Raw genomic sequence first — 57,671 nt, 5'->3', positions numbered from 1 at the left:
TATTCGGCTTGTTATAAAAAGCATGTGCAACGGCTGCACCAGTATCGCCCGATGTTGCGGTTAAAATAGTTACTTTTTCATCTTTATTAAATTGCGCTAAACACTCAGCCATAAAGCGACCACCAAAGTCTTTAAACGCAAGCGTAGGACCATGAAACAACTCTAAGCAGTATGTATTCTCTTCAACTTCCACCAGCTTAACTGGAAAGTTAAATGCATTTTTAACCATTTGTGCCACAGTGTCGCTTGGCAGCTCATCACCAATTAGGTGAGATAATATTTTGCCACTGCGTGTAACAAAGTCCATATCAAGCAATGCATCAACATCGGACAGTGGGGCAAGGGATTCAGGGAAAAACACACCTTGATTACGACCCAAACCTGTTTTTACGGCTTCAACGAACGACACTTTTTGTGAGCTATCTTTTAAATTATGTAATTGCATGACTACCTATCCTATAAAACTGTTAATTGACGCGTGCCGTCGTTATCTAATTTACAAATGTGGCAAAAGCCTTGCTCGTTAATGTAATTTGCCTCTAACCACTGTGCGCATTGCTGTGCAGCTTCAAGTGTTTTACATACACTAAACAAGGTGGGTCCTGCACCCGAAATACTCACTATTTCAGCGCCCAGCGCTGGTAAGCTTGCTTTGGCTTCACTAAAACCTTTAATAAGCGGTGCGCGGTAAGGTTCTGCTATTTCATCTTTCATTATGCTTAGCGCATCGTCAAAACGATTAGTCAACAGTAAGCTACTAAATGCCGATAAACGCTGTGCAAACTCAACACTTGCATGCATGCTCAACTCTTTTGGTAAAACCGAGCGCGCTTTTGCAGTGTTGAGTGAAAAACCAGGGAACGCAGCAACGTAGTACCAATTTTCATCAACAGGCAGTGCAATCGATTTATCAGGGATTAAATCACCTGTTAATTGCAAACCACCTAAATAGCATGGCGTGATGTTGTCGTAATGACGACCACCGCTCACTACTGCTTCAAAGTCAGCCATAAGCTCAATAAGCTCAACCTGACTTAAGTTAGTTTGTGCAAACTTATCAAGGGCAGCAAAGGTAGCCACGACCGAGCATGCACTAGAACCAAGTCCAGATCCAATTGGTAAATTCTTTTTAAGCTCGAGCTTTACGCTTGGCATATCAGGCGCAACATGCGCTCTAAAATGTACTAAACACTGGTACGCTAAGTTTTCATTCGCATCACTTGGTAACTTGTGAGCGTAGTCGCCAGTGCAAATAAATTCGTCACTTGGTGCTGCACTTACAACGGCTACATCGCCTAATAAACTACCATCAATTGGCGCAAGCGCTGCGCCAAGAGCATCAAAACCTACTGCAAAATTACCAATAGACGCCGGAGCATATACTTCAATCATAACGAGCTCCTAGCGCGATAGTGTTTTTAAAATATCAGCAAATACACCCGCTGCTGTTACTTCAGAGCCGGCACCATAACCACGAATTACAAACGGACGTGGCTGGTAGTATTGGCTTAAAATAGCCAGCGCGTTTTCACCATCGCGAATTACATTAAGCGCATGTTTTTCATCAACAGCCTCAATACCTACTTTACAGTGACCTTCTTTAATTGTACCTACATAACGAAGTACCTTTCCTTCGCTCGCAGCACTTTGAATGCGCTCATTAAAATCAGCATCTAGGCTTGGTAGTTTTGCCATAAACTCATCAACGCTATCACCTTGTGCAAAACCTTGTGGTAATACTGACTCAACTTCAATATCGCTTAGCTCCAACTTCATACCGGCTTCGCGAGCGATGATCAGTAACTTACGTGCTACATCGGTACCCGATAAATCATCACGAGGATCTGGCTCAGTAAAACCGCTTTCTTTGGCTTTAATAGTTGCCTCAGAAAGTGATAAACCATCTTGAAGTGCACCAAACATATACGAAAGTGAGCCTGATAAAATACCGCTAAACTCTAGTAACTCATCACCGGCACCAAATAATGACTGCAAGTTATCGATTACTGGTAAACCTGCACCAACGTTAGTCTCGTATAAAAATTTACGATTATTCTTTTGCGTAGCAGCTATTAAATCTTGGTAATACGTGTATGAGCTTGTTGTCGCTTTTTTATTAGCTGCAACCACATGAAAACCTGCATTTAAAAAGTCTACATACTGCGCGGCAAGTGCATCTGAAGATGTACAATCTACTAATACCGGATTCACTAAGTGGTTTTGCTTAACAAATTGCTCTACTAATTTTAAATCAAATGCTTGCTCAGATGAGGCCAATTTTTGCTGCCAATCACTAAAAGCTATGCCTTCGTTATCAAGGTGTAATTGACGAGAGTTAGCAACACCATACAAGTTAAGTTTAATATTACGCTTTTCAAGCCAAGCTTGCTGACGTTCAAGCTGATTAATAAGCTCTTGCCCTACTAAGCCACAACCTAGTAAAAACACATCAATTGACGGCACATGCGTGAAAAAGTTTTCATGGCATATTTTTACAGCGTCATTACATAACTCACCATCAATTACCGCAGAAATAGCACTTTCTGTAGAATCCTGTGCAATTGCCACAATATTTACTTGCGCTTGTGCAAGCGATGCAAAAAACTTAGCCGCTAAGCCACGGTGTGCGCGCATGTTGTCGCCCACTAAAGTAACAATGGCTAAATTACGTTGCACTTGTACAGGCTCAATAAGCCCTGCTTGTAATTCAAGCTCAAATGCAGTTTGTAGCGCATCGAGTGCAAGTGCTAGGTCTGTTTCGTGCACACAAAAACTAATACTAAATTCACATGATGATTGCGTGATCAATACAATTGATACGTTATCGTGAGCAAGCGCGTTAAATACCTTAGACGCCATACCTACTTTACCTTTCATGCCTGGGCCTGAAACAGTTAACATTGCAAGGTCTTGTAAGCTAGAAAGCGCTTTTACGGGCTCATCAGATGAATAATCATTACCAATTAATGAGCCTTGTGCGTCTGGGTTATGCGTATTTTTAATTTCACATGGCACGCCTGCTTTAGCACACGGTAAAATTGTTTTTGGGTGAAGTACTTTTGCACCAAAGTAAGAAAGCTCCATCGCTTCTTTATAAGATAAAAAATCGACTTTAGTGGCTTTTTTAATATAACGAGGATCAGCGCTATATACGCCATCAACGTCAGTCCAAATTTGGCAAATCTCAGCTTCTAAACATGCCGCAGCAATAGCTGCTGAGTAATCTGAACCATTACGGCCAAGCGTTGTAAGCTCACCTTTATCATTACTCGCCGTAAAACCAGGCATAATATAAATAGTTGCAGGGTTTTCTTTAAGCACAGCTTGAAAGCGAGCTTTACTTGCCACTAAATCAGCTTCTGCATCAATGTAGCCACCAGTTGAAGCAATACAGCTTGTTGCTTCTAAGTACCTTGCATCTTGTGAGCTCAATAAAGCCTGCATTAAAGAAACGCTAACGCGCTCTCCAAAGCTAATTACAAATGCGCGAACTTGATCAGGGCAACACTGTATAAGCGACACGCCATCTAATTTATTTTTAAGTTCCCTTAGGTCTGGCCAGCTTGTAACTACTACGCCGCTTTTTTCAACGTCAGCTTTTAAGCCTTCACAACGACTCGCTAATGCTTGCCATTGCTGCGAAAAATCTAAGCCTTGCTCTGCAGCACTTGCAAGTGCAACTAGCGAATCGGTCATTCCACCTGGAGCAGAAAGCACCAATAACATTTCATCTTTTAACTGTGCTTTAACTAACTGAGCTACCTGTTGTAAGCATGCATAATCGGCAAGTGAAGACCCACCAAATTTTAAAACTCGCATTGTTTATGTTCCTCATCCCATAAAACGAAAAAAGGCCTGTGTTCTAAGTGAACACAGGCCTTTAAATTTGTTGCACCGACCTATGCCACTATCCAGTAAGGATGATGGTTGTAATAATAATGGTCAGTACGCGATTAATTGTTTTCATATGTTAAGACTGCCTTAACAAAGGCTATGCTGTCAACCCTAAATTAAAAGATAAAACAGCCTTTTTTAACATGAAAAAACCTAATGAATGCCAAATTTATGCAATATTTCATTCAAGCTTGATTTACTAATAGGTTTATCAATAAAATCAATTGCGCCAAGCTGGGCGACTCGTTGCTTCATTTTTTCCTGTATATCAGCAGAAATAACCAACACAAAGCACTCTATTTTTTCTGTTTTTATAGTTTCAAGTACTTGTATACCATCAACCTCTGGCATGGTGAGGTCTAGGCACAGTAAATCAAAGTTTTGTGCTCTTAAAAGATCGAGGGCGTTTGCTCCATTTATAGCTTGTTGTATATCTGCGTCTATACACTCATTTAAACACCGCACGACTTGTTTACGAGCAACAGCAGAATCATCACAGACTAATACAGAAAATTTCATCATGTTTACTACTACACAACCATCAAAGTTATTAAAAGACCATCTTTCTTTGCACTCAGGACACTTTAACACGCATCTAAATACTTAGCGCATTAATAATTCAATGCAATGATAAATATAGAATTAACTCATTTAAATATGATTAACGAAACTAAATTCTAATTAAACTTACAATACTTAATGTCTAACAAATTTACTAATTCATAGCTGAGTTTAATTATATTAATACTACATACCTACTTAATTAGATTTATCTTATTAAATTTTAACTTTTTATTTATTTTTAGAGGTTTATTGACTAACTTTTAAATTACAATAGTAACGTTACAAAAATAACAAAGGATGAACAAGTCACTCATGTTACAAAAAAGCCTTTCTAAGAAGCTGCTAACAAGCGTTTTATCCGTTTATTTTTTGCTTACCTTCGTAGTGACTTGCGGACAGGTGCTTGCTGAATATCTCAATACTAAAGACTATATACGTGATGAATTAAGTACATTACAAAAAACCTTTAGTCGTAGCTTAACACGTGCAATTTGGGAGCTTAATACCAAGCAAACAATTACAACAGCAGAAGGTTTACTCGCCATTCCCATGATTGAAGGGATTATTGTTCGAGACGACAGCGGCGAAATTATTTCACAGTTAGGCCGCTCGCTCGACATACATAAGCTATATAACCAACAGTTAGTACAAGAAGAAGCTATTTTAGAAGACGCGAAATCCGGTCTGTTTGGTTACACCTTTCCACTTATTTTTGAATTTTCTGGCCGTGCTACCCAAGTGGGCGACGTTACCTTGTTCTCTAGCCGAGAAGTTGTTTTAAGCCGAATTATGGTATCAATCTACTTCTTGATTGGTAATGCGATGATTAAAACCACCTTTTTAATTATTTTATTTTTAATGGCATTTAGAAAGCTTCTTACAGATCCCTTAGCTGAGCTTACTGAGCAACTAGAAAACCTAGAATTAGATGAGCTAGAAGGACAACACATCGAAATAGAAACAGAGGAGCATAACGAACTAAAAGTAATGGAGCAGTCGTTTAATAAACTAATAGATAAAGTGGTTCAGTACAGAAAAGAGCTTGAGCACACCCAAAAAGAACTCATTATTAGTAACGAAAAGCTCGATCATCACAACATACAACTTGAGCAAGACGTAGCCCGTAAAACATCAAACTTAAGCCAAGCAATGATGGAATTACAACAGCAAAAATACGAACTTGAAAAGCAAAAAATTGTGCTCACTGAAGAAATAGACTTACGCCGCAGCACAGAGCAAGAGCTAATTTCAAAGCAAACTGAATCTCAGCGTTATATAGAAGAATTAAGCCTTGCACAGGAACGTTTATTAGGCACAGAGAAGATGGCCGCACTAGGCGGACTTGTGGCGGGTATTACGCATGATATTAACACCCCTATTGGGATAGGTGTAACGGCAATATCGTTTTTGCAAGAACGCTTAAATAAACTCGAAAGTGCTTATAGTGAAAAAACACTTTCACCAAAAGCACTAGAAGAATTTATTAACGAAGCAAAACAAAGTACAAGCTTGTTAACCACTAACTTAGATAGAGCCTCAGAGCTTATTGCTAGCTTTAAGCAAATAGCGGTCGATCAGGCCAGTGAAGCTGTAAGAACTATTAACTTTAAAGATTACACTAACGAAGTAATACGCTCACTGCATCCAAAACTAAAAAAGACATCCCATACAATAAAATTAGAATGCCCTGATGACTTAGTTTTAAATTTACCTGCAGGCGCCATCAGCCAAATTTTTACTAACTTAATTATGAATTCACTCATTCATGGCTTTGAAGGTAAAAGCAACGGTGTGATGGATATCAAAATAAGCGCAGACGACACTAACTTAACGATTGATTACAAAGATGACGGTAACGGAGTTACCAGTGAGCAATTAAAAAAATTGTTTGACCCATTCTTTACGACTAAACGCGATGAGGGCGGAAGCGGATTAGGTACCCATATAATGTTTAATTTAGTTAAACAAACTCTTAGCGGATCTATTGATGCAACGAGTGAACCTGGCAAAGGTCTGCGTTACTATATTCAATTTCCAAAGAATATGGCTAAGCCAATGCCTATTTTTGATAAATATGAATAAAAAAAGTATATGCATTAAATTATTAGGGCGTGTTGTTCTTTGGTGGTTGAATTTGCAGCAACATGTTTGGTTTTTAGGCAAGGCAGAGCCTATGTAGTGTGGTTATTCCCCATAAATAGGCGATAACGCAGCATAAATACCAAACATGCGCTGCCCTTTGAGCTCGATCTAGGGACGATTAACTCTTTGTTGCCTACATGGATGTAGGTAAGGGGCGTGAGCAGGACGCGGAAGCTTTGCTCGGTTTTTACTTATTCTTACATGGATGTAAGCCAGTAGGGTAACGCAGGAGCAGTTACCCAGCCCACTAGGTTACAAACCTCGCGCCGCGATTTAATCGCCCATAGATTGAACAAATTTCAATCCATAAAGTTCAACACGCCCTAGTAACAAATCAGTCATTTCGAGATGCTGTTTTTATTGCTATGATTGGACAAATTTTTCAAATGGATCAATTCCCCTATGTGGTTTAGTAACCTTATTTGTTACCGCTTTAAGCAAGACGTTTCATACACCCAAGAAGATTTTGATAAAGCATTAGAGCAAGATTTATTTCGCCCATGTACTGGTCAAGAGCTTGCAACATTTGGTTGGACGAAAGCGTTTGGAAAGCATGGCGAAACACTATCGCATTTTTCTCAAAAAAGTATTTTAGTTTGCGCAAAACGTGAAGAAAAAGTACTCCCAGCTTCTGTTATCAACGAACTAGTTGCTGAGAAAATTGATCAGATAGAAGCCGAAGAAAACCGCCCTGTTAAAAAGAAAGAAAAAGACGAATTAAAAGAAAACATTCTTCATACTCTTCTACCCCAGGCATTTAAAAAGTCGAGCTTACAATTTGCCTTTATTGACCAAGAAAATGGCTGGGTGGTTGTAAATAGTGGCAGCTTTAATAAAGCTGAAGAGCTACTGGCACTACTTCGTAAATCGTTAGGAACGCTCCCAGTTGTACCTGCGTTTGCTAACTACGACCTAGATGTATTCTTAACTGATTGGTTAACTAACTTTAGTACACCAGAAGGCTTTGCTATTGGCTCTGACGCTGAGCTTGAAGAAGCTGACGACAGCGGTGCACAAGTAAAACTAAAAGGCCATGATCTGGCATGTGATGAGGTTAAATCGCACTTAGAAAGTGGTAAACGCGTAACTAAACTGGCACTTGATTGGCAAGAACGCCTCAAGTTTATGCTGCAAAACGATGGCTCTATCAAGCGTTTAAGCTACTCTGAAACTCTAAAAGAAGAGAACGCAGATATTCCTAAAGAAGATATGGCTTTAAAACTTGATGCTGACTTTATTTTAGCTTCTGAGGAAATAAAGCAATTACTTGAAGAACTAACTGCTGGCTTAGGTGACGTTGAAGATTTAGAAAAAGCGTAAATACCACAACCTACATAAATATTTAAGCGCTTTGAAGCATTAAATAGATTCATATATAAGCAGGTTGGTATAACAGATAAAAATCCGATAGCAGTTTACTGCTATCGGATTTTTTAATGGAATTTTTAGAAGCGCTTATTTATATATTTGTTATCCGCGAACAGAATTTAGCTAACGTTCGGCGTATTAAAACCTAATGTAATCACCTTTCAAGTAAGAGCTTACAGCAAGGTTCAAAGGAAAGTTATGTAGAGTGATATGAGATTATCTGTATTCACTTCAAGCCGGAATGCACAAAAACTGAAGTTTTGATTTTGATTGAAATCATTAACTTATTTATGCAGACAACTTATTTTAGCTTTTAGCGTCTTCAACTTTAGGTTGGCGATATATTTTTATAATGTGGTATAAATTTACAAGCGACAATAAGCCGTTGGTAAAAATAACAGGTACTGCGCCAATGGCAACACCGTATGCAGTAAATACAATACAACCAAACATGTTGTACCAACGTAGTTTTACTACATCTGTCATTGTTAACGATGCAACCAATAAAGCTGATGCAATATAGCCTAAATATTCCCAACTCAATTGTTCTCTCCTAGCCTTTAGGTTAGCATTACATGTACTGCTAACTTATGGCACTTATAAGTATTGCAAAGTTACAACAAAATAAAAAAGCTAACTTGCTTAAAAACCTGAAAAAGTTTGCCGGAAAATACCAGCAAATTCTTAAATCATTACACGGGAAATGAAGGTAAAATAATACTATTAGCAAAGCTAATAATATTAGTAGCAAGTTAGCGTAAATTCTTAGTGTCTTAATGCTAACGTCATTAAGATGTAATAAATAGGACAAATGTCCGAAGAGCACATTGATGTTTCAATACCATTTTTCTAGTTACCTTGTTGATCAGCTTTTAACCTTTGCCGGTAGTAGCTATCAACAATCAAAAAAAGAAGTTCTGATCCATCAAGATCAGCCTTTAAGCAAGCTTGTGCTTGTACGCAGTGGCACTGTGTCGTTTAGTTACGACGTAGGTAATGGACGACGCCTGCTGTTAGGACAATTGGATTGTAACAACACCCTTATTGGTGAAATAGAAGCGCTAAATAATAATCCGTGTATTTATACGGTAACGTGCTTTAGCGATGTAACTTATAATCTTATTGAATTAAGACATTGGCGTGCTCTGCTGCTTGAAAAACCAGAACTGAGTTTATACACCGCACAAACTATTGCGGCTAAATTTCAGGAAAACCAAAAAATCAATTTAGATAAGCTACTACTACCACTGAGCTACAACATAGCCAAAGATTGCTTACTAAGAGCCGAGAACAACAATCCTACGCTACTTAGAGCCTATCCAACTGTAAATGCTGAAGCCGAACGCTTTGCTACCACTGAGCGAGCTTACAGACGTGTTGTTACAGAACTTGTCGAAAAAGGCTTGGTACTTAGAAGTAACGATGGCTTACAAGCAGTCGATATACCAAAGCTAAGTGAATACGTAGATAGCTTTGCTCAACTTTAAGTTATTTAAAATTTACCCATAAAAAAAGGCCTTAACGGCCTTTTTCTATTTATACAAATTACTGGTTACTTCTCTAGTAAAATGTCATGAATTTTCACAAGATCAGATTTACCTGCAATAATTTCATCCGGTGTTAAACCCGATAGTTCATGCGGGAACACTAACCACTCTTCAGATTCATGAATATAATAATCTGGAACAGTGTCTACTTTTGAGTTTTTTGGCTTGTAGTACGGACATGCAATACGAATATCACGTGGCAAGTTTAAGCGCATAAGCTCTGAAAGCTTTTCTTTTAATGCAACAATGCTACGACCAGAGTCAAATACATCATCAACAATTAATAATGAGTCGCCAGCATTTGCGTTCTCAACAATGTAATGCAAACCGTGGACTTTAATTTCTTTAGATTGTTTACCAATACCGTAATAAGACGATGTACGTACTGCAATGTGGTCAGTCTCAATGCCTTTATAATCGTAATATTCTTGAACAGCAATACCGATCGGTGCACCACCTCGCCAAATACCAATAATAAAATCAGGACGAAAGCCATCTTGGTATACTTGTGCCGCTACGCGGAACGAATCTTCAAGCAGCTGTTGAGCTGTGATGTAGCACTTATCTGACATAATTAGAAACCCCAGTGGTGGATATAAGATTTGAGCGCAGCTTAGAGTTAAGCAAAAATTAAACTCAAACAGGTATTGGCGACGGATTTTACCGCAAATGAAATAAAATTGCTTGCCTGTAAATTAAAAAATAGGCACCCCAGGGTGCCTATTTTTAGTGTAAAAAGCATAATTTAGTAAATATTATGCTTTTTCTTGTAGGGTACGAGCAACCGTACGCATACCTTGAGTTGTTGCGCCCGCTGCCCATTGGCTTGTACTGCCCATGTTAAAAGCAGCAGCTAAATCTATGTGCACCCAGCCTTTGCCATCGTTTGGCACAAAGCGTGATAAAAAGCCTGCAGCATTCGATGCACCGCCGTAACCGCCACCCTTTTGTGCACGGCTATTTGCCGTATCAGCATAAGGAGATGGGCAGTTTTGTTGATGCCATTTTTCAAGAGGAAGTGGCCAAGCAGCTTCCATTTCTTGAGATGCAAAACTTTCAACTTCACGTGCAAGTTCTTTATCAAGTGCAAATAATGCATTGTACTCTTGGCCAACAGCAACAAGCGCTGCTCCAGTTAGTGTTGCTGCATCAATGATAAGTGGAGCGCCAGTCTCTCCTGCTGCCATTAAGCCATCAGCAAGTACTAAGCGACCTTCAGCATCCGTGTTTACAATTTCAACTGTTGTGCCATTTTTATAAGTAAGAATGTCACCTAATTTGTATGCATGACCCGAAATTAAGTTCTCAGCACAACATAAAAACAGCTTAATACGTTTTTCAATACCACGGTTAATAGCCAATGCTAAACCTGCTGTTACTGTTGCAGCGCCGCCCATGTCGCACTTCATACCAAGCATACCTTCGCTTGATTTAATTGAGTAACCACCTGAGTCAAACGTAATACCTTTACCTACAAGCGCAGCACTTACTGGTGCATTTTCGTCGCCTGTTGGGTTGTAATCAAGCTCAAGCAATACTGGTGGGCGAACACTACCGCGACCAACTGCATGAATACCAATCCACTGTTGTTCTAGTAACGCATCACCTTTAATAATTTGGTAACTTACGTGTTCAGGCGCTAATGATTGAATAAACTCAGCTGCTTTTTCAGCTAGGCTTTCTGGGTAAATGTCATCGGCAGTACCGTTAACCATTTCACGTGCCCAAATTGCTGACGTTTTTAAGTGAGCAAGTTCTTTAATATCTGATTGTGCGTTATCAACAAACTCAACACCGTTTAATGATTTTGGTGTTACAAAGCCTTGGTAAAAAGCCCACTGGCTTTCTGTACACCAAGTATCACCTGCTAATTCAACATTTTTAACGCCTTGGCTTGCAATAGTACGGCCTGCTTTTTGAACATTTTTTAATGTGTCTTGCTCAGATAAATGAACAGTTGCACCACGCTCGTTAAAAGACAATGACGCATTATCGCCCCAATGACTCGCTGCTGCTTGTTCGCTTAGTTGAACAACAAATTTTTCACTCATGTTAGAATTCCCTTGCACTTAAATGTGCCACCGAGTTTACTATAGAGCGCTTAAGTTCCCAACAGCTTGAGATAAATAACATAAATCACACTGCTGAGCAGTGTTTACGCTTTGGAAGTTATTATGAAGTACACGCCAGCGCTGCAACCAGCCATATTATTAAAGCGCTACAAACGCTTTTTAGCTGATTTACAATTAAGTGATGGCAGCGAATTTACCGCCCACTGTGCAAATACAGGTAAAATGACGGGATGCGCTGAGCCAGGCTTTACTGCTTTTTATTCAACGAGCGATAACGCAAAACGAAAATACCCGCATTCATTAGAACTTACGCAAAATAACTTATCGCAGCTTATTTGTGTAAATACAGCGGTGGCTAATAAAGTAGTAGAAGAAGCAATAAACAATAATGTGATAAGCGAGCTACTCGACTACAGTCAATTGCAAAGCGAAGTTAAGTACGGCAGCGAAAACAGTCGTATCGACTTTTTACTCACAGACGAAAATAAGCCCGATTGCTATGTAGAAGTTAAATCAGTCACATTATTAAGCGAAGATGCACCACAAAGCGGGCAAGGCTACTTTCCTGATGCGCAAACACTGCGTGGACAAAAGCATATTCGCGAACTAATAGAAATGATCGAACAAGGCCACCGAGCAGTATTACTGTTCGCTGTTTTGCATGAAGGAATAAATACCGTAAGTGCAGCTGCGCATATTGATAAAAAATACGCCACGTTATTAAACCAAGCAATAATAGCCGGTGTTGAAGTATTAGCATATAAAGCCAAAATTTCAGCTAATGGAGTCTTACTTCATAAAAAAATAGCATTTATAGAATAGTGTAATAAACCAAGAGATTGAACTAAGCGTAATTTACAAAGCACTCTAATTATAGAAAGTAGTAAAAAGTGAATTATAAAAATTAACTTGTTTTTAAAGCTTTTGCCCATATAACAAGGCAAGTTTTAGAAAGCGAATATGTGAATTAATTAAAAGTGTAAATAAACTATTAATACACTTTTTACTCAGTAAGCATGGTTGAAGCTAATTCGATTAATTAAAAATAAATTTGCCTAGGGTATAAGATTCTGTTATTTATACCGCCGGCTAATGCTGAGGCATTAAATTAAGGATTTAGGAGAGAGTTATGCCAGACCAAAAGAAACATGGTTTATTGGCTCAAGCCGGTTTAGAACCATACCAAGAAAAACCAGGCGAAGAGTACATGAATGATGCACAACGTGCTCATTTTAGAGCAATTTTAGAGACTTGGCGTAACGATTTACGTAACGAAGTTGATCGTACTAAATCGCACATGCAAGACGAAGCTGCTAACTTTCCTGACCCAGTTGACCGCGCTGCACAAGAAGAAGAATTCTCTTTAGAACTTCGTACTCGTGACCGCGAACGTAAATTAATCAAAAAAATTGAAAAAACAATTAATTTGATTAAAGAAGATGATTTTGGCTTTTGTGAGTCTTGTGGCATCGAAATTGGCATACGTCGCTTAGAAGCACGTCCTACTGCCGATTTATGCGTAGACTGTAAAACACTTGCAGAAATCAAAGAAAAGCAATCTGGACGCGGCTAATTAAAACTTATTAGTTAGTTATGTCTCCTACAGCCGTTACTGCGCCTATGCGTAAATATCGCGGTCGTTTTGCACCGTCTCCTTCTGGGCCATTACATTTTGGCTCACTTGTAGCGGCTGTGGGTAGTTATCTAGATGCAAAAGCTAATCAAGGAAAATGGTTAGTTCGTATAGAAGACATTGACACTACGCGCGTGGTTAAAAACGCCGACTCCGATATTCTAAATACCTTACAAGCCTACGCCCTTTACTGGGATGAACCTGTTGTATATCAAACGCAGCGTCTGTCTTTATATCAAGATATTACCCACTCACTTTTAGAGCAAAACCTTGTTTATGGTTGCACCTGTACTCGAAAGCAAATAAAAGCCATTGGCGGTATTTATCAGGGGCATTGCAAAGCGCTTAATCATCATACTCAATCCGGCGCACTTCGTTTAGTTCAGCAACATCCAACGACCCAATTTAGTGATTTAATTCAAGGTGATATATCGGTAAATAGTGCATTATCCCACGAAGATTACTTAATTAAACGCAGTGACGGTTTATTTGCATATCAACTTGTTGTGGTCGTCGATGATATTGATCAAAGTATTAATCGAATTGTAAGAGGCGCAGATTTAATTGAGCCAACAGCTCGGCAAATTAGTTTGTTTAAACAACTCGACAGCCCCGTACCTGAATTTGCTCATTTACCTTTAGCGGTTGCCAAGCCCGGTTTTAAACTATCTAAACAAAATTATGCCCCCGCCATTTGTAAGCAAAATCCAAAGCCTGCTTTACTTAGCGCTTTTGAATTTTTAGGGCTACCTGTTATAGCTGATTTAAGCGACTTAAATATAGAACAATTAATCGATTGGGGAATTAAAAACTTTAGCTTAAAACAGGTCCCCCAAGTATCCGAAATACAAATTTCTCAACATCCACATAGCCAGAAAGTCCAATTTACACATTTAAGTAAATAAAATAGCTAAAAACGGCTTAATTTCAACACATCAACTTAATTTTTAAACCCTGCTGGTATATGATAGCCGCCTAAATATATGCTAATTACGTCAAACAGCTTGTACTGGGTTATAACCGCCCTATTTGCTGTAACTTTTGATTGCGATGCAGAGTCAATCACACCTTCTAGGAGACAGACTATTATTTCCAAGCTTTTTCAATTTTGCCGACAAATAATCGGCCCGAATACCAGTGCCGAAAGCGCTTCTGTAAGCAGTGAACCTATTGTTGTCACTCGTGGTGAGCATGGTATTTCTCGCAAACAATTTAGCCCAAATGCAATCAAAGTATTATACCGCTTAAAAGACGGTGGCTACGATGCCTACCTTGTTGGTGGTTGTATTCGCGATATATTGTTAGGCCAACAGCCAAAAGATTTTGACGTAGTTACTAATGCAACTCCAGATCAGGTAAAAAAACTATTTAGAAACTGTCGCCTGATAGGTCGTCGCTTTCGTCTAGCACACATTGTATTTGGCCGTGAAATTATCGAAGTGGCAACAATGCGTGGCCACCACGAAGCGCAAGAAGACAAAAATCAAATAAGCCAATCAAGCAATGAAGGTCAATTACTTCGTGACAACGTATTTGGCAGTATTGAAGAAGATGCAGAGCGCCGCGACTTTTCAATCAACGCACTTTATTACTCAATTAAAGATTTTAGTATTCACGATTACGCCAACGGCTTAGCGGCAATTAAAGCTAAACAAATCGAGCTTATTGGCGATCCTGAAACGCGTTACCGCGAAGACCCTGTTCGTATGTTACGTGCAGTACGTTTTGCCACTAAGCTTGATATGAGCATTGCGCCTAAAAGTGAAAAGCCAATTAGCGAGCTTGCAAGCTTGCTTGATAACATTCCGCCAGCTCGTTTATTTGAAGAAATTCTTAAACTGTTTTTAAACGGCAAGGCCGAAGCTAACTTTTTAATGCTGCGTAAATACGGCTTATTCCGCTCACTTTTTCCTGAACTTGATAAAATTTTAGATAAAAACCCAAGTGGCTTAGAGCACACGCTTATTCAGCAAATGTTTCAAAATACCGACAAGCGTATTAATGCCGATAAAAAAGTAACACCGGCGTTTATTTTTGCTGCCCTACTTTGGTTCCCACTGCTTGAGCGCACTAAAAAAATTCAAAGCCAAGAGCAATTATCTGAATACGATGCTTTCGCACAAGCAATGAATAAAGTACTAAGCGATAATTCACAGCATATAGCTGTTCCTAAGCGCTTTACTTTAGGTGCTCGCGATATTTGGCATATACAGCACCGCTTAGATAAACGTGCTGGCCAACGTGCATACAGGCTAACGCAACAACCTCGCTTTAAAGCCGCTTACGACTTTTTATTATTACGCGTAGATGCAGGCGAAACTCAGCATACAGAGCTTGCTCAGTGGTGGACACAATACTTAAGTAAAGATATAAACGGCCAAAAAGAGATGGTTAAAAGCTTAGGTCATCAAGGTGGTCCTAAGCCGCGAAAGCGCCGTCGTCCTACTAAAAAGCCAACTGAGTAATAACATGCATTGTGTTTATTTGGGTTTAGGTGCCAACCTAAACTCACCAAAAGAGCAGCTTGATAACGCGATAATTGCGCTTAAAAAGCTGCCTAATTGTGAATTTGTAAACGTATCGCATTACTATGCAAGTAAGCCTATGGGCCCACAAGATCAACCAGACTATATCAATGCCGTAGCCTGTATTAAAACGACCCTTGATCCAGAGCAATTACTTGATTTAACACAAAGTATTGAGCTTGAGCATGGTCGAGTAAGAAAAGCTGAGCGTTGGGGTCCACGCACACTTGATATCGATACCCTATTATTTGATGATCAAATTATAAATACGGCGCGCTTAACCGTGCCTCATTATGGTTTGAGTGATCGCGAGTTTGTGGTTTACCCACTATTAGAGCTTGCACCTGAACTTATTTTACCTAGCGGCATTGCATTAAAAACCATTGCAAATAACTTACCGCTCAACGACTTACAACAATTACCTCTGTAATTAACCTAGGCTTTTGCCTGCGAGGATATTATGTCTAAAATAACCGTTTCTACTTTAAATAAAATGAAAGCAGAAAATAACAAAATTACTGCATTAACAGCCTACGACGCTAGTTTTGCAAAGTTATTTCATGATAACGGCGTTGAAGTTATTTTAGTGGGCGACTCATTGGGCATGGTACTACAAGGCGGCGATGACACCCTTGGCGTAACAAATCAAGATATTGCATATCATACCCGCTGTGTACGCGCTGGTAGCCGTGAATTATTTGTAATTGCTGACTTACCTTTTATGACCTACTCAAGCGTTAGTGATACCTGTAAAAATGCAGCTGAGCTTATGCGCGCTGGCGCAAACATGATTAAACTTGAAGGCGGAGAGTGGCTTTACGAGAGCATTAAAGCACTCACTCAACAAGGTATCCCAGTTTGCGGGCATTTAGGCCTTACACCACAGTCAGTTCATGTATTTGGTGGCTTTAAAATACAAGGTCGCGAAGAAGATAAAGCACAAAAAATGATTGATGACGCGAAAGCACTTGAAGCCGCTGGCGCGCAATTATTAGTACTTGAGTGTATTCCAAGTGCCCTGGCAAAACGTATTACAGACGCTCTAAGTATCCCAACTATTGGTATTGGTGCAGGCAGCTTAACTGACGGCCAAATACTGGTAATGCATGACCTGGTTGGTATTTCGGCAGGTTACATTCCTAAATTTTCTAAAAACTTTTTGCTCGAAACAGGCAATATGCCTGCAGCCGTTCAAAAGTATTGTACAGATGTTAAAAGTGGCGCATTTCCAAGCGCTGAACATGAGTTTAAATAATGCAATCAATAACTGAAATCAGATCGTTACGTAGTCAAATTAAAGCATGGCGCCAAGCAGGTCTTAGCGTGGCGCTTGTGCCAACAATGGGCAACTTGCACCGTGGGCATTTTTCGCTAGTAGAAAAAGCAAAAAACTTGGCCGACAAAGTCGTTGTAAGTATTTTTGTAAACCCTATGCAATTTGGTGCTAACGAAGATTTAGATAACTATCCTCGTACGCTAAACGAAGACAAACAAGGCCTTGCTGAACTAGGCACTGATATTGTATTTACCCCAAGTGTAGAAACAATCTACCCTAACGGACTAGGTGCACAAAGCTTTGTAGATGTGCCTGACATTTCATTAGGCTATTGCGGCGGCTCACGTCCAGGTCACTTTAGAGGCGTTGCAACAATCGTGACTAAGTTATTTAACTTAGTCCAACCAGATTACGCCTGCTTTGGTGAAAAAGATTTTCAGCAACTGCAAGTAATCAAAACTATGGCACGCGACTTATCAATTCCGGTTGAAGTTATTGGTGTACCTACAATGCGAGAAGTTTCTGGCCTTGCTATGAGCTCACGTAATGGTTACTTATCAGATGATCAAAAAGCGACTGCAACCGTATTATTTAAGGCCCTTAATACGTGCGCTGAGCAACTTAAAAGTGGCGAGAAAGACTTCGTAAAACTTGAAAGCTTAGCTAAACAAAGTTTAGAGAAAGCAGGCCTAAAACCAGACTATTTTGAGATTGCTCAACGAGATACATTAAAAACTGCTACAATCGAAGATACTCAATTTGTTATTTTAGCCGCAGCCTATTTTGGTGGTGTTAGATTGATCGACAATATCCAAGTCGAAATTTAATATTATTGCGACTCCATTTTAAGGATAAGAAGCATGCACACTTTAATAAAAACAAGCGTAGTCGCCCTTACTTTTGCACTATTAGCAGGTTGTCAAAACCAAGTTGAAAACCCTGAAATGAATCAGTGTGCTCAACAAAACTACCAGTGTGAAAGTAGTTGTGAACAGCAAACAACTGCTGAGGGCTTAAAGCAACAAGTATGCTCTGGAAAATGTGTTGAGAGCTATAATCAATGTAAAGCACAAGCCGAAAAATTAGGTAATATTTAATTCCTTAAAGTTTTTAGTTTTAGCCACAAAAAAACCGCTCAATGAGCGGTTTTTTATTGCTTATAGTTTATTAATTTAAACCAAGCTTCTTAAGTTCTGCTTCTACTAGCTTTGCAGAAAGTGGTACATAACCATCTTTTTCTACAATTTGCTGACCATCTTTTGAAAGTACCATTTTTAAGAATTGCGCTTCCATTGGAGACAACGGCTTGTTTGGGTGCTTATTCACATATAGGTATAAAAAGCGAGATAATGGATATTTGCCTTGTGCAACGTTATCAAGTGTTGCATCAACAAAGTTATCGCCTTTTTTAGCTAACGGTACTGTACGTACGCCTGATGTTTTATAACCTATACCTGAGTAACCAATTGCATTTAATGAAGATGAAATTGACTGTACTACTGATGCAGAACCCGGTTGCTCATTTACGTTATTACGGAAATCACCTTTACAAAGTGCTTTCTTTTTAAAGTAACCATACGTACCTGATACTGAGTTGCGTCCGTAAAGTTGCACATCTTTAGCTGCCCAATCACCTGTTAGACCAACATCGCTCCAACGGTTAACTTGCTCTGGTGCGCCACATTTACGAGTAGATGAAAAGATAGCATCTACTTGGTCAATACGAAGACCTTCAATTGGGTTATCTTTATGTACAAATACAGCAAGTGCATCAATAGCTACGCGAACTTCTGTTGGCTTGTAACCGTAACGTTTTTCGAACGCTTCGATTTCTTTAGATTTCATTTTACGGCTCATTGGACCTAAGTTAGCTGTACCTTCGGTAAGTGCCGGTGGAGCAGTAGAAGAACCTGCTGCTTGAATCTGAATATTTACATTTGGGTAAATACGTTTGTACTCTTCAGCCCAAAACGTCATCATGTTGGCTAAAGTGTCAGAACCTACTGATGAAAAGTTGCCTGAAACACCACTAATTTTTTGATACTCAGGAATATTTTGATCTAGAGCAACTGCTTGTGCAGATACGAAAGTTGTAACAGCCACACCCATTGCGGCAACTAAGTTTTTAAATTTCATGTAGAGTTCTCCGGTTTGTTCGTTCCATTTTCTAACTGCTGCCCACTCTAAAGTGAGTACATGACAGTTACATTACTCTTAAATGACACTTTTATGACTTGACCTATTAGCTTAATTATTTAGTCAGCGAAACTATCTTATCTATTGAAAAATCAAAAGAAAAACACGATCCTTTGTTAACTTCACTACAAATATTTAATTTACTATCATGGCGAGTTAACACATGCTTTGTTATAGCGAGCCCTAAGCCTGAGCCACCTGTTGTTCTACTGCGAGCTTTATCAACACGATAAAAACGCTCAGTTAATCGGTTAATATGCTCAGGCGCAATACCATCACCATTATCGGTAACACTAAAACACGCTTTATTGTTTTTGCGCTGCCAGCATACTTCTACTTTACCGCCTGGTTTTGTGTAATGAATCGCGTTGAATACTAAATTAGAAAACGCACTACGCAGTTCATCCTCAGAGCCTTTAATATCAAGGGTTTTATCAATATCAAAAATAAGTTCGTGGCCTTTGTCTTGATTAATTGAGTTTGCTTCAGTGTGAATATAACCAAGTAATTGCGGTACATTTATAGCTTTATCATTGTCTTGGCGACGAGCACCTTCAATACGCGAAAGCGATAGTAATTGGCTGACTAAGCTATCCATGCGCTTGCATTGTTCAAGCATAGTATTTTGCGCTTTGTTCCACATTGCTGGCGGCGGCATCATGTCGCCATCCATCATCTCAAGATACCCTGTAACCACTGTAAGCGGTGTACGTAGTTCATGCGACACATTGGCTACAAAGTCTTTACGCATCTGTTCTAGCTGTTTTAAGCGCGTTACATCACGTACCACAACCATAAGTTGCGTACTTGCATATGGCATTACCCTAAACTCAAGCACCTGCTCAATACTGTGACCGTTATCCAGCTCAAGCGCATCGTCAAATTCGCCTTTGTGCATGTATTTAGCAAACTTAGGTTCGCGAATCAAATTATCAAGGCGCTGACCATGATCCGTAGGCCACTGCAAACCAAGCACTTTAAGGGCTAATTGATTACACCACACAATACTTAAATCGTTTTGTAATACCACTACCGCATCAGGTACCGCTTCAGCCCCATCGCGAAAGCGACGAATTAAATCTGCAAGCTCATTACGTTTTTTACGATTACGGTGCTGGAGATGATAAATACCTTCAAACACTTGCTCCCATGCCCCCTCACCCTCTGGCGGATTAAAGCTGCGTTGATTAAGTAGCCAATCGCTCAAACGATAAAGTTGATGGTAGTGCCAAATAAGGAGAGAAAAAGATCCTAAAAATAAAAGCAAAAATGGCGCGCCAACCAGCACACCAATTAATAGTAAGGGTAAAAAATAGATAAACAGGCGTTTAACTAACGCCTGTTTATTAACAACTCGATACATACACTCACTTTACCTTAGAGTAGTAATACATGCGTATTTTACACATTAGCTAAGCTTTAAGCTGATCACAGCTTACTTGAAAAACGATACCCAGCGCCACGTACTGTTTGCACCAAACGGTCATGTCCAAGTGGGCCAATTGCTTTACGCAGGCGACGAATGTGCACATCAACCGTGCGATCTTCTACGTAAACGTTAGTTCCCCACACATGATCAAGCAGTTGTTCACGGCTATAAACACGTTCTGGGTGAGTCATAAAAAAGTGCAGTAATCTAAATTCGGTTGGCCCCATATCAAGCTCGTTACCTTCTGAGGTAACACGATGCGAAATAGGGTCTAAACGCAGGCCATGTACTTCAATAGCTTCTTCTAATGAGGTTGGCGATACACGGCGAATAACCGCTTTAATACGTGCCATAAGCTCTTTAGGAGAAAACGGCTTAGTGACGTAATCGTCAGCACCTACTTCAAGGCCGCGTACTTTGTCTTCTTCTTCGCCGCGAGCTGTAAGCATAATAATTGGGATTTGGCGGGTGTGTTCGTTTTGCTTAAACTTTTTAGCAATTTGAATACCGCTTCCACCTGGTAACATCCAATCAAGTAAAACCATATCTGGGTAAGGTTCAACCATAGCTGCAATAGCAGAGTCGTAATCTTCTGCTTCAATTGCTTGAAATCCATTTTGCTCTAAAACAAAAACCAACATCTCCCTGATAGGAGCTTCGTCATCTACGACTAGTACTTTACGTGACATTCCAATTTATCTCTTACGCTATCGAATTAGTTTTCATTATTATGACTAAGTATGACATTTTTATGAAAGTGTAACGTGTAAATTAAAATGGTGGTAAAAAAAACACAAATTAGTGACAAAAAACCTCATTAACGTCATATTTTTAAAACCTTTTTAATATTTAACCTAATAAAAAGAGATTTACGATAAATTTATGTAATAGCTAACTTTTTGAAATTATCTTTTTTGTATCGCTATTTAAACCACTAAACAATATTAAACTAGCTGGGATCATTGTTTTACTAACCAAGACATTTTTACAGATCGATCGTTTAAAAGTAGCTTTAAAGCCATTTTAAAATCAACAAACCCGCCTGTGTAACAAACAATACGTTCAAAAATAGATCTAAATTTTACTAAGCCCCAAATAAAGGATCAGATTTTTACCAAGCCGATCCCCCCTCAGATCAGAGTTGTACCTAGTCAAAGCAATAAGTTGTTGATTGTTTGTACAAATAAATAACGATCAAATTATCTCAGAGCCCAAAATAGCATTAAAGTGTATTTGGCTTAGTAAAGTAATGATCCGAAAAAGGCTGTGTTAGTAAATGCGTGATCCCAAAATTCCGCGTTGGTAATGCAGTGATCTGATCAAAAAACCGTAATCTGTAATATAAAAAGGGCTGACATTAAAAAAGCCAGCAACAAAGTTACTGGCTTAGGGCCTGTTGACCTTTCAGGATTAAAATTTGTTCAATCTAGGGGCGATTTAATCGCGGCGTGAGGTTTGTAACCTAGCGGGCTAAGTAAAAACCGAGCAAAGCTTCCGCGTCCTGCTCACGCCCCTTACCTACATCCATGTAGGCAACAAAGAGTAAATTGCCCCTAGGCAGAACCCTTCGGGCAGCGCATGTTTGGCATTTATTCCACGTTATCGCCTATTTATGGGAAATAACCACACTGCATAGGCTCTGCCTTGCCTAAATACCAAACATACTGCTGCAAATTCAACCTCGAAAGATAAACAGGCCCTAATAATGATCAATTATAAATTGATCTATTATCTAATTTTAGGGTCTAGTTCGCCGCTTAAGTATTTAAGGTGCATTTCATCAAGTGAAATTGGCTTAATTTTACTAGCCTGGCCAGAAGTACCAAACGAGTTATAGCGTGCAACGCAAATCTCTGTCATTGCTTTAGTCGCTTCAGCTAGGTATTTACGTGGATCGAAGTTAGATGGGTTAAGCGCCATATGACGGCGAATTGCACCGGTAGATGCTAAACGTAAATCGGTATCAATATTTACCTTACGAACACCAAATTTAATGCCTTCAACAATCTGCTCAACTGGCACACCGTAAGTTTCTGGAATTTCGCCACCGTACTGATTAATAATTTCTAACCACTCTTGTGGAACCGAAGATGAGCCATGCATCACTAAGTGCGTGTTAGGAATACGGGCATGAATCGCTTTAATGCGATCAATCGCTAAAATGTCATCTGTTGGTGGGCGAGTAAATTTATAAGCACCGTGTGAAGTACCGCAAGCAATTGCAAGTGCATCAACGTGTGTTTTATTTACAAAATCAGCCGCTTCTTCAGGGTCTGTTAGCATTTGATCCGTTGTTAATAACCCTTCTGCGCCAACGCCATCTTCTTCGCCAGCTTCACCTGTTTCAAGTGAACCAAGAACACCTAGCTCGCCTTCAACAGATACGCCACAGGCATGCGCCATCGCAACTGTTTCGCGCGTTACTTCTACATTGTATTCGTAGCTTGAAGGAGTTTTGCCGTCGCTCATTAACGAGCCATCCATCATTACTGATGAAAAACCAAGCTGAATTGAACGCTGACATACACCTGGCGATGTGCCGTGATCTTGGTGCATTACAACTGGGATATGTGGCCATTCTTCAACGGCTGCTAAAATCATATGACGAATAAATGGAGCACCAGCATAAGCACGTGCGCCAGCTGATCCCTGAACGATTACTGGGCTGTTTGTTTTGTCAGCCGCTTCCATTATTGCGCGCATTTGCTCTTGATTGTTAACATTAAAAGCAGGTACGCCGTAACCATGCTCTGCTGCATGATCTAAAAGTTGTCGCATACTGATTAAAGCCATTGGGTATTCTCCAATTTATCGACAGTAGTTCCCTACCATCTAGTTTGAACGGATGTGTTAGTTTGGCGTTATAACAACGCCACGAAAAACCACTGCTTTGCAGTAATATTCCGTCTAAATTAACGACTAAATTAGGGTGAGAGGTATTTAGTAATTAATTGTCGGTGAGGGCTATTACCCCCTCACCTTACGCCACTAAAATTACTTAGCGCGCGACTCTAGCATTTCAACTGCTGGAAGTTTTTTGCCTTCTAAAAACTCTAAGAACGCACCACCACCAGTAGAAATATAAGATACTTTATCGGCAATGCCGTATTTATCGATTGCGGCTAAGGTATCACCACCACCGGCGATTGAAAAAGCATTTGAGTTAGCAATTGCTTGTGCAATAGCACGTGTGCCATTACCAAACTGGTCAAACTCGAACACGCCAACTGGGCCATTCCATACAACAGTGCCTGCATTTGCAATAATTTTTGCAAGCTTGCTCGCTGTATCAGGGCCAATATCAAAAATCATATCATTGCTTGTTACTTCGCTTACATCTTTAAGCGTAGCTACAGCAGATTCAGAAAACTCATTACCAACCACTACGTCAGTCGGTACCGGAATTTCACCATTATTAGCAATCGCTGCTGCACATAAACGGTTCGCTTCTTCCATTAAATCAGGTTCGTAAAGCGATTTACCAACAGGGCTACCTGATGCAGCAATAAAGGTATTTGCAATACCGCCGCCGGTAACTAATTGGTCAACAATTTTAGAAAGTGAATCTAAAACGGTAAGCTTAGTAGATACTTTAGAACCACCAACAATCGCAACTAATGGACGTGCTGGATTATCAAGTGCTTTGCCTAACGCTTCAAGCTCAGCCGATAACAATGGACCTGCACATGCCACATCAGCAAATAAGCCAACGCCATGGGTAGACGCTTGTGCACGGTGAGCCGTACCAAATGCATCCATTACATATACATCACACAGTGCTGCTAGTTGCTTAGATAGCGCTTCGTCGTTTTTCTTCTCGCCTTTGTTAAAGCGCACATTTTCAAAAACAACCACTTCGTTATCAGCAATATCAACACCGTTTAGGTAATCTTTTTCTAAACGTACAGTTTGCTCTAGGGCATCGTTTAAGTAATCAGCTACAGGTGCAAGCGAAAACGCTTCATCGTATTCCCCTTCCGTAGGACGGCCAAGGTGTGACATAACCATTACTTTAGCGCCTTTCTCAAGGGCTAGTTTAATAGTAGGTAGTGCTGCACGAATACGCGCATCTGACGTCACTTTACCTGCTTTAACTGGTACATTTAAATCTTCACGAATTAATACGCGTTTGCCGTTTAAATCTAAATCTGCCATTTTTATGACCGACATGAACATCTCCTTAGTTAACGATACTGAACCTGAAAAATACGTTTAAAATTATTATATTAATAAATTACTTATTCACTGCCATCATAGCACGCGCTGTGTCGAGCATACGATTAGCAAAACCCCATTCGTTATCACACCATACTAATAACTTTATCAGTCGTTTATGACTAACACGTGTTTGTGTGCCATCAATAATACAAGAATGTGGGTCGTGATTAAAATCAACCGATACAAGCGGCTCTTCGGTATAACTTAAAATACCTTCTAAGCGGTCTTTTGCTTGTGCTTTAAGTGCATTATTTACTGCATTTAAATCTACATCGGTATTAACCGTTACACTTAAATCCATTGCCGTGACATTTATAGTTGGTACACGTACGGCGATGGCTTCAAAACGGCCTTTAAATTTAGGTAAAATACGGTCTATACCACGGGCGAGCTTTGTATCAACTGGAATAATTGATTGGCTTGCAGCGCGAGTACGGCGTAAATCATGATGATAACCATCAATCACTTGTTGATCGTTCATCGACGCATGAATCGTTGTAATAGCGCCCGACTCAATACCAAATGCATCATCTAATACTTTAATAACCGGCACAACACAGTTAGTTGTACACGATCCGTTAGAAACAATTGTGTGCTCGCTTTTAAGCTCATCGTCGTTAATGCCATACACAATCGTAGCATCAACATCGTTATCGGCCGGATGCGAAAACAACACCTTTTTAGCGCCTGCGGTAATATGTAACTGCGCATGTTCACGCGAGTGATAAACACCCGTACATTCAAGTACAACGTCTACATCGAGCGTTTGCCAAGGTAATTCAATTGGGTTTTCTTCACAAAAAAGTGCAATGGTATCGCCTGCAACACTAATGGTGTCTTCACCAAGTTTTACAGGAAAAGAAAAACGACCGTGGGATGTGTCGTATTTTAATAAATGAGCAATAGCTTCAGGATCAGCAAGTTCGTTAATCGCAACAATTTTTATATCGTCGCTCAAACCAGACTCGTATAACGCGCGGACAATATTTCGACCAATACGACCAAAACCATTAATTGCAAGTTTGATTGCCATGAAATATAAAATCCACTCTTTTAGCGTGCAGATAAAGGCAATACGCCTTTTAGATGTCTGTATTGTAATCGACCTTGCATCTGATTATAAGAGGGAAGCATTAGAAACTTTAAATTAAGGTTAAAGAGCTTAGGCATTGCAAGCTCTTCGAGGGGTCTGACTTTTAAAATTAAGTTTTTTATACTAAATTTTTCAAAGCGTTAATTATATCTTCTGGCTCAGAACGAGTACGATAATCAACATCAACATAACGCCAAGTCACTTTACCTTGTTTATCTAAAACAAAGGTGGCAGGGATCGGTAAAACACTACTATTGCCATTGTTAACCGACTCTAAATCTAAGCCTCGGTCTACTCGCATATGCTCGAGTAAAAATGTGGGTACTTGCCATGCTACTCCGTAGCTTGCTGCTACATCGGCATTTTGATCACTCAGCACTAAAAAATCCATTTTACTTATATCGCTTTCGCTCATTGAGCCATCGGGTACTTGCGGGCTAATAGCTACCAATTGTGCGCCTAATGCGTGAATTTCAGGTAAACGTGCTTGAAGCGCTTTGAGGTGTAAATTACAGTACGGACACCAACTTCCACGATAAAAAGTAACAACCACAGGCCCTTTAGCAAGTAACTCAGTTAAGTCCACCGATTGACCATGTTGATTTGGTAACTCAAAACTTGGTGCGATTTGGTTTAAATCAAGTGCATTAGCACCTTGTTGAAACGCTTTTGCTTGTGCAATCGTTTCATCAACACCTTTCATAAAATCAGGATTACCTTTGCGCCCTGCTGCTATTTTTGCCTCAGTTTGTGCTTTTAATGTGTTGCTTTCATCGCTCATAGTATCGCTACCTTCAAATTAATCAAAAACTTAAAGCCAGCTTACATTATGAAAATGTATTCGGAATGAAAATTTTAGCTTATTCATCTACCTCTAAATCAAACACCACGTTTATTGATGATTTAAAGCTTACCGTTTGTTGTAGATAATTTTTGCGAGCTTTAGGAAATGAATCGCTTATTGGATTTACTCTATCTATTTTTTTAACCGCTGTACCAAAACCACTGTAAACGCTTTTTTGAGTTGAGCTAATTGTGCGTACTTCACCCACTTTTGTACCAAAGGAGTTAGCAAGCATATTTGCTTTTTCTTTTGCGTTATTAAGTGCTTGTTGTGTAGCTTGTGCTTGTAACAGCTCAGCTTTTGAAGATAAAAACTCAGTATTTTGAATCGCATTTACTTTTAAAATCAATAAAAAATCACTTAAATCATTCACTCTTTCAATATTTTTTAGTGTTACTTCAAAGGTCCTTATAGCTGCGTATTCAGCGGGAGTCTGATGCCCTGTTTCAATGTAATCCATACCCGTTTTTTCAACTTTAACACTTGAGGCAACTACATCATCGGCAGTTATTTCAAATTGATTTAGTCCATCAATTAGTAAATTAACTTTATTATCAAGATCGTTCTTAGCTGCTAAAGGTTCGTTTTTAATACTTATAATTTGAAATAGTATTTTAGCGATATCAGGATTGGCAAGCACCTCTGCAGTCCCTTGAACCGAAATTTGACGGCTTGTAGGCAAACTTGAATTAGCAAAAGTGATGAGTGGGAATAAGGTTAAGAAAATGGCAGTGATGAGTTTCATGATCGTCCTTGAAGTGATTAGTTAGATAATGATTACGTAACTGTACCTATAGTTATACGGATAACAATAAAAGTAAACTGCTCTTTATTGTAGGCGGGAGTTTATCTCGCGCGGCATAAAGCCCCGCCTACAGCCAACCTACATCAACTCGCCTACTTTTAACTCTTTGCCACGGCTTATTTGATGGCACTGGGCTAGCAGTAACTCGGCAGTGGCTTGTGCATCGGTCAGTGCGTGATGGCAATGATAGCTTGGTAACTCATAACGTGTGCGGCAAGCATTAAGGGTTAAATCATCTTGTTTTATTTCAGTTGAATGATGGAGTAAGCGCTTTTTCTCAATATGGAGTGTGTCGAGTATCAGTTTAGGCCGCGTTGTTATATTGGCATTTTTTAAGGCTATTTTTAAAAAGCCCCAATCGAGCATGGCATTATGAAACACTAAAATACAGTCGCTAAAATGGTTACTTAATTGTATTAATATACTGTTTAGGCTTAGCCCCTTTGCTATAGCATCGTCGCTAATCCCATGAAAAACAGGACTTTGCTCAAGGCTTTTTACGTCTTTATTTATAAGGTGCTGCGACTCGCTCATTTTTATACATTGGTTATCTATTATCACCCACGCTACCGATACAATTTCGTGCTGTTTTGCATCAAGGCCAGTGAGCTCTAAATCAATCACCAAATAACGTTGTTGTAAGGCATTTTTGCCTAGTAATTTACGGCGCTTTAAATACCGAGTGAGCAGCTTTTTTCCCATGTTAGTAATCCATCATTATAAACTGCCACGAGCAAACTTAAACGCGGCGGCTTGCTGCGCTTGTTTAACAAGGTAAAACGCTTCTTTTAGCTGATGGCGCTCTAGTGAGTTTAATTTATTAGGATTAATACAATTACTCGGTAAGCCTTCTTCGTTTATTTGTGTACTCAAGCGAAGCTGCGTTAAGAACCGCCAACAGTCTTTTAGGTTGTATATATCTTCTTTGCTGATCAGTTTATGTTTTAATAGTGCGTCTAATCGCTCTTGCGTGTTGGCGCGCCTAATACCCGCTTTTAAAGCGTATAACCGCACTATGTCATTTATAATTACAACACCGCGTTTTTTTAAATCTATGTATTTATTATTTTGATCTGTTTTTTCTGTTTTAAATTTATTAAATAAACCAATTGGCACGCTGTTGCTGCTTATGTCGGTTGCCATTGCGGCATAGAATAAGTCGTTACGCGATATACGAATTAGTTGCTCGCAAAAAGCCGTGTATAAAGCGTTTGAACCTTCAATAAATCGCAGGTCAAAAAATATCTTACAGTTAAGCATTGCATTGGGTGTGGGGCTTTTTATCCATTTAAAAAAGCGCTCGCTCCAGTCGTTTACGCTCATACGGCACTCATCACTGCTTGCCATAATATTACCTGGGCAACGCCTAATGCCGCACTCAACTAAATTCTCGCATACAAACTCCCCCATACTTTTAAAGTAAGCGTGTTGCTCGGTGGTTAAGTCGTTAGGGAGTAATAAGCCGTTATCTTGATCTGAATGCAGGGTTTGTTCTTCGCGTGCTTGCGAGCCAAAGCAAATAAAACTAAAGCTGGTTGGCGCTGCGCCATGCTCTTCTTGAAATAAGTGAATCAGGCGCGATGTAAGCGCATCGGTTAAACCACTGAGTAATTTACCAATTAGCGATATGTCGTCAATGTTGTATGAAAAACTACGCAAAAGTTCGGGAATTTCTTTAGCGTAGCGTTTTAAATCAGTAACAGTGTGCGCTTTATATATGCGCCCAATAAGCTGTACGGGGTCACTTTTTTGTTGGCGCAGTAAATCGGTGCTGGTTATCATCCCTATCGGGTTATGGTTTTCGTCAAGCACGGGCAAATGGTGAATATTGTATTTAAGCATTAAGTGCAGCGCCGAAAACACCCGGTTATTTTCAAATATAAACTTAGGTTTGGCGGTCATAATACTGCTTACTGCGTCTTGTGGATCTACCTCGTCGGCAAGTACTCGGTTGCGTAAATCGCGGTCGGTCACCACCCCTACTAAGTGCGCGTGCTGCGTTATCATTATTGACGACACACCATGCTCTTTCATTTTTTTAGCGCTTTGCCTAATACTTGCATCGGGCGTAAGCGTAATTGCTGTGCGCGTCATCAGCTCTGATATTTTACGTTCCGACCAGCTATCGTTTTTACTTTTATAATGCGATGACAACAACCGGTTAGCATGAGCGCGTACAAAGTATTGCTCAAACGATTTATATTCTCTGCGTAAAAAATCAAAATGCGTTTGAGAGAGCATATACACTATGCCCTCTTTTTGTACTTCTAACCTATTTTGAATTGCCTCACCGGTTAACAGCGACGGAAAACCAAAATAGTCACCTTGCGCTAAGCGCGTAACAACATCGCCCTTGCCATCAACTAGGTCGTACAAACCAGAGCGAATTAAAAATAGTTTAGGGTTTTCACTTTGTAACCACTGAGTTTGGTTTTCGCGGGTAAGGTAAATAATATCAAGATGATTTACAAAGTATTCGCATGCGCTGCTATCAAGCATACTAAAAGGCGCTTGCAAACAAACATATTGGGCTATTTCTTGTTGTTCTACACTCATTGTATTCGCTCTTTAAATGGTGATGTACCAATCTAATGTACTTATTTATTAAACAAATAAAAAGCCCGACTAAAGTCAGGCTTTGGGTGCTTTATGTTTTTTTACTATATCTATAAATGTTGCCTAGTGATCGTGCGCTTCAGCTGACCCTTTAGGATTACGAATACCTTCTACCATTTCTTGAATTTCAATAGGTGTAGCTTGAGTAAATTTAAGAACAACTGCAGCTACTACAAAGTTAATAATCATACCAATTAAGCCAATACCTTCAGGCGAAATACCTAAAAACCAATGTTCAGGATTGTTTAGCTCTGGGCTTACAAACTTGAAGAAGATGATATACGCAGCGGTAAAGCCAATACCCGTTACCATGCCTGCAATTGCGCCCTCTCGGTTCATTGTTTTAGAGAATATACCCATAATAATTGCTGGGAAGAAACTCGCTGCCGCCAAGCCGAAGGCAAATGCCACTACCGATGCCACAAATCCAGGCGGGTTAATACCAAAGTACGCGGAGATAACAATAGCGACCATGGCTGCCAACCTCGCTGCAAGTAACTCTTGCTTGTCGGTAATGTCGGGCTTGAGGGTTCGCTTGAGTAAATCGTGCGAAACGGAGGTCGAAATAACCAATAGTAAACCTGCTGTTGTAGACAGTGCAGCGGCAATACCACCGGCAGCTACAAGTGCGATTACCCATGCTGGTAAATTAGCAATTTCTGGATTTGCTAATACCATAATGTCGCGGTCTACATTTACTTCGTTAGCACTGTTCGGATCGGTGATTTTACCCGCCGTGTAGAACATTTTGCCATCGCCGTTTTTATCATCAAATGTAATTAAACCTGTGCGTTCCCAGTTTTTAATCCATCCTGGTGCTTCTGCGTAAGCTGTACCGCTACCGTCTTTACCATTAATAGTATCAACCATGTTTACACGAGCAAAGGCTGCAACCGCAGGTGCTGTTGTGTAAACAATCGCGATGAACACAAGTGTCCATGCTGCAGAAATACGTGTGTCTTTTACGCGAGGTACAGTGAAAAAGCGTACAATTACATGTGGTAAACCAGCAGTACCTACCATTAACGCACCAGTAATAGCGAACACGTCAATCATGCTCTTAGAGCCTTCGGTATATTGTGCAAAACCAAGCTCAGCACTTAAGCCGTCTAGTTTATCAAGTACGTACACGCCATCGCTGCCAATTAATGTGGCACCAAAACCGGTTTGTGGGAAGAAATGACCCGTCATCATCATCGAGATAAAAATGGCTGGTACAAGGTAGGCAAATACAAGTACACAATACTGCGCTACTTGTGTGTAGGTAATGCCTTTCATGCCGCCAAGTACCGCATAAAAGAATACAATCACCATACCAATGTAAACACCGGTTTCAATTTCTACTTCTAAAAAGCGTGAAAATACCACGCCTACGCCACGCATTTGTCCTGCTATATAAGTGAAACAAATGAATATGGCACAAAAAATAGCCACTAAACGCGCGGTACGTGAATAGTAACGGTCGCCAATAAAGTCTGGCACAGTAAACTTGCCGAATTTACGTAAGTAAGGCGCTAAACACATGGCTAATAGTACATAACCACCTGTCCACCCCATTAAGTAAACACTGCCATCGTAACCTGCAAACGAAATAATACCCGCCATTGAAATAAACGACGCGGCGCTCATCCAATCGGCAGCTGTTGCCATACCATTAGCAAGAGGAGGTACGCCGCCGCCCGCTACATAAAACTCTTTGGTTGAACCCGCTCGGGCCCATATTGCTATGCCGATATAAAGCGCAAAGCTTAAACCAACAATTAAAAACGTGAGTGTTTGAACATCCATTGCTTAGCTCCTATTCGTCTACGCCGTATTTTTTATCTAACGTATTCATTTTGAAAACGTACACAAAAATCAAAGCAACAAAGGTATAAATCGCGCCTTGCTGGGCGAACCAGAAGCCAAGTTTAAACCCAAAAAAACGTACTTCATTAAGTACATCAACCAGTAATATGCCAAAGCCAAAAGACACGACAAACCACACTGCTAACAGTTTAAATAACAGCGAAATGTTTTCTGCCCAATAAGCTTTTGCTTGTTCTTCATCTTTAAAAGCCATTTTTGTTTTCCCCTTTAAGCACCGCAATATCGCGATGAGTGGTTTTTTATCTTCGCTTACCAATTTAGCAACGCTGGTTACATATTGAATTGAGACCATAGTCGTAACAGCCTGTTAACGTTTACGTAAACTGTATTTATCATTCAAGCGTGTTTTATATATTTTTATATTATTTCAATTACTTAGGCTGTTTTTGTAAGCTGGCTTTATGATTAAATTGATAAGTTGGTCATTAATGCGACATTAGTCTAATGCTCAAGGGTGTTTTATTTTTACTGTTAATATTCAATAAGATATAAATAAAATAAAAGTTTTATTTTAAATTCAACCCTCACACTTAACCCCAGTTCTGGTATTGTGTTAATCCCTCATAGGGATGAGGGACTATTTAAAATAATAAGGTTTAATAACAACATGACTGCCGTACTCATTATTGTTGCTTTAAGTTATATAGGTGTGCTGTTTTGGCTTGCCAATTGGGGCGATAAAACAACCCCTTTGGCAAAGCGTATTAGCCATCACCCTTTTGTGTATTCACTCTCACTCGGGATTTACTGTACCTCTTGGACTTATTACGGTTCGGTGGGAACAGCCGCCACCAGCAGTTGGAGTTACTTGCCAATATTATTAGGCCCTGCATTGCTGTTTTTATTCGGCCAAGGATTTTTACGTAAGCTGGTACTGGTAAGTAAAAAACAAAACATAACGACTATTGCTGACTTTATTTCAGCTCGTTACGGCAAACGTCAAACTACAGCAATAATGGTTACTGTAATCGCATTACTGGCAACCATTCCCTACATTGCACTGCAATTAAAAGCGCTTAGTACAAGCTTTTTACTTTTGCAAAACAGTAATAAAATATCCGGCGATATGCTCGCGCTTTCTGCCACACTAATTATGGCTTTATTTGCTATATTTTTTGGTACTCGCAAAGTTGATGTAACTGAATATCGCTCTGGCTTAATGCTCGCTGTTGCATTTGAATCTATGATCAAACTTATTGCTCTTATTGCCGTTGCGGGGCTTGCAGTATTTACACTTTTTAATTTACCTGAAGCCACCACGAACAAAGTAACTGAGTCTATTTGGGGTCACTGGAGCGATTTTAACTTTTTTAGCTTTAACTTTATTGGCCAGTCTTTAATGGCTGCAGCGGCTATTATATGTTTGCCTCGCCAGTTTCATGTAACCGTGGTCGACAACCAAAACAAACGCCACTTACTTACCGCTCGCTGGGCTTTCCCGCTGTATTTATTACTAACAGCCGCAATGATTTTACCTATTGCGACTGCGGCCATTCATCCTGAAATTGGCAGCGGCTATTCACCCGACAGCTTTGTACTTGCCCTACCGCTAATCAACGACAACGCTTTTTTAACCACCTTTGTATTTATAGGTGGACTATCGGCCGCCACTGCAATGATAGTGGTAGCAACGCTTACATTAAGCACGATGATTTCAAACGATGTGGTACTGCCGTTAATGCTACGTAGAAAGTTTAAACGTAACTTAATTACCAGCAGTTATAAGTCTCGTATATTACTTGTAAGGCGCTTTGCTATTGCAGGCATATTAATTTTGGCCTATTTCTATCAGCAATGGTTTGGCCATAGTAGCGCACTGGCCAGTATGGGCTTGGTGGCGTTTTCACTTGTTACCCAATTGCTGCCCTCTATTGTGGGTGGTTTATATTGGCGAAAAGGTCATGCTTATGGGGTGTATGCGGGTTTAGTAGCAGGCTTTATTTGCTGGATACTATTTTTAATGCTGCCAATACTCGATGCCGGCACAACCCTTGATAGCGAGCTGCAACAAACGCTTATAACGCGTGGAACATTGATAGCTTTGTTTGCCAATATTGGTTGTTATATTAGTTTTTCACTTGGGGCTGAGGAGCGCTTAATTGATAAAATTCAGGCCGCTGCTTTTGTTAACCCTAAAGATCAGGCTATTTTATCAAGGCGCTTAAATAAAGACGTAAAAGCCACCGTTTACGACTTTAAAATACTACTGCAAACATTTCTAGGGATTCAGCGCAGCCAACAAGTATTGGCCCATTACGCACTCGCCCATCATTTAAGCGATAACAACGCACACCCAGAGCCTGAATTTATAGCTTACTGCGAACGCGCATTAACGGGCGTGCTTGGCGCATCGTCAGCGCAAGCGTTAATACATACGGTATCGTCGGGTAAACGTATGGCGTTTGAAGAAGTAGTAAACTTTTTTGACGAAACCACACAAGCGCTGCAATTTAATCAAAATCTGTTATTTACCTCACTCGAAAATTTAAGCCATGGTATTTCAGTTGTTGATAAAGATTTAAAACTCGTTGCATGGAACAAACGCTACAATGAAATGTTTGGCTACCCTGAAGGCTTTTTAGAAGTAGGCCAACCCATAGAAGACATTATTAGATACAACGCTAACCGTGGTGAATGTGGCCCTGGTGAAATAGAACGCCAAGTAGAAAAACGTGTACAGCATTTAAAATATGGCAGCTCGCATCATTTTATTCGCCACCGTCGTAATGGCCAAGTATACGAAATGATTGGTAATCCGCTGCCCGATGGCGGATTTGTTACCAGCTTTTCAGATATTACAAACCACATAAGTACGCAAAATGCGCTTGAAGAAGTAAACATGGATCTTGAAAACCGCATAGAAGCACGTACTCAAGAAGTGCAAACTATTAATAAAGACTTACAAGCTCAAATAGATAGCCGTGTACAAACCGAGCAAGCACTTACCTTAGCTAAACGAGAAGCAGAGCAAGCCAACGACAGTAAAACGCGCTTTTTAGCACTAGCGAGCCACGACATTTTACAGCCGTTAAATGCAGCACGTTTATACCTTGCCGCCATTGACGAAAAACAGCTCGACAGCACTAACCAAAACAGCTTTGAAAAACTAGGCGACAGTCTCGATTCAACCGTGCATTTAATGTCGGCATTGCTTGAAATAGCCAAGCTAGAGCAAGGCGCTATGACCCCTACCCCTCGCCACTTTTATATTGAAGATATTTTAGCCCCACTGCAAAGTGAATACGCTATTTTATCAAGTGATAAAGGTCTTAAACTTAGTGTGCGTTCAAACCATCAGGTCGTGCACAGCGATATAACCTATTTGCGCCGAATTATTCAAAACTTGGTCTCTAATGCAGTTAAATACACCGATAATGGCCGTGTATTAATTGCCTGCAGGAACCGAAAGCATAATTTACGAATAGAAGTATGGGATACAGGCCCAGGTATTAGCGAAGTAGAGCAAGCTAAAATATTTAACGACTTTTACCGTGTTGAGTCGGGCGATAACAAAGGCGTAGGCTTAGGCTTAGGTGTTGTAAAACGTATGGCTGACTTACTAAGCTTGCCGCTTGATGTGCATTCTGAACCTAATAAAGGTAGCCGCTTTAGCATTGAAGTACCTTATGGCGAAGAGCAGTTTGTACAACAAAAAAGTACTACAAACAGCCTAATAGAAAACCGTGCAGCAATTAATATTGTTGCCGTAGACGACGACCCTGAAAACCTAGCTGCAATGGCAAGCTTACTTAAAAAGTGGCAAGCTAATTACACGCTATTTGATAATGTAAATAATGTACTGGCGCACGCTAAAGAAAACGGTGCACCCGATGTTATTTTAATGGACTACCAATTAGGCAATGACTGCGATGGCATAACGCTAATTAAAACCCTGCGCGAAATTTGGCAAAGCCAAGTCCCTGCTATTTTAATTACCGCAGTGCGCGACACCGAGCTTAAACAAGAAACCAAAGCCGCTAATATTCATTATTTAAGTAAGCCAATTAAACCGGGCAAACTAAAGGCACTGCTTAATCACAGTACATAATAAGCGAGTAAAAAGTATTCTAGTTAAAAGCTATCAAGTAATAGCGTAAAACAAAAAGCCCAGTATCTTCACTGGGCTTTGCTTTATAAAGTGCTCATAAAATTAAACTGGATTTACTCGGCTTCTAAGCTTTTGGAACAACCAACTTAGCCCCACCAACGAAAGCCCTAATCCAATAAACGAAAGCGCTTTAAGTAAGCCCTCCAAGTTAGCCATATCAATTAAAAACACTTTAACAATAACTGCAGCTAGTATGCCTAGGCCTATTTTTTGTATTAATAATTGATTTTTTAAATGACCAAAAATAACAGTACCCGCACCCAATACTAACCAAATAACAGAGTAACTATAAAGCTCTGCATTGCTCGCCCCTTTGGATAAGTAAATATAAGGCCCTTGCCAGTACTGACGAATAAAGCTGTTTATTGCCAATAATATAAAGCCACCTGCAACGGCCAATATAAGTGGCGTAGCTTTAGCATTTATTGGTTTTACAAGCTTGGCCAGCCAAAGCGTTAATCCTGCAGGAACTAACCACAATAGTAATAACCAGTTAACTATTGGCAGCTCACCTATGTAAAGTGATTCAAATAATGGGTTATCGTCAAGCAGTGTTTTAATAGCAAAAAGCCCTGCTAACCCTACAAGTGCAAAGCCCGCCACTTGGTATAACTTAGCTAAAGTACCGGCAAGTTTTGCTCTATGTAAATACACGCACCCTAATGCCAGCCAGTTACAGGTAAGGAGTATTTGTTCATAAAAATTAAGTGAATCAAATTGCGGATAATGTCCTACTAACTGATAACTTGTTTCGGTTGTAATAAAAAGCGCTAAACAATGAAGGGCTGCACCTTCTAACCATATTTTAAGTTTTGATGAGTCAAAGCACTTAGCTGCGGCAAAAAATAACGCAATGCATAACGGGTAAACCACTATGCTCCAATGCAAACCAAATACCGTGAGTGCATCGTAACTTGGCGTCCAAGGTGAAAGCGTAAGGCGCAGTAATAACGCAGCAACCAAGGCTTTTATAGGCCAATGTGGCATAGGCACGCTATAGCGTTTAATAAGTACGCTTATAAGTAATACTTGTACAGCAAGAGCAATGGTTAGGCCGCTGTCACTTAGTAGCATGGTAATTGCTAACGTAATATTGGCATTAGCGCCTACCCAATAAGTAAAACGCTGAAATAGCGTTGTATTATGTTGCGCGAGCTTTATTAAAATAGCCGCCACTACAAACAATACAACGGCCCAAAATGGATATGCAGTACTTAACGCAGAATTAGGAATAAGCGTATATAAAGTAGCTATCATTACAAATACACTAAATGCCCCCGTAATATGAAACGCTAAACGCTTAATCTGTTTTTTACCGTAATAAAGCCCAAAAGCGGTAAGTAACAATCCGAGTAATAAACCCAAACCGTATTCATTTTTGAATATAAAGAGGGCGTCATCAAATAGGTTTGGCGAAAGATGCGTGCTTTCAGCACTTATAACTAATAGCGTTGAAATAACTAACGCTACGCCCTGCCAAATATCCCAACGGCTATTTTTAAGGACTAAAAACAACACCAATACAATACTCAACACGCCGATTGTTTGCCACTGCATATCAAAGTGACTTATTAGCATTGTAAATATTAAGGGTGCTATAAAGGCGAGTAATAATGCATGATCTGGAAGCACTTTAAGTAAACGTTTTAAACTGTGCGGGCGATATTCAATAACATTCAGTTTTAGACCTAAGCGCGGTATAGCAATTAACCCTACAATACTAAGTAAAGCAAATGCCCCCATTAACCAAACGGTATTAACTTCAAGTAGCGTAAAACCAACTAAATACCAACCAATATGCCCTGCCCATAATAAATACCACAACCAAGCTCGCTGCACTTTATGTGCAACTAACGCAGCCGACAAACTTACAAAGCCAACATACATAAATAATGCAAACAAGTTACCGCTGCCTGTACTAACCCATATTGGTACACTATAAGCGCCAATAATACCTAATACAGCCAATAATGGGCCTAACCTAAGCGCCATAGCACTTGCGCTAATTGCAATAACTGCCAGTGTAAAAAATGCCACGGTAGGGCTCAGCATGTCATAACTGCTGTAAGCTAAAAGCGTTAAAGCAAAACAAGTAATAAACCCGCCACTTGCAAGCGCTGCGGGTATGTAATTATTAAAGCCTTCAAATACAATGCGTTTATGGTGTAAATAAGCTGCGGCTGCAATTAGGCCAAGCCCAAATAAGCCGCCTAAACTCAGCCTCATTACAGGCGATAATAATCCCGCTTCTAGGCTGTATTTAGCTAAAAAGATGCCCCCAAACGCAAGCGCTATTGCGCCTATCCAGGTCATCCAGTTTTGCTCAAACCCTGCGCGCAATTTATTAAATAGTAATTCTATGGCTGATGCTTCAGCTGGTTTGGCTTTTTTAGGAGGCGCTGATAGCTGATTTATTAAAGGTGGCGACGCGTTTTGGGACGTTAAGTTTGGCTGTGCTTTATGAGCAATTGGCTCTGATCTTGAAAGCGCTGCCTGAGCCGTAGATGCTTCACTTTGAGGTTCACTTTGCGATATCGATTTATGTGCTTGTAGATGTGTTATTTTGGCCCTTAAAACAGCAACTTCTTGTTTTAATCCATTTAACTGCACTAGCGCTATTAAGCCGCAAATAGCACCGGCAACTACAACCAGTATTACTATGACGGCTAACCCAACTAAATCATCCATGGCACACTCTTATTAATTATTATGCCCTGAGTGTACCTAATTATTAATGAGTAGGTAAATTTTGTTCAATAAAAAAGCCTAAGTACTTAAAGTGCTTAGGCTTTATGCTACTTAATATGCTTAGGTTTATTCAACACTATCGGTAATAGTGCGCTCTAGGGTCATCTTATAACCTGAGCTTGTTGTTTCATCATGTTCTAAAATCAATATGTAGTTACCCTCTTGTGTAAAGTCCATATCGCTTTGTTGAATAAGCACAATTTGCTGGCCGTTGTCTTCATATACAACATAAACCGTGTAAATTTCGTTATCTACAACCTGCTCTTCTTGGTCATACTTATCTAGGCCATCGACTACGTTACTGGTGTCGTCTACCGTTTCGCCGTTAAGTGTAAAGTACACATCTACATCTGAAACCGACTGCCCTGCGTAGCTTTCAATTAGATTTACAACCGATACCGTATGGCTGTAACTGCTTGGTGTTAGATTTTCTTCAACGCTCATCATACGTAAACCGTTATCAACGTCGTTATAAAAAATACCCACCGCACTTTGCTCACGCTCTAGCGTCATTAAAAAGTTATCAGCTAGTTTTGTACCTTCTTCGTCGTACATCGCTACGCTGTAACTATTAGGCGAAAGTTCAACATAATCGGTATAAGAGTCACTAGCGACTGTATTTGTTGTATTTACAGTTGTACCGCGTGTAGCAGAAAAGCTTACTGGCGAGTAGTCATCAACGGTATTTATAAAACGTAATTGCCCTAGGGCAGATTGATGTTTAAGCTCAGTAACGTAGTTATTATCGGTTACTACATCAAGCGTAATACCGCCCTCTTCTGTTGCATAACTTGGGCGGATCATTGCTACATAACTTGCTTCATCGTATAAATAAACAGATGACGACTCGTACACAACATCACTGCTGCCCGCTTCTGTTATGTAAATAGTGTAATAACCTTCATCAACGCTTTGCAGATCTAACTCACTTAAATATTGAGCCGATGAAAAAAGTGTCGCGCTTTCAAATACGCCATCATCAGTTGCTAAGTAAATATCGTAGTTAGTATCCTCACCTGCAATATTGTAAAACCCTAAGTTAAACTCACCCGTATCGCTTGAGATAGGTACGCTAAGCTCTGTAAATGTAGGCTCATCAAAGTTACCACTCATTACTACTAACTGTGTTTTGTCACCCTTAATAGAAATTTCTTGATCGCTAATTGTTATATAGCTGTCGTTAGCATCTAGATACTCAAAACTTACATCATAAGTGTCTGTGCTGTAGTTATGGCGAGTAGTTACATCAGCAAAATCAGCGCCTGAGCGCTCTGTTTCTTCAACAAACAAACGTGTGTATGGGCTATTGTAAGAGCCGTTATACAATTGGATGTAACCTGTAGAGCTTGAGCTATCGTCAGAGCCACAGCCCGACAAAATAGTAATTAGACTTAAGGGTAATGCAGCTTTTAAAAGGGAGTTGGTCATTAAGGTTATTCCTTATTATTAATATCTCCATTATGACCCAAACATTCTATTTTAATTTCATGATTTACAAAGCATTACCCTCACTGACATTTCCTTACGAAAACGTTAAAAAGTGTAGTAAATGTGCAAACAATAAGGACGTGTTCTTATGTAATTAAAACGCTTACGGGGCAATTTCAAAACGATCTCGGCCACTCTTCTTAGCTAAATATAAAGCTTGATCAGCGCGCTTCATTACTTTATCTAAAGGCTCATTAGGCGTTTGCATTGCAACACCTATACTTACTGTTAAGTGACGAGAGTTTTGAATATTTATGGTGTGCGCAAGGTCAATTAATTGCTGCGAAAAATCACACGCTTGCGTCATATTATTTGTAGGAAAGTAGCCACCAAACTCTTCACCACCGAGGCGAGCAAATTTGTTTTGGTGCGTAAAAGCATTGTCGTATTTAGTTGCTAGTTCTTTAAGCATTACATCACCAACATCATGACCAAACTCATCATTAATTGCTTTAAAGTGGTCTATATCGATAATTAAAATAACGTAAGGTGAGTGCTGAGCATCTTTAGCGTGCTGATAAAAATAACGTCTATTATGTACCTTGGTTAAATCGTCAATAATGAGCTCACGCGCTAATCGGTTATTAATACTTTGTACAAAGCGCATAGTTTTAAATAAACCATAGGAAGTTAAAAGCATGCCGCTGGTTCTGCATAAGTCCTCAAAATAAATACTTATCCAATAAGGTTGCACAACTAACTCATCAAGCACGTCTGCCGTGATGCCAATACTCTATAGTAATAAACCAAAACTAGAAAAAATATATGCTTTTTTAGATAGCTCAGAGCATTGAACCATCCAAAACAGAAATATAATGGCAATTAAATTAATAAAATCGGTAGTAAAACCGTACACATTGTTTTGAACTTGTAAGGGAGGAAAGTTAGTTAGGGAGTAGGCTGAAAAAATAGCAATATAGATCAATAAAGCTAAACTTAAAACTTTATTGATCAAAGGCATTTTATAAAAGTTAGAAAGTTTAACGGTAAGTTTTACTGTTTCAATCATATTAATTGCTAGGTTTTTCAGTACTTCATTTGAAAACTATAGCACAATAATAAAAACCATCACGAAGATGAAAACCGTAATCCCCCCCCAAAATTTAAACTTAAACTTAAACTACGGTACTAAGTCCCCACAATCCCAACACTAAAATAGTTAAACCAACCATCGCTTTAGTTTTATGTTTACTAATAATTCGCTCAGCTTCATTACCGGCATAATAAACAATAATAGCCAGGCCAAAGTAACGAATAGAACGCGCAATACCTGAGGCCAATAAAAATAGCCAAATAGAGTACTTAGTCGCGCCCGCTGCAAGCATCGCTATTTGAAATGGAATGGGCACAATGCCCAGTGTTATTACAAACCAAAAGCCTTGATCTTGCATTTTTTGTTTAACGTTTTCAAATTGCTCAGGGCTCGAGAGTGTATTAATAATCCAATCGCCTACTGCATCAAATAAATAGTAACCCAATGCATAACCAAACAATGCCCCCACTATGCAGCCCAAGGTCGCCATTAATGCTATAAGCCATAGCTTTTCTCGACGAGCCTGCATAAGAGGCACAAGCACTGCTTCAAGTGGAATAGGAACTATGGTTGACTCTAAAAACGACGCCACTGTAATACCGCTAAGCATATGCTTAGAGTCAATAAAATTACGCGTTTTTTCTTTTAGCTTTTTTTGAATTGCCATAGTAAATCCTTTTCACTTATCAGTAAGAACAAGATTATTCAATGAGCTAATAATTACATATTTAGGTTAATACACGCTGAAAACAGTGTAGTAAATTTATCAGGTCCTACTGCATTAACAAATTAGTAATATCCATAAGAATATTTTATTATGTGTCAATGCAGTTAAATACCTACCAAAGCAGTTAAAAACTTATGCAAAGTGCGCGTTTTATTCCCTTTAGAAAGCAAGATATTGTTGATATGTGTAGCGAAGAGCTTAAAAGCAGTACACAAAAAACATCGTTTAAACAATTTTGTGATTTACTAGCAAGCCTTATTCATTACGATTACCACTCAACACTTGAATCACTTAAAAACAACTACGCACCCTTTGATCCCAACAGTGACACGCGATCATTAGCTCCAGTATCGGAGGATCAAAAAGCGCAGTGCCAACGAGATTTTGCTAAAGATTTTGCTAAGGTACTTAATGCAGCTAACTTTGAAGTGATCACCAATGAAGACTTACAAGATGCATTAAACGAAGAGTCACTATTTAAAGTGCGCCTTGAAGTTGAATTTGATGACTTTGAAGAAGTGGTTTTTTATCGCCGTGGCGAGTCGCAACTCACTGAAACCATAACCAGCTTTTGGGGCCTTCGTAAAAAACCGCTGCACTTTACTAATTACGACCGAGTAGCCGTGTTTATTCGCTTTAAAGACAGCGCTTATTTTGAAGCTAAAAATAAAATGCCTTTAGGGTTTGAGCCAAGTTCGACCATAGTTAAGCTGTTTCAAAATGTGCCAAAAGCCGATCTCGAAATGCTATTTCCTAATAGTGAAGTGCGCATGCGCCCTATTGATAAAGCAATTATTGGCTCATCGGCTTTAATTGGCGGTGCGGTGGTACTTATCACTAAGCTTGGTGCATCAATTTTATTATTGCTTGCTCTGTTTGCTTTTTGGGGTGGCTTTAGAAGTGAAGCTGTCGAAATGACGCAACAACACTTTATTACCTTTGCTATTGGCATGGGGGTTTTTGGCAGCTTTATTTTTAAAGAGTGGAGTAAGTTTAAAAACCGTAAAATTAAATTTATGAAAGCGCTTAGCGATAACCTCTACTTTAAAAATCTCGATAACAACGCCGGTGTTTTTCACACCCTTATAGACGCCGCCGAAGAAGAAGATATAAAAGAAGCCCTGCTTGCTTATACGTTTTTACTAAAATCAGAAAGCGGCTTAACCGCCCAAACGCTTGATGAGCAAATAGAGCATTGGTTTAAAAGCAAATACCAGTGCGATCTTGATTTTGAAATTAGCGATGCGCTTGAAAAGTTGGAGCGTATGCGCTTAGTAACGTGCACTAATGATGTGTATAGCGCAATAAATTTGGAACACGCAAAAACTATTTTAGATGAGCGCTGGGATAACTTGTTTCAATATAATTAACCTGCAAAGTTTACTTAACAACAAAAAGCAGCTGAAATTTCAGCTGCTTTTTACGTTATGTATTGAGCTGCAACTGCCTAAGCTGCTTGATGCCTATTAAACTTTGCATGCACTAATTTATAAAGTGCAGGCAATATTAATAGCGTAAGTAAGGTTGATGAAATAATCCCGCCTACAACAACCGTAGCCAGCGGCCTTTGTAGCTCAGCGCCGGTGCCAGTATTTAGCGCCATAGGAATAAACCCTAAACTTGCCACTAAAGCGGTCATAAGTACTGGGCGCAAGCGCGAAAGTGCCCCTGTTTGTATCGCATCTATTAAACTGAGCCCATCGGCTCTTAATTGTTTAATAAACGACAGCATAACCACGCCATTTAATACCGCTACACCACTTAGCGCTATAAACCCCACGCCTGCCGATATTGATAACGGCATATCGCGTAATAGTAACGCAAGCACACCACCGGTCAGTGCAAGTGGTACGCCGCTAAATATAATTAACGAATCACGAAGTGAATTAAACGCACTGTAAAGCAGGCCAAATATAAGCAATAAAGTAACTGGCACCACCAGCGATAACCGCTTACTTGCCGATTCTAATTGCTCAAATGTGCCGCCGTATTCAATCCAATAACCACTTGGTAAATTAAGATCTGAATTTAAAGCGGCTTGTGCATCACTTACAAAGCTTGCTAAATCACGCCTTTCTACATTTGCAGTAACAACAACATTACGCTTACCGCTTTCACGGTTTATTTGATTAGGCCCTTTATCAATACTAATATTTGCAACTTCGCCAAGCGGTACAAATGCAAGGTCTGGGTTGGCACTTTTGGGCACGGCCACTGGCATACGCGCAAGCTGTGATACATCGCTTGACCAGCGCTCATCTAAACGCACTAATAACGAAAAGCGTTTATCGCCTTCATAAATAAGTCCGGTTTGTACACCGCCTACCGCAGCACTTACACTTTGCTGTATATCGGTTACTGTTAAACCTAACAGTGCCATATGATCGCGAAGCGGCGTTACCGAAAGTGTAGGCAAACCTTGTATTTGCTCAAGGCGTACATCAGTTGCGCCAGTAATGTTTTGCACCAAGGCTGTGGCTTTTTCGCCATACTGTTTTAATGTTGATAAATCATCGCCATAAATACGCACCGCAACGTCGGCGCGCACGCCTGCTATTAACTCGTTAAAACGCATTTCTATAGGTTGTGTAAACTCATAGTTGTTACCTGGTACTTCATTTACTAAATGGCGAATTTGCTTAACCAGCTCTTCTTTACTTAAAGCGGGATTAGGCCATTGTTCGCGCGGCTTTAACATTAAAAAGGTATCGGCAACGTTAGGTGGCATAGGATCGTTTGCTACATCTGGGGTGCCAATTTTTGAAAATACTTTTTCAACTTCAGGTATGTCTAAAATGGCTTGCTCTAGCTCTTTTTGCATTTTTACCGATTGTTCAATACCGGTGCCGGTAATGCGCAGTGCGTGCATCGCTATATCGCCTTCATCAAGCTGCGGTAAAAATTCAGCGCCCATATTTTTAACTTTAAAACCAAGTACAATTACAAGCACAGCAGCAATGCTTAACATTACCCATGGCAACTTAAGCGATAAACCAAGCAGTGGTTTGTAGCCTTTTTTAATACCGCGCATAACGGCATTTTCGCTCTCGCTTACCTTGCCACGTACACATACCGCAATAGCGGCAGGTACAAAGGTAACAGCAAAAATAAGTGCGCCAACTAGTGCGGCTACAACCGTAAATGCCATTGGCTGAAACATTTTGCCCTCTACCCCACTAAGCGCAAACAGCGGCAAATACACCAGCATAATAATTAAAATGCCAAACACTGCTGGACTGAACACTTCTTTAGTAGCGGCGGTTACAACACTTAAACGCTCATTTAATGTAAGTAGCCGGCCATGTTTATGCTGCGCAAGGCCAAGTTGCCTTAAACAGTTTTCAACCACAATTACAGCGCCATCAACTATTAAACCAAAGTCGATTGCGCCTAGGCTCATTAGGTTACCCGACACACGATTACCTACCATACCGGTAATGGCAAATAACATGCTAAGCGGAATAACCATTGCCGTAATAAGCGCGCCGGTTACATTACCTAATAACAGCAGCAAAATAACAATCACTAATACAGCGCCTTCAAACAGGTTAGTTTTTACAGTGTCTATGGTTTTATCAACAAGGGTTGTGCGGTCATAAACTGCTTCTACCACAACACCTTCAGGCAAGCTTAGCTGTACGTCTTTGAGTTTATCAGCCATGGCTTTTGCCACTACGCGGCTGTTTTCGCCAATGAGCATCATGGCGGTGCCGAGCACGGTTTCTTTACCATTATAAGTGGCCGCGCCGGTTCTGAGCTCTTTACCTAAACGCACATTTGCTACATCTTTAATCCGTACTGGTGCATCATCGCGCTTAGCAACTACAGTATTGGCTATATCATCAATGGTTTTTAATTGCCCTGGTGAGCGCACTAAATATTGCCCGTCAAAACGTTCTATAAACCCTGCGCCTTGGTTGCTGTTATTTAATTTAAGTGCAGTAATTACATCGATTAGCGTGAGCTTATAAGCGAGTAGTTTTTCAGGCACGGGGGCTACTTGGTACTGGCGCTCAAAGCCACCTTGGCTGTTTATTTCGGTAACACCTTTTACTTTTAATAGCTGCGGGCGAATAACCCAATCTTGCAGGGTACGTAAATCCTCTGCGTTAAATGGCGTGCCATCATCTTTTAATGCACCGTTATTTGCATGCACAGAGTAAGTAAAAATCTCCCCTAGCCCGCTGGCAATTGGCCCTAAATTTGGTTCAATGTTGGCAGGCAAGTCTGAGCGAATACTTTGGATGCGCTCTGATATTTGCTGGCGCGCCCAGTAAATATCGGTGCCTTCGTTAAAAATAACCGTTACTTGCGAGAGTCCATAACGTGAAATAGAACGGGTATAATCAAGCTTTGGTATGCCCGCCATAGCGGTTTCAATTAAATAGGTTATACGCTGCTCTGCTTCAAGCGGGGTAAACCCAGGCGCTTTTGTATTTATTTGTACTTGCACATTAGTTATATCGGGTACGGCATCAACGGCTAAATTTTGGGTGTTGTATACACCAAACCCAGCAAATAAAAGCGTGAGCGCAAGCACCATCATGCGGCGCTTAACCGCAAAAGAAACTATCCAATCAATCATGCTGCCTCCTAGTGTGAGTGGCTTGCGCCGCTTTTTAAAATATCGGCTTTAATTACATAACTGTTTTGCGTTACGTACTCACTATTTGGCGAAAGCCCCTCAAGTACCTCTACCCACTCGCTGTTTTTAGCACCAAGCTTTACAGGGCGTACTTCAAATACATTGCCGCTTTTAATAAACACACTAGGTTTGCCGTTAAATTCCTGCACAGCTGTAGCCTTTACTCGCACTGCAGCATCTACTTTTGCAGTACTAATGTCGCTATTAACATGCATACCAGGACGCCAATGACCATTAGGGTTTTTAAGCTCGATTCGCGCACGCGCAATATGCCCGCCGCTCATCATAGGGGCTATGTAAAACACCTCACCTTGCGCGTTTAAATGATGATGTAAATCGTACACTTTTGCGCTTTGTCCTAAGGCGAGCTTTTCAATATTTTCAGGAAAAGCCGAGAGCTCGACCCATACGGTTTCAAGATTTACTATTTGCATTAATGCGCTATTGGCAAGCTCACCGCGCTTTAAATATTGCTCGGTAATAACGCCTGTAATTGGGCTTTTTATGGTGTAATTTTGCAGTGTTTCGCGGTTGGTTATACTGGCAAGCTTATCGCCTTTTTTAACGTTTTGACCAATGCTTACAAAAATATCGTTAACTAAGCCGGTATAAGGCGCCATTACTTCAACGGTGCCGTGCGCGGTGGGTGCTATAACACCAAATAGAGTATCTGTTAGTTCAACGCTACCTACTTTTGCTATCTCGGTTTTAATTCCTGCGCGTTCAATTGCTTGGGAGCTTAGCGTTGTGCGCCCTTCTTCTTGCTCATGGTGGTAGTTAATTTTTTGCCCTTTATAACTTGCCATTACATCGAGCTTAAACGAGTGCGGCTCGTTTACGCTCACGGTACTTACTAAATAGTCATCTTCAGCTTTAAAACGAATAAGCTGTGGCTCTTCACTTAAACGCTGCACATTTATGGTTACGTCTAACTGGTTTATATCCACAGCTTTATTGTTATTAAACCCATATATTCGCAGCTCGGTATTACCTGCAAACTGGGTTAACTTAAGCTCTAAATCAAGCGCGTTATTGGTTAGTAAAAATCCGCCGTGTGGGCCTTTTTGTGTGTGTTCGTCTTTGTGGCCTTCTTCGTGACCTTTTTCGTGATGGCTATCTGATGCCATAGCCGTGCTACTTAAAAATGGGAGTGCAAATAATTGCGTTATAAATAATGCGATAAGAGTGTTATTCATGATTGATGAGTCTCAATTAAAGGTTGGCCAGTTAAACGCTCAAGGGTAAGCAGCACTTGATATAGCTCGCTATGGATGTTGATAAGTGCGCGTTTAGAATCAAATAAAGCTTGCTGTGCGTCTAGCAATTGCAATACCGATATTTGCCCTTGTTGGTAGCTCTTTAAGCTTTGTTCTATAAGCGTTTTCGCTTGAGGAATAACGTGCTGCGCTAAAAGTTGTGCTTGCGCAGTTTTACCTTGGTAATACGCATACAAAGTGCGTATTTGCTGGCGTAGCTGAATACGTAATTGCCCTTGTTGCTCATTAAGTAGCGTAAGTTGATGCTTTGCAGCCTCAATATTACCGCTATTAGAATTGCTTAACTGCAGCGGCATTGAAAACGAAAACACCAACGAGCTGGCATCAGTTTGCTGGTTATATCGCACGCCACCACCTAGGGTTAAATCGCTTTGCCCGCTTGAGCGTTGCAGCGACAAATTAGCCGTTTGCTGCATATATTGCTGCTGTAGCAGTGCAAATTCAGGTGCTGTATTTACCGCATCAAGTAGCGCTGCTTCACTTTTAATAGCAGCTATTTGTGATAAATCGCCAGCATAGTAATCACTCACTTGCGGCTCTTGCCAAAGCTCGGTTAGAGCTAAGCGCGCACGCTCAAATTCGCTATTTAGCATCAGCGTATTTAAATCTACTTGGCTTAATGCATAACGCATGCGGGTTACATCAGCACTTGAGGCTGCACCCGCTTTAGCGCGTTTTTCAATTGCGTTAAGTGCCTGCTTAACGGTGTTTTTACGCTCACTATTTAAAGCAATTAACGCCTGAAATTTAAGTATTTGGTAATAGCGCTCAGCGGTGGTTGCTAAAAGTGCTAATCGGGTATTTTTATACTCAATTGTTTGCGCTTTTATATTTGCCGTGGCGTAGTTAATGCGGTTTTGGCGTTTATCACCCAGCTCTATTAATTGGCTTAAAGCCAGCGTGTATTGCGCCCCCGAAAACGCATGGGAGCCATGGGTTCCTAAAAAGTTTTCAGCTTCAAAACTCAGCTCAGGATTAGGTGAAAGCGCAGCTTGGGTTTTAAGCGCCGTTAATATTTTTTGATGATACGGGTAGCGTTTAAGCTCAGCATTTTGCTGCTCGGTATTTTTAAGCGCTTGCTTTAGCGTTAATACGTTTTGAGGCTCGCTTTTTGCCAGAGCGCTCAGTGTTGGTAATGCGCACAGTAGCGCCACCAGCATAAGTGGTTTTTTATTCATATAGCATGTCCGTTTTTTAACAAACAGAGTTGACTTAATCACTACGCCTATTTTAAAAACAAGCGCAATTAAGCAACCTAAATATGTACATAACTAGCCTTATAGCGCACAGGCGCAGGCAGTTATTTACAAAGTGTTTAAAATTAAAAACTAGCTATAAAAATTTGGTGGCGGAACATCTGGTGGATAGTTTAAACCGCTATAGCACGCAGGCAGTGTAGCTTGGCTTTGCTCAGGGCTTATAGAGTGATTTAGCGTACTGTAGTAACCACAGTGGCAATGCTGATGGGCATGTATTTCAGTAGGTGATTGCGCATCTTCATCGTTTGCATTTGTTTGAGAATGAACATGCGTAACGTGATCAACTTCTTCTTGCAGATGATACGCCGCCGCATCACAGCTAATAAAGCTGTGCACAAGCACTAAAAGTATCACGACTAAAAAGTAGTTTGAGCGCATTACCTACCTAAAAACTCTAAAATGCAATTTAAGAAATCGCACAATACCTTAAATTTATTCAAATGTAGAGAGCCGCTTACGTTATTTTCTAAATTCACTTGGTGATACACCCACTGATTTTTTAAACCGTTTAGAAAAATTAAATATATTAGGATACCCCACGTAAGCGGCAATATGGGCAACAGGCCAGCGGGTATTTAGTAGTAAGCTTTTAGCTCGTTTAATGCGTAAATAAATAAGCTGCTGCATAGGGCTTTTACCAAATTGTGCTTGGCATAACCTATGTAAATGCGGTGCTGAGTAATGCACGTGCTCGCACATGGCTTCTATTGTCCAATCAAACTGTAAGCGCTCTTCTACCTCTAAAAACAAGCTGGTTAATCTGTTTTGCCCGCCTTTTTGCTGCTCGCTTTGAAGCGTAGTGTTTAAATAGTGGCTTAAAATAGGCATAACCCCTTCGCGCAAAGTAGCGTTACTTTCGCTATATAAAAGCTCCATAGCTAAATGTAATGGCGCTAATTGCTGATTAGTTAATACCTTAGCCTGTGCTAAATTTAAATGTTGCCAACGTTTAGTGTTTGCAAGGTTTAGCCAAATCACATCCCACTTTTCGCTTGCTATTTTAACCTCAAAACTTTGCCTTGCAGGCAATATAGCTAAGCTATTTTCAGTTAATGAGTATTGGTTGTTAACTGTTTTAAGTGTGCCCTGACCAGCCAAAGTATAAAAAAGAGTGTGTTCAAGCGGGTTAGTACGTGCAACACAATAGTCACCCAATAAATTAGAGCAACCTGCCAGCTCTATTTCAAGGTTTGGCATTTGCGAAAGCGTGGTTAAATCAATAAACCGCTCTGTACACTCTGGGCCAATATCGAGTACATCTACAATAGTGTTGCGCATAATTTAAAATGATAGTTTTGGATAAATAAAAGAGAGCTTTAAGCATAACCTCAACGCATTATTTTAGCTATATTTAAGCCACTATAATTGCCACACATGCAATAGGACACTAATGAACTCACTACAACACATAATTAACCGCCGTGATTGGGAAAACCCAATTTCGGTGCAAGTTAATCAAGTAAAAGCGCACAGCCCACTCAATGGATTTAAAAGCGTTGACCATGCCCGTACTAACACACAATCACAAAAACAAAGTTTAAACGGCCAATGGGATTTTAAATTATTTGATAAACCCGAAGCGGTTGATGAATCACTGCTAAGTGAAACACTAAACAGCGACTGGCAAAGCATTACAGTGCCTTCTAACTGGCAATTACACGGCTTTGATAAACCTATTTACTGTAATGTTAAATACCCATTTGCAGTTAACCCGCCATTTGTACCAAGCGATAACCCAACAGGTTGCTACCGCACTGAGTTTACTATTACGGCGGATCAATTAGCGCAGCGTAACCATATTATTTTTGAAGGCGTAAACTCGGCATTTCACCTTTGGTGTAACGGCCAATGGGTGGGTTATTCGCAAGATAGCCGCTTACCAAGCGAATTTGATTTAAGCGAACTGTTAGTAGTAGGCACCAACCGTATTGCCGTTATGGTTATTCGCTGGAGCGATGGCAGTTATTTAGAAGATCAGGACATGTGGTGGCTAAGCGGTATTTTTCGCGATGTTAACTTACTTACAAAACCACAAAACCAAGTACGTGATGTGTTTATAACCCCCAATTTAGACGCTTGCTATCGCGATGCAACGCTACATATAAAAACTGCGATAAATGCGCCAAATAACTACCAAGTAGCAGTACAGGTTTTTGATAATGAGCAAGCACTCTGCGAGCCACACATACAAAGCACTAACAATAAACGCGTTGATGAAAAAGGCGGCTGGAGCGATGTTGTATTTCAAACAATTGATATACAAAGCCCTAAAAAGTGGACCGCCGAAACCCCATACTTATACCGCTGCGTTGTAAGCTTATTAGATGAGAAAGGCAACACAGTAGATGCAGAAGCCTATAGCATTGGCTTTAGAAAAGTAGAAATGCTTAACGGGCAGCTTTGCTTAAACGGCAAGCCGCTACTAATTCGCGGTGTTAACCGCCACGAGCATCACCCAGAAAACGGCCACACAGTTACTACCGCCGACATGATTGAAGATATTAAGCTGATGAAGCAAAATAACTTTAATGCTGTACGTACTGCTCACTATCCTAACCACCCGCGTTTTTACGAGCTGTGCGACGAGCTAGGTTTATATGTTGTGGACGAAGCAAACATAGAAACCCATGGCATGTTTCCAATGGGTAGGCTTGCCAGCGATCCGCAGTGGGCTGGTGCATTTATGTCGCGCTATACACAAATGGTTGAGCGCGATAAAAACCACGCCTCTATTATTATTTGGTCACTGGGTAACGAATGCGGACACGGCGCCAACCACGATGCTATGTACGGATGGTCAAAAAGCTTTGACCCTTCTCGCCCAGTGCAATACGAAGGTGGCGGCGCAAATACCACTGCAACCGACATTATTTGCCCAATGTATGCCCGTGTAGATACGCATGTTGCCGATGACGCCGTACCAAAATATTCAATAAAAAAATGGCTAAGCCTACCGGGTGAAACGCGCCCGCTTATTTTATGTGAGTACGCCCATGCAATGGGTAACAGCCTAGGTAGCTTTGACGATTACTGGCAAGCATTTAGAGAATACCCACGCCTGCAAGGTGGCTTTATTTGGGATTGGGTAGACCAAGGTTTATCTAAAACTGACGAAAACGGTGAGCATTATTGGGCTTACGGCGGCGATTTTGGTGATGAACTAAATGACCGCCAATTTTGTATTAACGGCTTATTATTCCCTGACCGCACGCCGCACCCGAGCCTGTTTGAAGCTAAATACAGCCAACAGCATTTACAATTTACATTGCGTGAGCAAACTAAAAATCAATACACCATTGATGTATTTAGCGATTACGTATTTAGACACACAAATAACGAAAAGCTCGTTTGGCAGTTAATGCAAAATGGCATCTGTGTTGAGCAAGGCGAGCATGTACTTAATATTGCTCCACAAAGTACGCACACGTTAACAATTAAAACTAAAACAACGTTTGAGCAAGGTGCGCAATACCACCTTAATTTAGATGTAGCACTAATTAACGACTGCAGCTTTGCAAGTGCCGAGCATGTATTAAACACCGAGCAGTTTAAGCTTATAAATAGTAATAATTTAAATAGTGAATCATTTACATCAACTACAGAGCAAAGCGCTATAATTGTAAGTGAAACCGACTCTCAACTAAGTATTGAAAACGATAAATTTAAACTTGTTTTTAGTAAGCAATCAGGGCTTATAGAGCAGTGGTTACAAAACGATACTCAGGTTATTAGTAGCCCACTGGTTGATAACTTTTATCGCGCCCCGCTTGATAACGACATAGGCGTAAGCGAAGTAGATAACCTAGACCCTAATGCATGGGAGGCACGTTGGTTACGTGCAGGTATAGGGCAATGGCAGCGCACATGTAGCTCAATTCACGCAGTTCAATCAAGCGTTGATATACGTATTTCTTGTGTATTTAATTATGAATTTAACGGGGCAGTACAAGCAAAAACACAATGGCTATATACACTAAATAATACCGGCAATATTAGCTTAAATGTTGATGTGCACTTAAACGATACACTTCCGCCAATGCCGCGTATAGGGCTAAGTACAACACTTAACAAGCAAAGCGATACAAAAGTAAACTGGCGTGGTTTAGGGCCTTTTGAAAACTACCCAGATCGCAAAGCCGCAGCACGTTTAGGTTATTACAGCTTGAGCTTAAATGAGCTACATACACCGTATATATTCCCAACCGATAACGGCCTGCGTAGCGATTGCCAATTACTGCGTATTAATAATTTAACCGTAACCGGTGCGTTTTTATTTGCAGCCAGTGAGTATTCGCAAAATATGTTAACGCAAGCGAAACACACTAACGAGCTCATTGCTGATGATTGCGTACATGTACACATTGATCATCAACATATGGGGGTTGGTGGCGATGATTCATGGAGCCCAAGTACCCATAAAGAATATTTACTTGAGCAAAAGCAGTACAGTTATTCTTTAACTTTTTCAGCTAAATAATTTAGTAGTTAACCTACAAAAATAGCGGCCAAATTGGCCGCTATTCTTCAATTAAAAAACTCTATTTATTAGCTAGTTTTTTAGCTAATACGTTATCAAGAGAAAAGCTTCCCGCTCCTTGAATTGCTAAAACTACAGTTACTACAAGTAACGTTAATGCGTATTCATAGCCATTGTTTGCCATAAATAAGCCATTACTAATATGCACGCTAAAAATAGCAATCATCATAGTAAAGCCGGCAACTACAGCAGCTGGGCGAGTTAACAAACCAATTGCTAATGCAATGCCACCAAAAAACTCAGCGCTACCTGCCATCATTGCTAACCAATAGCCAGGCTCTAAACCAATACTCGCCATCCATTGACCTGTACCTTCAAGCCCGTAACCGCCAAACCAAGCAAATAGCTTTTGTGCACCATGCGCCGCTAAAATAAGGCCAACTGGTACTCGTAAAATTAATGCTGCTACGCCTGCTTTTGAGCTAAATAATGTGTTTAGTAATTTCATGAGTTTAGTCCTGTTTTAATTTATTTAATCGTTAGATTTTTTCTAACCGTTGAGCACAGTTTACTATCATCATTAAAAAACATTAATATTGAATTTATTGGTTAATTAGCAACGCAGTATTTATAATAATCTATAAAAAAAACCGCCAACCCAAAGGTTGACGGTTTTTTATTAACGTATTACTTAGGGCGTGTTGATCTTTGTGGATTGAAATTTGTTCAATCCAAGGAAGATTAAATCGCGGCGCGAGGTTTGTAACCTAGTGGGCTAAGTAAAAACCGAGCAAAGCTTCCGCGTCCTGCTCACGCCCCTTACCTACATCCATGTAGGCAACAAAGAGTTAATCGTCCCTAGAGAGAACCCAAAGGGCAGCGCATGTTTGGTATTTATGCTGCGTTATCGCCTATTCATGGGGAATAACCACACTACATAGGCTCCGCCTTGCCTAAAAACCAAACATACTGCTGCGAATTCACCCACCAAAGATCAACACGCCCTAGTATATTTAAGTAAGCGCTTAGCTTTGAAAATTAAGCAACCGCTTGCTCTAAAATTTCGCGGCTTTCTTTAAGCGTAATAGCTTGGTTTTCACCAAGAGCAACCATGCCGTGAGCTTCAAGTTTGCCAATAATATTGTCAATAGCAGCGGCTTTATCATCGCCATGTTCAGTAAGCTGGGTCGCTACGTCGAGGCTATGGTAAAACGCCTCAATTGCTGCAATTGTTTTCTCTGCTAAATCTTCAGATTGCTCAAGACCAAATACGTTTTTACCCATTTGCTCAAGCTTTGCTTTTTTAACTGCAAATTGGTTACGTAATAAAGAAGGCTGAACAATAGCAAGTGAACGTGCATGATCAACACCGTAAGCGGCTGTAAGCTCGTGGCCAATCATGTGTGTTGCCCAATCTTGCGATACACCAGAACCAATTAAACCATTAAGTGCTTGGTTAGCAGCCCACATAAGGTTTGCACGCCATGCGTCATCTTGGTTTTCAAAGTTATCGCCTAAAGTTTTAAGCGTTCTTAAAAGTGCTTCAGCGTAACCTTCTTGAACTAATGCTGTTTCAGGGAATGTTAGATACTGCTCACAGGTATGAACCCATGCATCTACTAAACCATTCACAAGTTGGCGCTGCGGTAATGTTTTCATTACATCAGGGTCCATAATCGCAAATTTAGGAAGTACTTCTGGTGATGCAAACGGTAGTTTTTGCTTCGTTGCTTCTTTGCTCACAACTGAGTTTTGGTTAGATTCAGAACCCGTTGCAGGCAATGTTAATATTGCACCGATTGGTAATGCACTAGTAATAGTATGCTTACCAGTAGGAATATCCCAACCTTCGCCATCATAAACGGCTGATGCGGCAATGTATTTAACGCCGTCGATCACTGAACCGCCGCCTACGCCTAATACGAAGTCGATATCTTGTTCTTTACAAATTTTTACTGCTTGGTCTAGCACTTCAATTGTTGGGTTAGCGCCAACGCCCGAAAACTCAACCCAGTCAAAGCCTTCAAGTGCTGCTGCAACTTGGTCGTACACGCCGTTCTTTTTAATTGAACCGCCGCCGTACACTACAAGTACTTTTTGATCTTTTGCGATCAAATCAGATAGTGCCGCAATTTGTTGCTGACCGAATTGGATAAGAGTTGGATTTACGTAGCTAAATTTCATTATTTTGCTCCTAGGTGACGGTTAAATACTAAATAGAATGCTTAGTTACTAGCTAAGCTAAATTCCAATGAGTGCATATTAGTAGCAAAACAAACATAAAAAAAGCCCAATAACTCGCAAAAGCTTGCCTAAAACTACCAACGTTGTTATTTTACGCAAAATATACTCAATTAAAGATGCCTTTTATGCCCACCATAGCCAATATGTTGCAACAATACGCCGAGCATAATCAATTACTCAGCTTTGAAGGCACCATGGAAACTATCATTCCAGGCGTGTATTTTCATCGAGCAACTAAAAGCTCGCCGCGCCAGCCGCTTATATATAACTCAGGTATTATTATTGTTGGGCAAGGTCATAAAATAATTCACTTTCCTGAACATCAAATAAAATACGGCGCAGGCGACTACTTAGTCCTTGGCGTACCGGTGCCATTAGAGTGTGAAGCATTTACCGATAACGACTTACCCGTTATGGGCATTGCCATAGATATAAACCCTGCAATGCTACACAAACTCGTTAATCAAATAATGCAACATAAGCCTCTTTCAGCGTCATCGTCGTCAGCACAAATTGGCGCAGTACAGTCGGCAACTTTAGATACAGCAATGGAGCTCGTTACTCATCGGTTATTAACTGTTTTAAATAACCCCATTGAGGCTGACATTTTTGGCGAGGATATAGTAAAAGAATTGGTATATCGCGTACTTTGTGGTCCACAAGGACATACTTTAATAGGGCTTGCTATGCATGATGGGCATTATGCACGTATCGCCCGCACGCTCTCAACTATGCATAGTAGTTATGCCAATCAAATTACGGTTGAAGGGTTAGCTGAAGATGTAAACATGAGCGTATCGTCGTTTCATCGTGCTTTTAGGCAAGTAACGTTTGAATCCCCTCTACAGTATTTAAAAAAAGTACGCTTAGCTAAGGCTAAAGAACTTATAACCACTAGTGGAAGTAAAGCCAACGAAGCTGCATTAAAGGTTGGCTATACCAGCCCATCGCAATTTAGCCGCGAATTTAAACGCCACTTTAATAAAACACCTAGCGAAGTATTAACTCAGTTACATAGCTAGCCCACAAAAAAGCCACTATAAAAGTGGCTTTAAATAGCACGAGTGAAAAACTATACTTTTTTAAACAAAACCTCTGGGTTTACCATGGTTTTCATTTCAAGCACATTGCCATTTGGATCTTCAATAAAAAACGTTTCTTGCTCAAACTCATCACCAATAAAACGGCGGTATGGTTTATCTAGGTATTCAATACCCGCATCTTCAATACGCTTTTTTAACCCGCTAAACTCATCTTCAGATAAGTGAATACCAAAGTGAGGTACTGCTACGGCTCCCATATCAACATCATGGCGAACTGTTGGTAAGCGCTCAACACTTTGGTGCAAGGTAAGTTCATTGCCCCAAAAATCTATATCTACCCAGCGACCTTCTTCACTATTACCCGTTTTACAGCCTAGTACGTCACAATAAAACGCTTTAGCCACTTTTAAATCGCCAGCCGGAATAGCCAGATGCAAACAGTTAGACATAAATAACCCTTGGTTAACACTTTAATACATTAAATTATCGCCATTATACATAATTTGTGATTTATAGAACATTAACAGCAAC

At 40.2% G+C, this 57,671-nt stretch carries 47 protein-coding genes (1 of these 47 only partly in view); 15 read left to right on the top strand and 32 right to left on the bottom strand.

Annotated elements, in window-relative coordinates; genetic code table 11:
- The 4 genes from thrC to QMA08_RS16285 all read right to left on the bottom strand — a co-directional run.
- On the bottom strand, nucleotides 1-445 hold the start of the coding sequence (thrC, locus tag QMA08_RS16300) for a threonine synthase (RefSeq protein WP_039490421.1). It extends 839 nt beyond the left edge of the window; only the first 445 of its 1,284 coding nucleotides appear in the window; its start codon is at nucleotides 443-445; its stop codon lies off the left edge, out of view.
- 11 nt (nucleotides 446-456) lie between these two features.
- A complete protein-coding gene (gene thrB / locus QMA08_RS16295; RefSeq protein ID WP_039490420.1) occupies nucleotides 457-1,392 on the bottom strand; it encodes a homoserine kinase in 936 nt (311 codons plus the stop codon).
- A gap of 9 nt (nucleotides 1,393-1,401) precedes the next feature.
- Nucleotides 1,402-3,819, bottom strand: coding sequence for a bifunctional aspartate kinase/homoserine dehydrogenase I (thrA, locus tag QMA08_RS16290; protein ID WP_290174961.1), 2,418 nt, complete (start codon nucleotides 3,817-3,819; stop codon nucleotides 1,402-1,404).
- 228 nt (nucleotides 3,820-4,047) lie between these two features.
- Nucleotides 4,048-4,416 carry a response regulator gene (locus QMA08_RS16285; RefSeq protein ID WP_290174960.1) on the bottom strand — a complete coding sequence of 123 codons (369 nt, stop codon included), beginning with the start codon at nucleotides 4,414-4,416 and terminating at the stop codon, nucleotides 4,048-4,050.
- A 354-nt stretch (nucleotides 4,417-4,770) separates the two neighbouring features.
- Here QMA08_RS16285 and QMA08_RS16280 point away from each other — a divergent pair, with 354 nt between their 5' ends.
- Both QMA08_RS16280 and rdgC read left to right on the top strand, forming a co-directional pair.
- On the top strand, nucleotides 4,771-6,540 hold the full coding sequence (locus tag QMA08_RS16280) for an ATP-binding protein (RefSeq protein WP_033021661.1): 1,770 nt from the start codon (nucleotides 4,771-4,773) through the stop codon (nucleotides 6,538-6,540).
- A 462-nt stretch (nucleotides 6,541-7,002) separates the two neighbouring features.
- Complete coding sequence (gene rdgC, locus QMA08_RS16275; protein WP_002962662.1) at nucleotides 7,003-7,920, top strand: recombination-associated protein RdgC; 918 nt, start codon at nucleotides 7,003-7,005, stop codon at nucleotides 7,918-7,920.
- A 354-nt stretch (nucleotides 7,921-8,274) separates the two neighbouring features.
- On the opposite strand, the gene QMA08_RS16270 is transcribed toward rdgC, so the two are convergent.
- Nucleotides 8,275-8,511 (bottom strand): YgjV family protein, encoded by a 237-nt coding sequence (locus QMA08_RS16270; protein WP_002962663.1) that lies wholly within the window; start codon nucleotides 8,509-8,511, stop codon nucleotides 8,275-8,277.
- A 287-nt stretch (nucleotides 8,512-8,798) separates the two neighbouring features.
- Here QMA08_RS16270 and QMA08_RS16265 point away from each other — a divergent pair, with 287 nt between their 5' ends.
- Complete coding sequence (locus tag QMA08_RS16265; RefSeq protein ID WP_002962665.1) at nucleotides 8,799-9,455, top strand: Crp/Fnr family transcriptional regulator; 657 nt, start codon at nucleotides 8,799-8,801, stop codon at nucleotides 9,453-9,455.
- 65 nt (nucleotides 9,456-9,520) lie between these two features.
- Here QMA08_RS16265 and QMA08_RS16260 read toward each other — a convergent pair whose 3' ends face one another.
- Nucleotides 9,521-10,087: a phosphoribosyltransferase family protein gene (locus QMA08_RS16260; RefSeq protein WP_002962666.1), complete on the bottom strand. Its 567-nt coding sequence runs from the start codon at nucleotides 10,085-10,087 to the stop codon at nucleotides 9,521-9,523.
- Nucleotides 10,088-10,270: 183 nt separating this feature from the next.
- Nucleotides 10,271-11,566 (bottom strand): aminopeptidase PepB, encoded by a 1,296-nt coding sequence (gene pepB / locus QMA08_RS16255; protein ID WP_002962668.1) that lies wholly within the window; start codon nucleotides 11,564-11,566, stop codon nucleotides 10,271-10,273.
- Nucleotides 11,567-11,689: 123 nt separating this feature from the next.
- Here pepB and sfsA point away from each other — a divergent pair, with 123 nt between their 5' ends.
- From sfsA to QMA08_RS16215, 8 genes are all read left to right on the top strand, one after another.
- Entirely contained in the window at nucleotides 11,690-12,409 is a 720-nt protein-coding gene (gene sfsA / locus QMA08_RS16250; RefSeq protein WP_149603140.1) for a DNA/RNA nuclease SfsA, read from the top strand.
- 307 nt (nucleotides 12,410-12,716) lie between these two features.
- Complete coding sequence (gene dksA, locus QMA08_RS16245) at nucleotides 12,717-13,160, top strand: RNA polymerase-binding protein DksA (RefSeq protein WP_002962671.1); 444 nt, start codon at nucleotides 12,717-12,719, stop codon at nucleotides 13,158-13,160.
- Nucleotides 13,161-13,180: 20 nt separating this feature from the next.
- The gene (gene gluQRS / locus QMA08_RS16240; protein ID WP_290174959.1) at nucleotides 13,181-14,125 is read left to right on the top strand and encodes a tRNA glutamyl-Q(34) synthetase GluQRS; all 945 of its coding nucleotides are present in this window, start codon (nucleotides 13,181-13,183) and stop codon (nucleotides 14,123-14,125) included.
- 78 nt (nucleotides 14,126-14,203) lie between these two features.
- Nucleotides 14,204-15,685: a polynucleotide adenylyltransferase PcnB gene (gene pcnB / locus QMA08_RS16235; protein WP_002962675.1), complete on the top strand. Its 1,482-nt coding sequence runs from the start codon at nucleotides 14,204-14,206 to the stop codon at nucleotides 15,683-15,685.
- Nucleotides 15,686-15,689: 4 nt separating this feature from the next.
- Nucleotides 15,690-16,175 (top strand): 2-amino-4-hydroxy-6-hydroxymethyldihydropteridine diphosphokinase, encoded by a 486-nt coding sequence (gene folK, locus QMA08_RS16230; protein WP_002962677.1) that lies wholly within the window; start codon nucleotides 15,690-15,692, stop codon nucleotides 16,173-16,175.
- A 30-nt stretch (nucleotides 16,176-16,205) separates the two neighbouring features.
- Nucleotides 16,206-17,000: a 3-methyl-2-oxobutanoate hydroxymethyltransferase gene (gene panB, locus QMA08_RS16225; protein ID WP_002962679.1), complete on the top strand. Its 795-nt coding sequence runs from the start codon at nucleotides 16,206-16,208 to the stop codon at nucleotides 16,998-17,000.
- On the top strand, nucleotides 17,000-17,848 hold the full coding sequence (gene panC / locus QMA08_RS16220) for a pantoate--beta-alanine ligase (protein ID WP_024597167.1): 849 nt from the start codon (nucleotides 17,000-17,002) through the stop codon (nucleotides 17,846-17,848). Before panB ends, panC begins: the two co-directional genes overlap by 1 nt.
- 33 nt (nucleotides 17,849-17,881) lie before the next feature.
- On the top strand, nucleotides 17,882-18,118 hold the full coding sequence (locus tag QMA08_RS16215; RefSeq protein ID WP_024597166.1) for a hypothetical protein: 237 nt from the start codon (nucleotides 17,882-17,884) through the stop codon (nucleotides 18,116-18,118).
- A 70-nt stretch (nucleotides 18,119-18,188) separates the two neighbouring features.
- Here the strand turns inward: QMA08_RS16215 and QMA08_RS16210 are convergent, their stop codons facing one another.
- The 12 genes from QMA08_RS16210 to QMA08_RS16155 form a co-directional block, all read right to left on the bottom strand.
- Complete coding sequence (locus QMA08_RS16210) at nucleotides 18,189-19,157, bottom strand: phosphate ABC transporter substrate-binding protein PstS family protein (protein ID WP_290174958.1); 969 nt, start codon at nucleotides 19,155-19,157, stop codon at nucleotides 18,189-18,191.
- Between the two features lie 115 nt (nucleotides 19,158-19,272).
- Nucleotides 19,273-20,580, bottom strand: coding sequence for a phosphate regulon sensor histidine kinase PhoR (phoR, locus tag QMA08_RS16205; RefSeq protein WP_290174957.1), 1,308 nt, complete (start codon nucleotides 20,578-20,580; stop codon nucleotides 19,273-19,275).
- 65 nt (nucleotides 20,581-20,645) lie between these two features.
- A complete protein-coding gene (phoB, locus tag QMA08_RS16200; RefSeq protein WP_006791869.1) occupies nucleotides 20,646-21,335 on the bottom strand; it encodes a phosphate regulon transcriptional regulator PhoB in 690 nt (229 codons plus the stop codon).
- A 1,039-nt stretch (nucleotides 21,336-22,374) separates the two neighbouring features.
- Nucleotides 22,375-23,439 carry a class II fructose-bisphosphate aldolase gene (gene fba, locus QMA08_RS16195; protein ID WP_002961523.1) on the bottom strand — a complete coding sequence of 355 codons (1,065 nt, stop codon included), beginning with the start codon at nucleotides 23,437-23,439 and terminating at the stop codon, nucleotides 22,375-22,377.
- Between the two features lie 201 nt (nucleotides 23,440-23,640).
- The gene (locus tag QMA08_RS16190) at nucleotides 23,641-24,816 is read right to left on the bottom strand and encodes a phosphoglycerate kinase (RefSeq protein WP_039490391.1); all 1,176 of its coding nucleotides are present in this window, start codon (nucleotides 24,814-24,816) and stop codon (nucleotides 23,641-23,643) included.
- Between the two features lie 64 nt (nucleotides 24,817-24,880).
- A complete protein-coding gene (gene epd, locus QMA08_RS16185) occupies nucleotides 24,881-25,897 on the bottom strand; it encodes an erythrose-4-phosphate dehydrogenase (protein ID WP_002961528.1) in 1,017 nt (338 codons plus the stop codon).
- Between the two features lie 178 nt (nucleotides 25,898-26,075).
- Nucleotides 26,076-26,738 carry a peroxiredoxin-like family protein gene (locus QMA08_RS16180; RefSeq protein ID WP_290174956.1) on the bottom strand — a complete coding sequence of 221 codons (663 nt, stop codon included), beginning with the start codon at nucleotides 26,736-26,738 and terminating at the stop codon, nucleotides 26,076-26,078.
- 79 nt (nucleotides 26,739-26,817) lie between these two features.
- Nucleotides 26,818-27,546, bottom strand: coding sequence for an SIMPL domain-containing protein (locus QMA08_RS16175; RefSeq protein ID WP_290174955.1), 729 nt, complete (start codon nucleotides 27,544-27,546; stop codon nucleotides 26,818-26,820).
- Between the two features lie 138 nt (nucleotides 27,547-27,684).
- Nucleotides 27,685-28,308 carry a 3'-5' exonuclease gene (locus QMA08_RS16170; protein WP_290174954.1) on the bottom strand — a complete coding sequence of 208 codons (624 nt, stop codon included), beginning with the start codon at nucleotides 28,306-28,308 and terminating at the stop codon, nucleotides 27,685-27,687.
- Nucleotides 28,309-28,323: 15 nt separating this feature from the next.
- A complete protein-coding gene (locus QMA08_RS16165) occupies nucleotides 28,324-30,162 on the bottom strand; it encodes a DUF294 nucleotidyltransferase-like domain-containing protein (protein ID WP_290174953.1) in 1,839 nt (612 codons plus the stop codon).
- A gap of 123 nt (nucleotides 30,163-30,285) precedes the next feature.
- Nucleotides 30,286-32,010: a sodium:solute symporter family protein gene (locus QMA08_RS16160; protein WP_002961534.1), complete on the bottom strand. Its 1,725-nt coding sequence runs from the start codon at nucleotides 32,008-32,010 to the stop codon at nucleotides 30,286-30,288.
- 10 nt (nucleotides 32,011-32,020) lie between these two features.
- On the bottom strand, nucleotides 32,021-32,284 hold the full coding sequence (locus tag QMA08_RS16155; RefSeq protein ID WP_002961535.1) for a DUF4212 domain-containing protein: 264 nt from the start codon (nucleotides 32,282-32,284) through the stop codon (nucleotides 32,021-32,023).
- Nucleotides 32,285-32,698: 414 nt separating this feature from the next.
- On the opposite strand from QMA08_RS16155, the gene QMA08_RS16150 reads away from it, so the two are divergent.
- Nucleotides 32,699-36,139: a PAS-domain containing protein gene (locus tag QMA08_RS16150; RefSeq protein WP_290174952.1), complete on the top strand. Its 3,441-nt coding sequence runs from the start codon at nucleotides 32,699-32,701 to the stop codon at nucleotides 36,137-36,139.
- 102 nt (nucleotides 36,140-36,241) lie between these two features.
- Here the strand turns inward: QMA08_RS16150 and QMA08_RS16145 are convergent, their stop codons facing one another.
- From QMA08_RS16145 to QMA08_RS16130, 5 genes are all read right to left on the bottom strand, one after another.
- Entirely contained in the window at nucleotides 36,242-38,887 is a 2,646-nt protein-coding gene (locus QMA08_RS16145; protein WP_290174951.1) for a DUF2339 domain-containing protein, read from the bottom strand.
- A gap of 126 nt (nucleotides 38,888-39,013) precedes the next feature.
- Nucleotides 39,014-40,375, bottom strand: coding sequence for a hypothetical protein (locus QMA08_RS16140; protein ID WP_182737247.1), 1,362 nt, complete (start codon nucleotides 40,373-40,375; stop codon nucleotides 39,014-39,016).
- A gap of 163 nt (nucleotides 40,376-40,538) precedes the next feature.
- Nucleotides 40,539-41,147 carry a GGDEF domain-containing protein gene (locus QMA08_RS16135; RefSeq protein WP_356783253.1) on the bottom strand — a complete coding sequence of 203 codons (609 nt, stop codon included), beginning with the start codon at nucleotides 41,145-41,147 and terminating at the stop codon, nucleotides 40,539-40,541.
- Between the two features lie 21 nt (nucleotides 41,148-41,168).
- Entirely contained in the window at nucleotides 41,169-41,444 is a 276-nt protein-coding gene (locus tag QMA08_RS20315) for a hypothetical protein (protein WP_356783251.1), read from the bottom strand.
- Between the two features lie 106 nt (nucleotides 41,445-41,550).
- The gene (locus tag QMA08_RS16130) at nucleotides 41,551-42,135 is read right to left on the bottom strand and encodes a VTT domain-containing protein (protein WP_149603152.1); all 585 of its coding nucleotides are present in this window, start codon (nucleotides 42,133-42,135) and stop codon (nucleotides 41,551-41,553) included.
- A gap of 194 nt (nucleotides 42,136-42,329) precedes the next feature.
- On the opposite strand from QMA08_RS16130, the gene QMA08_RS16125 reads away from it, so the two are divergent.
- Nucleotides 42,330-43,565: a TMEM143 family protein gene (locus QMA08_RS16125; RefSeq protein ID WP_290174950.1), complete on the top strand. Its 1,236-nt coding sequence runs from the start codon at nucleotides 42,330-42,332 to the stop codon at nucleotides 43,563-43,565.
- A 77-nt stretch (nucleotides 43,566-43,642) separates the two neighbouring features.
- Here the strand turns inward: QMA08_RS16125 and QMA08_RS16120 are convergent, their stop codons facing one another.
- The 5 genes from QMA08_RS16120 to QMA08_RS16100 form a co-directional block, all read right to left on the bottom strand.
- The gene (locus QMA08_RS16120) at nucleotides 43,643-46,780 is read right to left on the bottom strand and encodes a CusA/CzcA family heavy metal efflux RND transporter (protein WP_290174949.1); all 3,138 of its coding nucleotides are present in this window, start codon (nucleotides 46,778-46,780) and stop codon (nucleotides 43,643-43,645) included.
- A gap of 8 nt (nucleotides 46,781-46,788) precedes the next feature.
- Nucleotides 46,789-48,036: an efflux RND transporter periplasmic adaptor subunit gene (locus QMA08_RS16115; protein WP_290174948.1), complete on the bottom strand. Its 1,248-nt coding sequence runs from the start codon at nucleotides 48,034-48,036 to the stop codon at nucleotides 46,789-46,791.
- A complete protein-coding gene (locus QMA08_RS16110; protein ID WP_290174946.1) occupies nucleotides 48,033-49,295 on the bottom strand; it encodes a TolC family protein in 1,263 nt (420 codons plus the stop codon). Before QMA08_RS16110 ends, QMA08_RS16115 begins: the two co-directional genes overlap by 4 nt.
- A gap of 150 nt (nucleotides 49,296-49,445) precedes the next feature.
- Nucleotides 49,446-49,754, bottom strand: a complete 309-nt coding sequence (locus QMA08_RS16105) for a hypothetical protein (protein ID WP_039490315.1) — start codon at nucleotides 49,752-49,754, stop codon at nucleotides 49,446-49,448.
- Nucleotides 49,755-49,835: 81 nt separating this feature from the next.
- Entirely contained in the window at nucleotides 49,836-50,654 is an 819-nt protein-coding gene (locus tag QMA08_RS16100) for a helix-turn-helix transcriptional regulator (protein WP_290174945.1), read from the bottom strand.
- 112 nt (nucleotides 50,655-50,766) lie between these two features.
- On the opposite strand from QMA08_RS16100, the gene QMA08_RS16095 reads away from it, so the two are divergent.
- Nucleotides 50,767-53,853, top strand: coding sequence for a beta-galactosidase (locus QMA08_RS16095; RefSeq protein ID WP_290174944.1), 3,087 nt, complete (start codon nucleotides 50,767-50,769; stop codon nucleotides 53,851-53,853).
- A gap of 61 nt (nucleotides 53,854-53,914) precedes the next feature.
- Here the strand turns inward: QMA08_RS16095 and QMA08_RS16090 are convergent, their stop codons facing one another.
- Both QMA08_RS16090 and QMA08_RS16085 read right to left on the bottom strand, forming a co-directional pair.
- Nucleotides 53,915-54,361: a DoxX family protein gene (locus QMA08_RS16090; protein WP_002961553.1), complete on the bottom strand. Its 447-nt coding sequence runs from the start codon at nucleotides 54,359-54,361 to the stop codon at nucleotides 53,915-53,917.
- 530 nt (nucleotides 54,362-54,891) lie between these two features.
- On the bottom strand, nucleotides 54,892-56,037 hold the full coding sequence (locus tag QMA08_RS16085; RefSeq protein WP_002962851.1) for an iron-containing alcohol dehydrogenase: 1,146 nt from the start codon (nucleotides 56,035-56,037) through the stop codon (nucleotides 54,892-54,894).
- A 185-nt stretch (nucleotides 56,038-56,222) separates the two neighbouring features.
- Here QMA08_RS16085 and QMA08_RS16080 point away from each other — a divergent pair, with 185 nt between their 5' ends.
- Nucleotides 56,223-57,119: an AraC family transcriptional regulator gene (locus QMA08_RS16080; RefSeq protein WP_039490308.1), complete on the top strand. Its 897-nt coding sequence runs from the start codon at nucleotides 56,223-56,225 to the stop codon at nucleotides 57,117-57,119.
- A 50-nt stretch (nucleotides 57,120-57,169) separates the two neighbouring features.
- On the opposite strand, the gene QMA08_RS16075 is transcribed toward QMA08_RS16080, so the two are convergent.
- Entirely contained in the window at nucleotides 57,170-57,589 is a 420-nt protein-coding gene (locus tag QMA08_RS16075) for a VOC family protein (protein ID WP_138489588.1), read from the bottom strand.
- Nucleotides 57,590-57,671: the final 82 nt, after the last annotated feature.

Source organism: Pseudoalteromonas sp. APC 3355, assembly GCF_030407615.1.
GTDB lineage: Bacteria > Pseudomonadota > Gammaproteobacteria > Enterobacterales > Alteromonadaceae > Pseudoalteromonas > Pseudoalteromonas distincta.
This window is presented reverse-complemented; position numbering and strand designations above follow the sequence as displayed.

Bases quoted from the DNA above. Each gene is read 5' to 3' on its own strand.
- thrB (WP_039490420.1), bottom strand. From the start codon at position 1,392: ATGATTGAAGTATATGCTCCGGCGTCTATTGGTAATTTTGCAGTAGGT.
- thrA (WP_290174961.1), bottom strand. From the start codon at position 3,819: ATGCGAGTTTTAAAATTTGGTGGGTCTTCACTTGCCGATTATGCATGC.
- QMA08_RS16285 (WP_290174960.1), bottom strand. From the start codon at position 4,416: ATGATGAAATTTTCTGTATTAGTCTGTGATGATTCTGCTGTTGCTCGT.
- QMA08_RS16280 (WP_033021661.1), top strand. From the start codon at position 4,771: ATGTTACAAAAAAGCCTTTCTAAGAAGCTGCTAACAAGCGTTTTATCC.
- rdgC (WP_002962662.1), top strand. From the start codon at position 7,003: ATGTGGTTTAGTAACCTTATTTGTTACCGCTTTAAGCAAGACGTTTCA.
- QMA08_RS16265 (WP_002962665.1), top strand. From the start codon at position 8,799: ATGTTTCAATACCATTTTTCTAGTTACCTTGTTGATCAGCTTTTAACC.
- QMA08_RS16260 (WP_002962666.1), bottom strand. From the start codon at position 10,087: ATGTCAGATAAGTGCTACATCACAGCTCAACAGCTGCTTGAAGATTCG.
- pepB (WP_002962668.1), bottom strand. From the start codon at position 11,566: ATGAGTGAAAAATTTGTTGTTCAACTAAGCGAACAAGCAGCAGCGAGT.
- sfsA (WP_149603140.1), top strand. From the start codon at position 11,690: ATGAAGTACACGCCAGCGCTGCAACCAGCCATATTATTAAAGCGCTAC.
- dksA (WP_002962671.1), top strand. From the start codon at position 12,717: ATGCCAGACCAAAAGAAACATGGTTTATTGGCTCAAGCCGGTTTAGAA.
- gluQRS (WP_290174959.1), top strand. From the start codon at position 13,181: ATGTCTCCTACAGCCGTTACTGCGCCTATGCGTAAATATCGCGGTCGT.
- pcnB (WP_002962675.1), top strand. From the start codon at position 14,204: ATGCTAATTACGTCAAACAGCTTGTACTGGGTTATAACCGCCCTATTT.
- folK (WP_002962677.1), top strand. From the start codon at position 15,690: ATGCATTGTGTTTATTTGGGTTTAGGTGCCAACCTAAACTCACCAAAA.
- panB (WP_002962679.1), top strand. From the start codon at position 16,206: ATGTCTAAAATAACCGTTTCTACTTTAAATAAAATGAAAGCAGAAAAT.
- panC (WP_024597167.1), top strand. From the start codon at position 17,000: ATGCAATCAATAACTGAAATCAGATCGTTACGTAGTCAAATTAAAGCA.
- QMA08_RS16215 (WP_024597166.1), top strand. From the start codon at position 17,882: ATGCACACTTTAATAAAAACAAGCGTAGTCGCCCTTACTTTTGCACTA.
- QMA08_RS16210 (WP_290174958.1), bottom strand. From the start codon at position 19,157: ATGAAATTTAAAAACTTAGTTGCCGCAATGGGTGTGGCTGTTACAACT.
- phoR (WP_290174957.1), bottom strand. From the start codon at position 20,580: ATGTATCGAGTTGTTAATAAACAGGCGTTAGTTAAACGCCTGTTTATC.
- phoB (WP_006791869.1), bottom strand. From the start codon at position 21,335: ATGTCACGTAAAGTACTAGTCGTAGATGACGAAGCTCCTATCAGGGAG.
- fba (WP_002961523.1), bottom strand. From the start codon at position 23,439: ATGGCTTTAATCAGTATGCGACAACTTTTAGATCATGCAGCAGAGCAT.
- QMA08_RS16190 (WP_039490391.1), bottom strand. From the start codon at position 24,816: ATGTCGGTCATAAAAATGGCAGATTTAGATTTAAACGGCAAACGCGTA.
- epd (WP_002961528.1), bottom strand. From the start codon at position 25,897: ATGGCAATCAAACTTGCAATTAATGGTTTTGGTCGTATTGGTCGAAAT.
- QMA08_RS16180 (WP_290174956.1), bottom strand. From the start codon at position 26,738: ATGAGCGATGAAAGCAACACATTAAAAGCACAAACTGAGGCAAAAATA.
- QMA08_RS16175 (WP_290174955.1), bottom strand. From the start codon at position 27,546: ATGAAACTCATCACTGCCATTTTCTTAACCTTATTCCCACTCATCACT.
- QMA08_RS16170 (WP_290174954.1), bottom strand. From the start codon at position 28,308: ATGGGAAAAAAGCTGCTCACTCGGTATTTAAAGCGCCGTAAATTACTA.
- QMA08_RS16165 (WP_290174953.1), bottom strand. From the start codon at position 30,162: ATGAGTGTAGAACAACAAGAAATAGCCCAATATGTTTGTTTGCAAGCG.
- QMA08_RS16160 (WP_002961534.1), bottom strand. From the start codon at position 32,010: ATGGATGTTCAAACACTCACGTTTTTAATTGTTGGTTTAAGCTTTGCG.
- QMA08_RS16155 (WP_002961535.1), bottom strand. From the start codon at position 32,284: ATGGCTTTTAAAGATGAAGAACAAGCAAAAGCTTATTGGGCAGAAAAC.
- QMA08_RS16150 (WP_290174952.1), top strand. From the start codon at position 32,699: ATGACTGCCGTACTCATTATTGTTGCTTTAAGTTATATAGGTGTGCTG.
- QMA08_RS16145 (WP_290174951.1), bottom strand. From the start codon at position 38,887: ATGGATGATTTAGTTGGGTTAGCCGTCATAGTAATACTGGTTGTAGTT.
- QMA08_RS16140 (WP_182737247.1), bottom strand. From the start codon at position 40,375: ATGACCAACTCCCTTTTAAAAGCTGCATTACCCTTAAGTCTAATTACT.
- QMA08_RS20315 (WP_356783251.1), bottom strand. From the start codon at position 41,444: ATGATTGAAACAGTAAAACTTACCGTTAAACTTTCTAACTTTTATAAA.
- QMA08_RS16130 (WP_149603152.1), bottom strand. From the start codon at position 42,135: ATGGCAATTCAAAAAAAGCTAAAAGAAAAAACGCGTAATTTTATTGAC.
- QMA08_RS16125 (WP_290174950.1), top strand. From the start codon at position 42,330: ATGCAAAGTGCGCGTTTTATTCCCTTTAGAAAGCAAGATATTGTTGAT.
- QMA08_RS16120 (WP_290174949.1), bottom strand. From the start codon at position 46,780: ATGATTGATTGGATAGTTTCTTTTGCGGTTAAGCGCCGCATGATGGTG.
- QMA08_RS16115 (WP_290174948.1), bottom strand. From the start codon at position 48,036: ATGAATAACACTCTTATCGCATTATTTATAACGCAATTATTTGCACTC.
- QMA08_RS16110 (WP_290174946.1), bottom strand. From the start codon at position 49,295: ATGAATAAAAAACCACTTATGCTGGTGGCGCTACTGTGCGCATTACCA.
- QMA08_RS16105 (WP_039490315.1), bottom strand. From the start codon at position 49,754: ATGCGCTCAAACTACTTTTTAGTCGTGATACTTTTAGTGCTTGTGCAC.
- QMA08_RS16100 (WP_290174945.1), bottom strand. From the start codon at position 50,654: ATGCGCAACACTATTGTAGATGTACTCGATATTGGCCCAGAGTGTACA.
- QMA08_RS16095 (WP_290174944.1), top strand. From the start codon at position 50,767: ATGAACTCACTACAACACATAATTAACCGCCGTGATTGGGAAAACCCA.
- QMA08_RS16090 (WP_002961553.1), bottom strand. From the start codon at position 54,361: ATGAAATTACTAAACACATTATTTAGCTCAAAAGCAGGCGTAGCAGCA.
- QMA08_RS16085 (WP_002962851.1), bottom strand. From the start codon at position 56,037: ATGAAATTTAGCTACGTAAATCCAACTCTTATCCAATTCGGTCAGCAA.
- QMA08_RS16080 (WP_039490308.1), top strand. From the start codon at position 56,223: ATGCCCACCATAGCCAATATGTTGCAACAATACGCCGAGCATAATCAA.
- QMA08_RS16075 (WP_138489588.1), bottom strand. From the start codon at position 57,589: ATGTCTAACTGTTTGCATCTGGCTATTCCGGCTGGCGATTTAAAAGTG.